Origin of the sequence: Pseudomonas sp. NPDC099000 (assembly GCF_044759925.1) — a bacterium.
Taxonomy (GTDB): domain Bacteria; phylum Pseudomonadota; class Gammaproteobacteria; order Pseudomonadales; family Pseudomonadaceae; genus Aquipseudomonas.
Genome location: NZ_JBIWAF010000022.1, coordinates 57,430 through 98,100, shown reverse-complemented (window position 1 = coordinate 98,100; position 40,671 = coordinate 57,430). Strand labels below are relative to the sequence as shown.

Below are 40,671 nucleotides of genomic sequence, written 5' to 3'. Positions count from 1 at the left end.
AAACATACAGAAAACCAGAATAACACCTGTGACTCCAGTTGATAAAAGTCATAAAAAGGTGAAGAGCCTTCAAGCTCTTCCCCTATTTTGTATCTGGAGTCTGTACATGGAAAACCTGGACGCGCTCGTCTCTCAAGCACTAGAGGCTGTGCAAAGCGCTGAAGATATCAATGCCCTGGAGCAAATCCGGGTTCACTACCTTGGCAAGAAGGGTGAATTGACTCAGGTGATGAAGACCCTGGGGAATTTGCCGGCAGAAGAGCGTCCGCAAGTCGGCGCCCTTATCAACGTTGCCAAGGAGCGTGTCACAGAGGTTCTCAATGCCCGCAAGGCGCTGTTTGAAGAGGCCGACCTGGCCGCCAAACTGTCTGCCGAGTCCATTGACGTGACCCTGCCTGGCCGCGGCCAGACCTCGGGTGGTCTGCATCCGGTTACTCGTACTCTGGAACGTATCGAACAGTTCTTCACCCATATTGGCTACGGCATTGCCGAAGGCCCTGAGGTCGAAGACGACTACCACAACTTCGAAGCCCTCAACATCCCAGGCCATCACCCGGCCCGGTCGATGCATGACACCTTCTATTTCAATGCCAACATGTTGCTGCGCACCCATACCTCGCCGGTTCAGGTCCGCACCATGGAATCGAAACAACCGCCGATCCGCATCGTCTGCCCAGGCCGTGTGTACCGTAGCGACTCCGATATCACCCACTCGCCGATGTTCCACCAGGTCGAAGGCCTGTTGGTCGACCGCGACATCAACTTCGCCGACCTCAAAGGGACCATCGAAGAGTTCTTGCGCGTGTTCTTCGAAAAAGAACTGGCCGTGCGTTTCCGTCCTTCGTACTTCCCCTTCACCGAGCCGTCCGCTGAAGTCGATATGGAGTGCGTGATGTGCAGCGGTAAAGGCTGCCGTGTCTGCAAACAGACTGGCTGGCTGGAAGTCATGGGCTGCGGCATGGTTCACCCGAATGTGCTGCGCATGTCCGGGATCGACCCGGAAGAGTTTTCGGGCTTTGCCTTCGGCATGGGCGTTGAGCGTCTGGCCATGCTGCGTTACGGCGTGAACGACTTGCGTCTGTTCTTCGACAACGACTTGCGGTTCCTCGCGCACTTTCGCTAGTCGTAACGAATTCTTAGGAGAGCAGGATGAAATTCAGTGAACAATGGCTGCGTGGCTGGGTAAGCCCGCAGGTAAGTCGCGACGAGCTGGTTGCTCGTCTGTCGATGGCCGGTCTTGAGGTCGATAGCGTTACGCTGGCCGCCGGTGAGTTCAGTGGCGTGGTAGTGGGCGAGGTGTTGAGCACCGAGCAGCACCCGGACGCCGACAAGTTGCGTGTATGCCAGGTCAGCAACGGCTCGGAGACCTTCCAGGTAGTGTGCGGTGCGCCAAACGTGCGCCCGGGCCTGAAGATCCCGTTTGCCATGATCGGCGCCGAACTGCCAGGCGACTTCAAAATCAAGAAAGCCAAGCTGCGTGGCGTTGAGTCCAACGGCATGCTGTGCTCGCAAGCCGAGCTGCAAGTCGGCGAAGGCAACGATGGCCTGATGGAATTGCCGACCGATGCGCCGGTGGGTCAGGACATTCGTGAGTACCTGAGCCTGGACGACGCCAGCATCGAAGTCGACCTCACCCCGAACCGCGGCGACTGCCTGTCCCTGGCCGGTCTGGCCCGTGAAGTCGGCGCGTTGTACGCTGCTGAAGTCACCCGTCCGGTGGTTGCTGTCGTGCCAGCCGTGCACGACGAAGTGCGCTCGATCGAAGTGCTGGCGCCTGCTGCTTGCCCGCGTTACCTGGGTCGTGTGATCCGTAACGTCGATCTATCCCAGCCTACGCCGCTGTGGATGGTCGAGCGCTTGCGTCGTGGCGACGTGCGAAGCATCGACGCTGCCGTGGATATCACCAACTACGTGATGCTTGAACTGGGTCAACCGCTGCACGCGTTCGATCTCGCCGAAATCAATGGCGGCATCCGTGTGCGCATGGCCGAAGAAGGCGAGAAGCTAGTACTGCTCGACGGTCAGGAAGTCAGCCTGCGTAGCGATACGCTGGTGATTGCCGACCACACCCGCGCCTTGGCCATCGCCGGCGTCATGGGGGGCGAGCACAGCGGCGTCAACACCGCGACCACTCGCGATGTGTTCCTGGAAAGCGCGTTTTTCGACCAGATTGCCGTCGCTGGCAAGGCCCGTTCCTACGGCCTGCACACCGATGCCTCGCACCGCTACGAGCGTGGCGTGGACTGGCAACTGGCCCGTGAAGCCATGGAGCGCGCCACTGGCCTGCTGCTGGAAATCACTGGGGGCGAAGCTGGCCCGATCATCGAAACCGTCAGCGAACAGCACCTGCCGAAGATTGCTCCGGTCACCCTGCGTGCGCAGCGCATCACTCAGATGCTGGGCATGGAAATGGAGTCGGCCGAAGTCGAGCGTCTGCTCAGCGGCCTGGGTCTGAAAATTGCTGCCGATGGGGCAGGGCAGTGGCGCGTTGAAGTGCCAAGCCACCGCTTCGACATTAGTCTGGAAGTGGACCTGATCGAAGAGCTGGCCCGTCTGTACGGCTACAACCGTCTGCCGGTTCGTTACCCGCAAGCTCGCCTGGCGCCACAAGCCAAGGCTGAAGCGCGTAGCGATCTGCCGGAACTGCGTCGTCTGCTGGTGGCACGTGGATATCAGGAAGCGATCACCTACAGCTTCATCGATCCGAAACAATTCGAGTTGTTTAATCCGGGTGTCGAGCCGCTGCTGCTTGCCAACCCGATCTCGAACGACATGGCGGCCATGCGCTCGTCCCTGTGGCCCGGTCTGGTCAAGGCGCTTCAGCACAACCTGAACCGTCAGCAGGATCGCGTCCGTCTGTTCGAAAGCGGCCTGCGCTTTGTCGGTCAGTTGGAAGGCCTGAAGCAAGAGCCGATGATTGCGGGTGTTGTTTGCGGTAGCCGTCTGCCGGAAGGCTGGGCTCAGGGTCGCGATGTCGTGGATTTCTTCGACGTCAAAGCCGACGTGGAAGCGGTGCTGGGTTTTGCCGGTGCACTGGATTCGTTCACGTTCGTGCCGGGCAAACACCCTGCGTTGCACCCGGGTCAAACCGCGCGCATCGAACGTGAAGGTCGCCTGGTCGGCTTCGTCGGCGCTATCCACCCTGAATTGTCGAAAACCCTCGGTCTCGACCGCCCGGTTTTCGTCTTCGAGCTGGTTCTGGCCGAAGTGGCATTGGGAAAAATGCCTAAATTCCAGGAGTTATCACGCTTTCCTGAAGTGCGTCGTGACCTGGCGCTGATTGCGGCCACGGACGTTGCGGCCAGTGCCGTACTGGACGTAATCCGTGAAAATGCAGGCGAATGGCTCACAGACCTCAGGCTATTTGACGTGTATCAGGGTAAAGGCATTGATCCTGATAGAAAAAGCCTTGCAGTCGGCTTGACCTGGCAGCATCCATCGCGCACTCTTAATGACGATGAGGTGAATACCACGACGCAAAACATCCTCACCTCGCTCGAACAAAGGTTGAACGCCACGTTAAGGAAGTGACGTATGGGGGCTCTGACGAAAGCTGAAATGGCGGAACGTCTGTATGAAGAGCTGGGCCTGAATAAACGGGAGGCCAAGGAATTGGTCGAACTGTTTTTTGAAGAAATCAGGCACGCTCTTGAAGACAACGAACAAGTCAAATTGTCCGGTTTCGGCAATTTCGACCTTCGGGACAAACGCCAGCGGCCTGGCCGCAATCCGAAAACGGGTGAAGAAATCCCGATCACGGCTCGCCGTGTGGTCACCTTTCGTCCAGGGCAGAAGTTGAAGGCCCGAGTTGAGGCTTATGCTGGAACCAAGTCATAACGACGAGCTCCCCGTCAGCCCAGGCAAACGCTACTTCACCATTGGTGAAGTCAGCGAGCTGTGTGCGGTAAAACCGCACGTGCTGCGCTATTGGGAGCAGGAGTTTCCTCAACTCAACCCCGTCAAACGCCGCGGAAACCGCCGGTATTATCAGCGCCAAGACGTGCTGATGATCCGGCAGATCCGCGCGCTTCTTTACGATCAAGGGTTCACCATCGGCGGCGCGCGCCTGCGTTTGTCCGGTGATGAAGCCAAAGACGACACCACCCAATACAAACAGATGATTCGGCAGATGATTGCTGAGTTGGAAGATGTGTTGGTTGTTCTCAAGAAATAATTTCCTGCATTTGAATACTTCCAGTTTTCAAAAGCTTGCGATATATTCTTGAGCGTTCTTCGAGATGAGGAACGAGTTTCACGCCTAGTCGGGGCGTAGCGCAGTCCGGTAGCGCACTAGCATGGGGTGCTAGGGGTCGAGTGTTCGAATCACTCCGTCCCGACCATTATTCCTGAGTAAAATCAGACACTTGAGCCGATCAGATGGATCGGCTTTTTTGTGTCTGCGCAAAACTACCCGGTTGTTTCCAGTCTCGAGAGCCTTCAAGGGCCATAGCAATCTACCAGCGTATGATCGCGATAAGCTGCACCAGAGCGGAAAGACAACCGTGGCTGGCGTTGTAAGCTCAACGGATCAGATCAATGTGTTTTAGTGCCGAATACTCTTGAACTGACAACTGACGGCAAATACCGCCCTACAAAAGGGTTACTCAATGCTGAAGAAACAGCCGGAAAGCAAAGCAGCGACCGCAGCTGAAATCGAGCGCTCCATCCAGGCCTTGAACAAACTGGCAGAACGCCTTTGGGGTGACGGCCGGGAAGCAGAAGCGAAAGCGCTCCTTGATGCCTTGGATGCTCTAAACCGAGCGCTGGACCGGATCAGGATTGGGGAGAGCCGCAGGGTTGGGACTCTCCATTAATACGGATGAATCAACTGGCTACCAAGTCCAAGCCTGGACGAACAGGCATCGAAGGCAGATATCTGATGTGGCTACTTGAACTTTTGTCCGGCCTCCTCGACGGCCTCGGTAATATTCAGCCTTACGAAAAACCTCGCAGGGTTTTCACGCGAGGATTTGTCGCATTCTGTGTGATGGTCGCTGTGTTTGAGCTAATAGCTTTGAACCAACTTTATGCGGGCGAACGCGGGTGAATACTGTCTGCCTTCCTTGTTTCAGACTTGTGCAACACCCGGGTAAGGGCTCACCGCTTACTGCTTCGGTTTTGTTTCTTCATTGCCCGAGCCACTCGAGCTGGCAGCATCTTTTTCCATCTCCTCCGACTCCGCACCAGAATTAGACCCCGCAGCTTCCTCACCCTTTTTGTCAGCCTTTTCCTTGTTGGACTCACCCCCCTGGTTAAGCCCCGGAAGAGCACTCGGTGGGATAGTAGCGTCCTCCGTGACCTTCTCGGCCGCGAGCGCGTAGGTCGAGCAGATCGACACAAATCCCGTGAGCATAAGAGCGGCAATTTTGCTGTTCATGGTTTGCGCCTACCGTGCGAGTGGATGTATGCATTTGAAGAGCGTGGAGGATGAACGTGCTGGTGCCAAGACGAGCGGTACAAGGGAGAGGCACCTGAATTGACAAAAAACGTCAAGCCGCAGCTTCGAGCGTATCGAGATCCAAAAGGGTGAAATGGCCCGCATCCGGCTTCCAGCCAGCAGTGTCAATATGAATCACATTGCCAAGCCTGACGGGCTTACGTATTGGCGTATGCCCGACAATCAGCGCACGCAATCCTTCAACGCCCTGCATCTCCCTCTGCTCGAGCCGGCTTCGTGACCACATGCAACGGTTCCGCACCTGCGTCAGGCGCGGGCTGCTCTCCGGCGATTCCAGTTCACCGACCAACTGCCCCCATGATGGAAACGGACAATCGGCATGCACAATCCCAATCAAGCCTTGTGCTGTTTCGACTTCAATTGCGATAGGCAACTCGGCGAACTTCGCTGCGAACTCTTTCTGCTCGGACAGCGAGAGGCGCGTGAACCATAAGCCGCCGTTGTAGATCCAGCTATCGACGTCGCAGGTATCGAAGTGAACCACGTAGTCATCATGGTTGCCGCACACTGGGTGAAACCATGGCTTGTCCAGCCAATCGAGAGCGTCACGGCATTCCGGCCCGCGGTCAATCAGATCGCCAACACTGAATAGGCGATCGACCGTAGGATTAAACCTGGCGGCATCCAGAGCAGCCTGCAGCCGCGTGAAGTGGCCGTGTATGTCGCCGACAGCGAAATCTCGGCCAACCGTGTTTGTGGTGAAGCGCTTCACCCGCGTCACCTCTGAGATTTCGAACATGACTGTGCCTCATCCGCCAATCGCCGGCGAGCTCGTGGTCAATTGAGTTTAGGCGGCGTCGGAGAAAATCGTAGGCAAGGGCTTCGGGTGATCGCAAAAGAAAAACCCGGCCATTGTGCCGGGTTGTTTCGTCAGGGTCAGCGTTAGTAGCCCGCCGCCTGGGCGAGGTGGTTGTCCTGCGCCACGGCGATGAAGTGCAGTGGAACGTTCGGCTGTTCATCACTGGTGCGGATTTCAACGCTACCGACGATTTGAAGGTGTCGCTCACTCAACCCGGTCGACTCTTCTGCCTTTGCCATAGCCATTCTCGCGTGGTTCGCTGCGATTTCATTGAGAGTTGACACGTTACATCTCCGGGGACTGACCAAGCGTTGATTAGAGTGCCGCCGCGTCAGAATTACGTCGTTCTGGGGCTGCCAAGACCGGCTTGTGCAATCGTTAAGCCAGAGAGGGTCGTCAATTGCGCGCTGGGTTTTGATATGCGACGAATGGTTGTCGCGGACAAAAGCTCCATCCGGTTGAGACGTTTCTGGGCTTCTGTTTCCGCGTGAAAGCGCAAAATACACGACGCTTGTTAGAACGATTATTTCCTTCGGTTATTTATATAGGCTTCGCTCGCATATCCATAACCTTGAAAAATACGCTGCGGCGAGGATGGCATCTGTCATCAAAGTCGCCCGTTCGTTGTGACAGACATGAGTGTGCAACTGATCCCGTTAACGTTGTTTCGGCATTCATTCCAGCTGTTTGATCGTCATCTTGTTGTGCGTGGGCCATTGCTTAGAATCCGCTCCATCAGCTTTGTCCACCTATCAATCCTTCAGGGAGCCACACCATGATGAATGCCATGCAGATGCAAATGCCGATGAACGCCAACATGCCGACGATGCCGATGATGGGCATGCCGATGATGATGGCGACCATGAGTTGCGAAATGATGGACGACGGCATGATGTGCAAGATGATGCCGGCCGCTGGCATGGACATGGCGATGTTCAAGAACAGCGCTGAAATGATGCAGATGATGATGAACTGCGGCATGCCGATGATGATGCATTGCGGCAACATGAGCATGATGTGCATGTCTCAGTCGGCCATCGCCATGCCAATGATGAACATGATGATGCCAATGCCGATGATGGGCATGCCGATGCCATCGATGAAGTGCGTGATGGAATGCACCCTGATGGCCGACTGCATGATGTGCAAAATCATGCCGATGGCGGGCATGAACATGGACATGATGAAAAACTGCTGTGCGCGGATGATGAAGATGATGAACGACTGCAGCATGCCGATGATGATGAGCTGCAATGGTATGCCGCTGATGTGCTGCACCTGCTGATCCCGGGCAGCACCAAAAAAGCCCTCGAGGCCCTATGGGCCCGGGGGCTTTTTCATTCCGGCAGACACCGAAGACCCCTGTAGGAGTGAGCCTGCTCGCGATAGCGGTGTCTCAGTCGACATCGTTGTTACCTGACTCACCGCTATCGCGAGCAGGCTCACTCCTACAGGGGGAGCTGGTTCAATCCAGGCGTTCCGGGTAAGTCACCACCAGGTACGCCACCGCTTCGCTGTCGGCGGGGTTGCGGTAGCGGTGGGGCTGGTCGGCATAAAACAGAATCGAATCGCCGGTGGAGAGCAGGTAGCGCTCGTCGTTGACGCTGATTTCCAGCACGCCTTGCGACACCACCAGGTTCTCCTGAACGCCGGGTCCATGACCCTCGCAGACGTCCTCACCCAAAGGGCTCAGGCGCAGTTCGTAAAACTCCGACTGGCGCGCTACGTCGAACGGGAACAGCGCGCGGCTGACAAACGCGCCGCTGGCACTGACCAGGCGTTTGCTCTGGCTGGCCGACAGCACCGCCACCCCTTCGAAGGCCCGATGCTCAAGAAACGCGGCCACCGAAACCTTCAGACCCTTGGCGATTTTGCACAACACCTTGATCGAGGGCACGCTGCGTCCTGATTCGATCTGAGCAAGCATGGCCCGGCTCACACCGCATTGTCGGGCCAGCGCGTCGAGGGACAGATGACGCTTGCTCCGCAGACGTTGCAGGTTCTGCGCGACCCGCTCGCAGATCGGATCTTCCTCCATTTGCTCAAGGTTATTCAGATCCAGCGCAGGTTCGTCCGCGCTTGCCAGAAAGCGCGAGGGTTCGCTCGCGTTCACGCCTGACGTGTCTCGGTCGATTGGCATGCCTGAACCCATTGAAAGGCCTGCAAACCGGCATTGCGTGCGTACATTTCCCACATGGCCCGTGCCCGTTGCTGAGCCTGTTTGCGTTTACGGTAGCTGGCGAAGTCGATGAGGTTGTCAGTCGGATTCATGGGGCACTTCACTGTGGTGATGAATGACGGGATGACCTGAGAGTACGCGGATATTCATATAGCTATAAATACTGATTTTGTATTGGTTAATTCTTTTTAGTTCTTATCGAGGTGGAGAGTTGACCCAAGCCTGTGGACATCTGCATGCGGATTTATATATTCCATATTGATATAAATAGATAATTATATATTCCTTTTGTTGTTGGTTTGGCTGGTGCACCTTGAAGGCCTGCGCATCCATGCGGATGTGTCCGACATCAGACAGGAAGCCTCAACATGACCATCAAAGCGATCAACGTCCGCAACCAGTTCAAAGGCGTCATCAAGGAAATCGTGGAGGGCGAAGTGGTTTCCGAAATCGACGTGCAAACCGCGTCCGGCATTGTCACCTCGGTGATCACGACCCGGTCAGTGCGCGACCTTGAATTGAAAGTGGGCAGCGAGGTGATTGCCTTCGTCAAATCCACCGAGGTGTCGATCGCCAAGCTCTGAAACAGCGGGTTTGAAATTCAAGATCTGCGGCTTCGGCTAATGCCGGTAAGTCACGAGCGACGGAAATCCTGTGGGAGCGTGGCTTGCCCGCGAAGAATGCACCGCGGTTTTTCAGGTATTACGCGTCATCGTTCTTCGCGGGCAAGCCACGCTCCCACAGGTTCTGTGTACCCATCACGTTGAGGTTTTCATGGCAGCTCCCTTCAAGCGCTCCGCATTGACCCTGTTGGCTGCCTCTGTGGCGGCGTTGAGTGCATTACTCAGTCCCGGCGTTCAGGCCGAGGGCAAAATCAGCATTGCCCAGCAATTTGGCATCGGTTACCTGATCCTTGATGTGGTGCGCGATCAGCAACTCATCGAGAAACATGGCAAGGAGCAGGGGCTCGACATCAAGGTCGACTGGAACAGCATCTCCGGTGCCACGGCGATGAACGAGGCGCTGCTGGCCGGTGCGCTGGATGTGGTGTCGGCCGGCGTGCCGCCGATGCTGACAATCTGGGACCGGACCAAGGGCCGGCAAAACGTCAAGGCCATCGCATCGCTCGGGTCGATGCCCAATTACCTGCTGACCAATAATCCGAACGTGAAGAGCCTCAAGGACTTCACTGAAAAGGATCGCATCGCGGTGCCAGCGGCGGGGGTAGGTTTCCAGTCGCGCACGTTGCAGATCGAGACGGCCAAGCAGTTCGGCGCTGAACACTACAAAAAGTTTGACGACATCTCGATCAGCCTCGCTCACCCGGATGCGACGTCGGCGCTGATTGCCGGCGGCTCAGAAATCAATTCACATTTTTCCAGCCCGCCGTTCCAGTACCAGGAACTGCAAAGCCCCAACGTTCACAAAGTGTTGAGTTCCTACGACGTACTGGGTGGCCAGGCCACGTTCAACGTGCTGTACACCACCGAAAAATTCCACGACGAAAACCCGAAAACCTACAAGGCGTTCTACGCGGCGCTGGCCGAGGCCGAGCAAATCATCAAGGCCGACAAGCCGGCCGCCGCCCAGACCTATATCCGCGTGGAGCAATCGAAACTGGCCTTGCCACTGGTTGAGAAAATCGTCGCCGACCCCGAAATCGATTTCACAGTCGTACCACAACGCACCTTTATCTACGCCGAGAAACTCCAGGAGCTGGGCGTGCTGAAAAACAAGGCCGCCAGCTGGAAGGATTACTTCTTTGAGGAAGCCCATGGCAGTGCGGGCAGCTGAGTGGGTCAGAGCCCGCGGCTGCTTCTGATCAGCTCATAGGCCCGACGCACCAGCGGGTTCACGGTGTTGGGGCGAATCCACAAGTGATAGGTCACGTCCGGCAACCGTGGCAATCCCTCCGTTTCACCCAGCACGCGCATGTCCGGCCCGAGCATTTCCATGCTGCGGGGCGTGACGCCGAGCCCCGCACGCGTCGCGGCCTTGATCCCGATCAGGTTCGAGGCCAGGTAAGCCTGTCGCCAGGGAATGTTCGCGCGCTCCAGGGCTTCCAGCGCGTAGCGCCGATAGATGCTCGGCTCCTCCACCAGAATCAGCGGCAAGGGTTCGCCGGGGTTATGAATGTACTGCGCCGCGCAGATCCACCACACCGGTGAGGTGCGCAAGGCAAAGCCTTCGAGGCTGGGGTCTTCACGGGTGGAGATCACCATGTCGATCTTGCCCCGGTGCAAGTCTTCCATCAAAAACGGACTGCGCCCGACATCGATCTCCAGGCGCAAGCGGGGTGCCGAGCGGGCGATGTGGCTGAGGATCGGCGGCAGGATGGTGTCGGCGATGTCATGGGGTGAGCCGATGCGCAACACGCCGCTCAAGCTGCTTTCGCGCAGAGAGTTCAGGGCCTCATCGTTGAGCGAGAGCATTTGCCGTGCATGTCGCAGCAACTGCAAACCGGCTTCGGTGAGTTGTTTTTGCCGCCCGCGCTTCTCGAACAGGCTCACACCGACGAGCTGTTCCAGGCGTTGCATGTGTTGGGTGACCGACGATTGCGTGCGGGCCAGTTGCGCGCCGGCTTCGGCAAAACTGTGGTGATCCACTACGGCGACGAAGGTGCGCAGCAATTCGAGATCGAGGGTTGGCAGGGTCGGCATGGCTATTACCAGGGCGGTTTTTATATCAAGAGTGTAAACATAAATATTAGAAATCGTTATGTATATTTGATGATTGTTTCAGTAGTAAACGATTTATCCTCAATAAACACTGGAATATAAGCTGTCTTTGTATTTTGGGTTACGTTGCTAGTTATAACGATATTAGATATTTGTATTTTCGTTACGCCCACGCTGTACCTAGGATGCCCTCACACCCGGTCGGGGTACTCCGATCAACCATTAGGGGAAGTCCATGTTGCTCAAGCACACGCCAGTTAAACAACTATTGCCCGTGATGCTGGGCGCCCTGATCTCGTTGGCGGCCAGTGCCGGCGCCCATGCCGATGCGACGCTGGACAAGATCGAGCAGCGTCATGTGTTAGTGGTCGGCGTGCTGTTGTCTGGCGGCCCCTTTGGTGGAATTGATCCTGCCACCCAAAAGCCGCGCGGCTTGAACGTTGACCTCGCTCAGGAGCTGGGACGGCAACTGGGCGCCGAGGTGCAGCTGGTGCCGGTACTGCCCGCCAATCGCGTGCAGTTTCTGCAACAGGGCAAAGTCGATTTGCTGATTGCCAACATGGAATGGACCGCTGAACGCGGCGAGATTCTCGGTTTTGTACCCACGCCGTTCTATCGCGTCGGCGGCACCGCAGCGGTGCTCAAGGACAGCAAGATCACCCGATGGGAAGACCTGAAAAACCAACCGGTCTGCACCTCCCAGGGCAGCAGTTACGCCAAGCCGCTCACCGAATTGGGTGTAGAGATCAAGGCTTTCAAGAGCTCTTCGGAATCCCTGTTGGCCCTGCGCGGCAACAACTGCGTCGCGGCGGTGCATGACGCCACACTGATCAATCCGTTGCTCGCCGACACCGCCGAATGGCAGGGCTATCGTGCGCTCACCCCGGAACTCAATCCCGCACCGTCGGTGATCTGGACCCGTCGCGGCGAAAGCGATACCCAGGCGAAGCTCGATCCCATCGTCATGGAACTGCACCGCAGCGGCTGGCTGATCGAAGCCCAGACCCGCAACCGCATCACCCCCGCGTCGCCCGCTCTGGTCGAGCTGCAAAAGCAGTTTCAGGCCAGCGGCGCCTGATTCCGTTTCTCCCTCTTTTCCTTTTCAACAGGCCGTCGTCTTGCGCGACGGTCGTGCAAGGTAACCGTGCATGAACCGTCACTTCAAAGCCATGACCACGCTGTGCCTTGCAGGCGCTGTCGCATTAGGCGCCAGTCTCGCCCAGGCCGATGCCACGCTGGACAAGATCGAGCAACGCCATGCCATCAGCATCGGGGTGATTCTCAGCGGTCCGCCGTTCGGCACTATCGACCCGAAGACCGGCGAGCACCTGGGCTACAACGTCGAACTGGCCAAGGGCGTGGCCAAGGCGTTGGGCGTCGAGGCCAAGACCGTTTCGGTACTGGCACCCAACCGTGTGCAGTTTCTGCAGCAGGGCAAGGTCGACATCCTGATCGCCAACATGCAGTTCACCGAAGAACGCGCCGAAATTCTCGATCACGTGCCCACGCCTTATGAGGAAGTGGGCGGTGCCGCGTTGATTCGCAAAGGCGCGGGCATCACGCAATGGGCCGACCTCAAGGGCAAACCGGTGTGCGTGTCCCAGGGCAGCAACTTCATCAAGCCGTTGCAGGAAACCTACGGCGCCCAGATCAAGGCGTTCCGCAGCCAGTCCGAATCGCTGTTGTCGCTGCGCGGCAATGGGTGTGTGGCGGCGGTGCATGTCAGCCCGACCATGCATGCGTTGTTGAGCGATGCCGAGTGGGCCGGGTATGACATTCCGTTGCCGGGGGATCTGATCCCGTCCAACTCGGTGATCTGGCTGCGCAAAGGCGAGCACGATACCCAGGCGAAACTGGATGCCATCGTGCGCGACTGGCACCGCAGTGGCTGGCTGATCGACCTCGGCGAGCGCACCGGCATGGCACCGTCCCAGGCCTTGCGTGACCTGCACGAGCAGTACCGCAATGCCGCACCGCTGGCATCACAACCATGAGTCGACCGTTGTTCGAGGAGTTGCAGCAACTGCTCGGCGCCAGCCATGTGCAGAGCAGCGAGGAAGCCGCGCCGTACCTGACCGACAAACAAGGTCGCTACGTCGGGCAAGTCCTTGCTGCCGTGCACCCGGCGAACACCGGGGAAGTCGCGGCGGTGGTCCGTGCCTGCGTGGCCGGTGATACGCCCGTGGTGGTGCAGGGTGGCAACACCGGTTTGATGGGCGGCGCCACGCCGGACGGCAGCGGTCGAGCCGTCTTGCTGTTGCTTGATCGCCTGAATCGGGTGCGTGCGGTGGACACCGACAACGACACCCTGACCGTTGAGGCCGGCTGCATTCTGCAAACCGTGCAGAACGTCGCCCGTGAAGCCGGTCGTCTGTTTCCCTTGAGCCTTGGCGCCGAAGGTAGTTGCACCATCGGTGGCAATCTCGGCACCAATGCCGGTGGCACCGCCGTGTTGCGTTATGGCAATACCCGCGAGCTGACGCTGGGGCTGGAAGTGGTGACCGCCGAGGGCGAAATCTGGAACGGGCTGCGCGGTTTGCGCAAGGACAACACCGGTTACGATCTGCGCGATCTTTTTATCGGCAGCGAAGGCACCCTCGGGATTATCACCGCCGCAACCCTGAAACTGTTCCCGCTGCCCAAGGCGCAGGCCACGGCGCTGCTGGCGTTCGACTCGCTGGCCCAGGCGGTGGAATTTCTCTCCCATGCCCGCGCCGGTTTCGGTGCCAGCCTCACCGCGTTCGAACTGCTCAGTGCCGATTGCCTGGCGCTGTTGCGTGAGCAATTTCCCGAGGGGCCGCAACCGTTTCTCGGGGGCAGCCAACCCTGGTTTGCGCTGCTGGAACTCTCGGACAATCACAGCGAACGCCATGCTCGCGAAGCTTTTGAAGAAGTGCTGGGCACGGCGTTTGAACACAGCTTGCTGGCCAATGCGCTGATCGCCGAAAGCCTCGCGCAGAGCGAAGCTTTGTGGTTGTTGCGCGAAAACATGAGCGAGGCGCAGAAGCGCGCCGGACGCAACATGAAGCACGACATCTCGGTGCCGATTTCCCAGGTCGTGGCATTTGTCGCCCACACCGATGCGCTGTTGCAGACACATTTCCCCGGCGTGCGCCATTTCACCTTCGGCCATTTGGGCGACGGCAACCTGCACTACAACGTCGCTCATCCGCTGGATTCGACGGTCGATGCGCACATGGCCAACTACGCCGCGCTCAGCCTGCTGGTGCACGACAGCGCCCACGCCCACGGCGGTTCCATCAGCGCCGAACATGGCATTGGCCAGCGCAAACTGGGCATGTTGGAACGCTATAAAAGTCCGGTGGAACTCGACCTGATGCGCCGGATCAAGCAGGCGCTGGACCCGAAAAACCTGCTCAATCCGGGCAAGGTCGTGGAGGTGATTTCGTCATGACGGTCAGCCTTTCAAAACGCGTGCAACGCGTCTCGCTGTCGGCCAATGCCGCCGCCAAATCCCGGGCCACCGAGTTGCGTGAGGCCGGTCACGACATTCTCGACCTGACCACCGGCGAGCCGGATTTCGACACCCCCGAACACATCAAGCAAGCCGCCTATGCCGCCATCGCTGCGGGTGCGACCAAGTACACCCCGACGCCCGGCGTGAAAGCCTTGCGGCTTGCGGTGCAACGCAAGCTCCAGCAGGAGAACCGACTGGACTACCCGCTGGCCTCCATCGTGATTGCCAACGGTGCCAAACAGATCATCTTCAATGCCTTCGCCGCCACCCTCGACGACGGCGATGAAGTGCTGGTGCCGACCCCTTACTGGCCGTCATTCCCGGACAGTGTGCGGTTCAACGGCGGCGAACCGGTGTTCATCGAATGCGGGCTGGCGCAGGGCTGCAAGCTCACGGCAGAACAACTGGAGCATCACATTGGCGAACGCACGCGCTGGCTGATTCTCAACGGCCCCGGCAACCCCAGCGGCGCGGTGTACAGCGCGGCCGAGTTGCAAGCGATCGCCGAGGTCCTGCGCCGGCATCCACAGGTGCTGATCCTGCTGGATGAGCTCTATGAACATATCCGCTTTGACGGTCAGCCGGCGCAGAGCCTGCTCAATGTTGCGCCGGACCTGCAACCGCGTTGCCTGCTGGTGGGCGGCGTATCGAAGACCTACGCCATGACTGGCTGGCGCATCGGTTTCGGCGCCGGGCCGCAGGTGCTGACCATCGCCATGGCGGTTGTGCAGTCGCAAGCCACTTCGGGGGCGTCCTCGGTGGGACAAGCCGCTGCGTTGGCCGCGTTCGAAGGCGGACTGGATTTCTTGCCGGAGCAGGTGGCGGCTTATCAGCTGCGTCGGGATCTATTGGTCAGCGCCTTACATGATGTCGACGGTCTTGAAGTGCTTGAGCCCCAGGGCGGCTTCTTCGTGTTTGTCCGCTGCGCCGGTTTGCTGGGGCGTTATCGTCCGGACGGTTCATGCCTGAACAGCGACGCCGATGTCGTGGCGTATTTGCTGGAGGAGGGCGTGGCCGGCGTGGCGGGCAGTGCTTATGGTTTGTCGCCGTGGTTTCGCCTGTCCATCGCCACCGCAACCGACAGCGTGGTCGAAGCCGGACGACGCATCACCCGGGCCTGCACGCAGTTGCGAGGCGAAGCATGAGTCACTGGCTGGAGGTGTTCGTCCACTGGGCCGCCGGTTTCGGCCTGAACTACGGCTTTCTGCTGGACGCCTATCAGCGCGCAACCCTGGAGCAGGGCGCGCTGACCACGGTGTTGTTGTGCCTGTTTACCATCGTCGGCAGCCTGCTGGCCGGGGTCGGACTGGCGGCGATGCTCACGTCGGGCAAACCGTGGCTGGCGAAACCGGCACGAGTGTTTGTCGAGGTCACCCGCAACACACCGACGCTGGTGCAGCTGTATTGCGCGTTCCTCGTATTGAACATGCTGTTGACCCAAGCCGTTGGCGCGGCCAACCCGCTGACACCTTTTGCCTGGGTGGTGATTGTGATCTCGTTGCACAAGGGCGCATTCCATGCCGAGGCCTTGCGCGCCGGCATCGAAGCCGTGCCGACGGTGACGCTGGAGGCGGCCAGTTCGCTGGCGTTCAGCAACCGTCAGTTGTTGTGGAGTGTGCAACTGCCGTTGGCCTTTCGTTTCGCCTTGCCGTCGTTGATCAACAACCTCATCGATCTGGTGAAGATGACCGCCGTGGCCTCGGCCATTGCCGTCGGCGACATCACCTACGCGGCGATCATGATCTGGACCCAGAGCGATAACGTGCTGGAGCTGATGATCCTGATCCTGAGCTTTTTCGGCCTCCTGAGTTTTATCGTCAATTGCGTGGGGCGCTACCTTGAAGCGCGCCTGAGGATGCCCGGTTATGGCCATTGAATCGTCCGTCAGTGCACCGCTGGCCTGGCCTCGGCGGCATGTCGGCAAGCTGTTGCTGTTAATTGGCGTCATGCTGTGGCTGGCGTATTTCGCCCCGCAAAGCCCGGTGTTGAAAGCGCTGTGGCAGTGGTCGCCGGCCCTGGCTGTTGGTTTTGGCCAGAACATCCTGATCAGTCTTGTGGCCATCGGCCTGGGCTCGGTATTGGGATTGTTAGTGGGCGCACTGGCATTGTCGCCACTGCGGCTGCTGCGTTTGCCGGCGCGGATCTGGGTGCAGATGTTCCGCAATGCGCCGTGGCTGGTGCTGATCTATTTCACCACCTACGTGTTCCCGTTCGAGATCCACATCGGCAGTGCCTACGTCTCGTTCCCGGACTGGGTCAAGGTGACGATCGGCCTGGCCTTGCCGGCGAGCGCCAACGTCGCGGAAATCTTCCGTGGTGCCATCGGCTCGATCCCCAGTACCCAGTGGGAAGCTGCCCGTTCGCTGGCGTTCACCCGTGGGCAGATTTTCCGCTCGATCATCCTGCCGCAGTGTTTCAAGCGCATGTTGCCGCCGTGGATGAACCTCTACGCGGTGATCACCATGGGCACGGCGCTGGCTTCTTTGGTGGGCGTGCATGACGTGATCGACACCGCACAAATCGCCAGCAACACGGTGAACATGACCGGTTTCACCGTGGTGATTTACCTGAGCCTGCTGGTGCTGTTCTTCGCTTATTGCTACCCGATTTCCCGACTCACCCAACGCCTGGAGCGACGTTATGCCTTCTACTGAAACCGTCGCCGAGCCCTTGGTCAGCCTGCGCGATCTGCACCTCTCGTTCGGCAGCAACCCGGTGCTGAAGGGCATCGACCTCGACGTGCATCGCGGCCAGGCCGTCTCGATCATCGGTCCGTCCGGCTCCGGCAAATCGACCATTCTGCGCTGCATCACCGGCCTGTTGCAGCCTCAGCGCGGCACCATTCGCGTCGGCACTACCGAGGTTCACACCCTGGCCCAGGAAGCCCAGCGCATCGAGTTGCGCAAGCGCGTGGGGTTTGTGTTCCAGCAGTACAACCTGTTCCCGCATCTGTCGGTATTGGAGAACCTGGTGATTGCGCCGCGCAAGGTCTTGGGGCGCAGCCGCATCGACGCCGAAAAAGACGCGCGTGCCTTGTTGGCCAAAGTGCGCATGGAGCACAAGGCCGACGCCTATCCGGGACAACTGTCCGGCGGCCAGCAGCAGCGCGTGGCGATTGCCCGGGCGTTGGCGATGCGCCCGGAGCTGATCCTGTTCGATGAGGTGACCTCGGCCCTCGACCCGGAAACCGTTGGCGAAGTGCTGACGGTGATTCGCGAGTTGACCGAAGAGGGCATGACCTGCGTGCTGGTGACCCACGAGATGCGGTTCGCCGAGGAAATCAGCGACATCGTCTACTTCACCGAAAACGGCGTGATCGTCGAGCACGGCAGCGCCGCACAGATTTTCCAGCACCCGAACAGTGAGCGCACCCAGGAATTCCTGCGCCACGCATTGGGTGATCCGGGCCGTCGTCCTGCGATTGCCAACGATCCCTGGCTGTTGACCAACCTGGGACGCTACAGCCTGTCCGTCTAATACCGAGGAGCCTGTCCATGAGTACCGATAACCGTGCCGCCGTCATCGAGGATTTCCTGAAGAAAATCCGTGTCATCAATCAACGGGGCGTCGACCGCGCCGCGCTGGAAGACATCGTTGCCCTGCTCGAAGCCTTGGCCGAGCGCCGTGATCTGTTCAATTTCGACGAGTTTCCCGCACCGGTGTCGGGGCAGGGCAGCACGGCGTTTCGCTACCGTCTGAATGATGACGGCGACACGCCGACGCTGTACCTGAACTCGTTGTTGCCGGGCAAAAGCACCATCCCCCATAACCACGAAACCTGGGCAATCATCAGCGCGGTCGAAGGCCAGGAAATCAACTACGTCTACGCGCGTGACGACGAAGGCCGCGAGCCTGGTTTCACCACCTTGAACCTGGAAAAGGAAGTGATCGTGCAACCCGGCACGTCGATCTCGTTTCTCGGTGAAGACCTGCACGGCATCCGTGTCGAAGGCGAGCAAGCGACCCTGCATTTCCACCTCTATGGTCTGCCGCTGGAGTCACTCAACGGCCGTTACGGCGTGGAAGCCGACGGGCGCATTCTCAATTACAACACCTCGCAAATGGCGCCGTCGATCAAGGCCTACGCATGATCGACCTGTATTACTGGCCCACCGGCAACGGACTGAAAATCGGCATCCTGCTTGAAGAGCTTGGGCAGGAATACCGCGTGCTGCCGGTCAACATTCGTGAGGGCGAGCAGAAGCAGGCGGCGTTCCAGCGCATCAGCGCCAATGGACGGATTCCGGCGATTGTCGACCATGCACCCGAGGGCTTGAACGAGCCGCTGAGCCTGTTCGAATCCGGCGCCATTCTCAATTACCTGGCCGACAAGGCAGGGCGTTTTCTGCCACCGGCCGGAAGTGTCGAACGACAAAAAGTCCAGGAGTGGCTGTTCTGGCAAGTGGGGCATATCACCCCGTACCGAGCCAGTTGCAGCTGTTCAAGGAGAAGGCGCCGGAACCGATTCCGTTCGCCCTGGACTTGCTCAATGCCGAGGCGACACGCCTGTATCGAGTGTTGGAAACGCGCTTGTCTGAAGTGCCGTATGTGGCGGGCGAATATTCCATCGCCGACATGGCGATCTTCCCGTGGATCCAGCCGCTGCGTCAGGGGCAAAACCTGGCGGACTACCCGCAGATCCATGCCTGGCGTGAACGCCTCAAGGCACGACCGGCGATTCAGCGTGCGTATGCGAAAGGTCGGGAAGTCGCGGCCAACGAGCGCTCGCTGACTGCTTTAACGTAAATCTTTAGCCTGGTGAACATCCTGCGGTGAACACAAACCTGTGGCGAGGGGGCTTGCCCCCCTTCGGCTGCGCAGCAGTCGTAAAACCGGACGACTCGATTTGTTTGGATAAACGCTGGGGGCCGCTTCGCGACCCAACGGGGGTAAACCCCCTCACCACAGGGCTGAGTTCGCCGCGACATGAGTTGCTGGTTCACCCAATCATTCGTTTTTTTTATCTTTCAAAGCGGGACTTCCATGAGCCAGACCGTAACCCCAGGGCAACTGCAGCAATGGCTGTTCGACGGGCAGGAAATTGCCCTGTTTGACGTGCGAGAGCACGGCCAGTACGGCGAAGCCCATCTGTTTTTCGGGGTGAACCTGCCCTACAGCCGACTGGAGCTGGAGGTCCGGCGTCTGGCGCCCAATCCCCAGGTGCGGCTGGTGATCTATGACCAGAATGGCGGGGACGTCGCCGCCCGATCTGCGCAGCATCTACACGCCTTGGGCTATGGCCGCGTGCATGTGCTTCAGGGCGGCGCCGATGGCTGGCAGGCCGCCGGTTTTCAGCTGTTTGCCGGCGTGCATGTCCCGTCAAAAGCCTTTGGCGAATTGGTGGAGGAAGCCAGCCATACGCCGCATGTCACCGCGCAGCAGTTGGCTGAATGGCAAACCCGTGGAGAGCCATTGGTGGTGCTCGACGGTCGGCCGTTCGATGAATACCGCAAGATGACCATTCCCGGTTCGGTCTGCTGCCCGAACGGCGAGCTGGGGTATCGCATCCACGATCTGGTGCCGGACGACACCACGCCGATTGTGGTCAATTGCGCCGGCCGCACCCGCAGCATCATCGGCGCCCAGACGCTGATCAATCTGGGGTTGAAAAACCCGGTCTATGCGCTGGAGAACGGCACCCAAGGCTGGTATCTGGAAGATTTTCAGCTGGAACACGGCAGCACCCGACGTTATGCCGATGAGGTGTCGACTGGCACGTTGCCGGGGCAGCGCCTGGCGGCTGCGCAACTGGCGCAACGGGCCGGTGTGAAGACCGTCGAGGCGGCGCAGGTCGAGCAATGGGTGAGTGAGCGTGATCGCAGCCTGTTTTTGTGCGATGTGCGCACCGCCGAGGAGTTTGCTGCGGGGAGTCTGCCCGGGGCGCAACACACGCCGGGTGGGCAGTTGATCCAGTCCACCGACCTGTATGTCGGCGTGCGCCGGGCGCGGTTGGTGCTGATCGACAGCGATGGCGTGCGCGCGCCGATTGTCGCCAGTTGGCTACGGCAGTTGGGGCATGAGGCGTATGAGCTGAAGGATGGCGTGAACAGTGGTCTGGCGTTGCCCGCTGTCGAGGTTGACGTAGCGCAGGCGTTACCCTCGATCACGGCGCTGGCGTTGGCCGATGCACTGAAGGATGAAGCCGTTGCGCTGATCGATTTGCGCCCGAGCATGACCTACCGCAAGGGCCATATCGCCGGGTCGCGCTGGTCGATTCGCTCGTTGCTGGCGACGGAAGTGGCCGGTGAGCAGCGACCGCTGGTGTTGCTGGCAGATGATCCGTTGTTGGCTGTTTTCGCGGCACGTGATCTGCCGGAAAATCAGCAAGTCCGACTGCTGGATGGCGGACTCGATGCATGGCGTGCCGCAGGTTTCGCCGTGCAGGAAAATCCCGCCACACCTTCCGATGAACAGTGCATCGATTTCCTGTTCTTTACCCATGATCGACACGCCGGTAACAAGGACGCGGCGCGCCAGTATCTGGCTTGGGAAATCGGTTTGCTGGCGCAGATGAGCAAGGACGAAATTGCCACTCTCAAACCGCTGCCAGCCCCAACATCTAAAGACGCACGGATACGCACGCGCCTGATCCATTCGGCACGCACCGAACCGGGTAACGGCGGTCGGTCGGTCAACGTGCCGGTCACCCGTTTAAGTACGGTGCTGTTCGACAACCTGGCGCAAATGCGCGACGCCCGTGCGCGCCGTGACAGCGAGCGCGTGCTGAGCTACGGCGCCCGGGGCAACCCGACGGCGTTCGCCCTAGAAGACCTGGTCACCGAACTGGAGGGCGGTTATCGCACGCGCTTGTTCGGTACCGGACTCGCGGCGGTCGCCCAGACCTTTCTGGCTTACCTGCGCCCCGGCGACCATGTGCTGATCACCGATGCGGTGTACGCCCCGGTTCGGCGTCTGGCCCGGGAGTTTCTGCAGCCGTTCGGCATTCAGATCAGCTACTTCTCCCCTGATGGCAGCAACCTGAAAGCGCAACTGCAGGCCAACACCAAAATGGTCTACACCGAAGTCCCGGGGTCCTTGCTGTACGAGCTCTGCGACTTGCCGGCCATCGCCGCCCTGTGCAAGCCACGCGGCATCCTCCTGGCCGTCGACAACACCTGGGGCTCGGGTTACCTCTACCGACCGCTGACCCTCGGCGCGGACATCTCGATCATGGCGTTGACCAAGTACCTGTGCGGCCATAGCGATGTGGTCATGGGCAGCGTCTGCACCCGCGAAGATGCCTGGCAGCCATTGGCGGCCATGAGCGACACCTTTGGCATTACCGTCAGCCCCGACGATGCCTACTTGGTGCTGCGCGGTGCACGGACACTGGCGCCACGCCTCGATGTGCACGAGCGCCAGGCTCTGGAAATCGCTCATTGGCTGCAAGCGCAACCGCAGGTGAAACGGGTATTCCATCCGGCCTTGCCCGATCATCCGGGGCACGCGCTGTGGCAGCGGGACTTCAAGGGCAGCAATGGCTTGCTGTCGTTCGAACTGATTGACGCGGACGTCACCCCTGTCGAGCGCTTCATCGATGCGTTGCAGGTGTTCGGGTTGGGTGCGTCCTGGGGCGGTTACGAAAGCCTGATCACTGTCGCCGATATCAAGGACCGCAACAGTGCGACCGAGCGCTCATTGAACCCGGTGCTGCGCGTGCATATCGGCCTTGAGGATGTCGAGGCGCTGATAGAGGATCTGCAGCGCGGGTTCGCTGCGATACTATGAGGACTTAAAGGGGCCGCTCAGGCCCCGCCGGCCCATAGAAAGTACCGAATCATGCAAGCCCCGACCTACCAACTGCTGGAAGTCGCCAACGGCAAACCGATCAAGCTCTGGACCGAAGGCGTCCCGGTAGAAAGCGAAGCCAGGCAGCAATTGATCAACACCGCGAAGATGCCGTTCATCTTCAAACACCTGGCGGTGATGCCCGACGTGCACCTGGGCAAGGGCTCGACCATCGGCAGTGTGATTCCGACCGTGGGCGCGATCATTCCGGCCGCCGTCGGCGTGGACATTGGCTGCGGCATGATCGCCGCGCGCACGTCGCTGACCGCCGCGGATTTGCCGGACAATCTGCATGGATTGCGCTGCGCAATCGAAAAAGCGGTGCCCCATGGCCGCACCGTTGGTCGTGGCATGCGAGACAAAGGTGCCTGGGACAGCGTCCCCAAGCAGGCCGACCAGGCCTGGGCTGCGCTGAACCCACGGTTCAAGGCGATCACCGACAAGTACCCGAAACTCGCCAACACCAACAACCGCGGGCACTTGGGCACGCTGGGCAGCGGTAACCACTTCATCGAGGTGTGCCTGGATGAAACCAACCGGGTCTGGTTCATGCTGCACAGCGGTTCACGCGGGGTCGGCAACGCCATTGGCAACCTGTTCATTCAACTGGCCCAAGCCGACATGCGCCAGCACATTGCTGATCTGCCGGACCGTGACCTGGCCTACTTCAAGGAAGGCAGCCGGCATTTTGATGATTACGTCGAAGCTGTGAACTGGGCCCAGGACTTCGCCAAACAGAACCGGGCATTGATGATGCACGCGGTGATTCAGGCGGCACGCAAAGTGATCAGCAAGCCGTTCGAAGTCGCCCTGGAAGCGGTGAACTGCCACCACAACTACGTGCAGAAAGAGCGGCACTTCGGCCAGGATATTCTGGTCACCCGCAAGGGCGCGGTGTCGGCACAGAAGGGCGAGTTGGGGATCATTCCGGGATCGATGGGCGCGAAAAGTTTCATCGTCCGCGGTCTCGGCAACGAGCAATCGTTCTGCTCCTGCAGCCACGGCGCCGGTCGCGTCATGAGTCGTACCAAAGCGAAAAGCCTGTACACCGTCGAAGACCAGATCCGCGCCACCGCTCACGTCGAGTGCCGCAAGGATGCATCGGTGATCGATGAAATCCCGATGGCCTACAAAGACATCGACCACGTCATGCACGCCCAGCGCGAGTTGGTGGAAGTGCTCCACACTTTGCGTCAGGTGGTGTGCGTGAAAGGTTAGGCACTACTGCGTCAGCCCAACCTGTTCAGATTGGGCTGTTTCATGACTTGAAATCGTCACTGATCCTTTTCGCAATTCACCATCCACGACACACCAAACCGGTCCACCACCATCCCGAAGCGTGCCGCCCAGAAAGTCTTTTCCAGTGGCATTTGCACGTTGCCGTCTTCTGATAACGCGCCGAAGACGCGCTCGGCTTCGGCAATGCTGTCGACGTTCAGCGACACCGAACAACCGCTCATGTCATCCGTGGGGCGGTCCGGGGTAGTGTCCGAACCCATGATCGCCTGGTCGCCCACGGCCAGTCGGGTATGGATGATCAGGTTGTGCAAGTCTGCGGGGAAGTGCTCGCGCGCCGGGCTTTCGCCGAAGGTCATCATCATTTCGATCTGGCCTTGCAGGGCTTGCTCATAGAAGGTGAAGGCGGCTTTGCAGTCGCCGTTGAAGATGAGGTAGGGATTGATTTTCATGTTTTGCTCCCGGTAACCGTGGGACTGGAGACCCACATTGGCCTTTGAATTGACTCCAAGTAGCAAAGCGTTAGATGCGGGGTTGTGCCGGGTTTGTTTAGACGTTTTTTCTATGGAAGAGGCGAGGCTTATTGCCTGAAAAGTCAGGCCGCCGCACGCGTGGCGGGTGATGGGCGCAACAAGCGTTCGACGGCACCGATCACCAGGTTTTCCAGCAGCTCATCACGCTGCGCTTCATCCAACGGATGTTGCCCGAGCCAGCCGGGTGCGCTGTTGAGCAAGTTGGCGATGGCGTGTCCGGCGGCGATCAAGCCCTGTTCGCCGAGACGGGACGGGGCGCCGAGCATCTTCAGCAACTTGCGTTCGTATTGCTCGCGCAACTGTCGAACCCGCGCTTGCTGCTCGGCGTTCAGGCAGCCGCTGTCGCGCTCCGCCAAGCGAAAATGCCAGGGCATTTCTCGATGCAGATTCAAATGCGCGCGGATCAGGTTGGGCAGTTTGTCGCGTTTCGGCGAGGCCTTTTGATCGATGCGCCCCAGGGTCGACAGCAGTTCTTCGTAGAACTCCTCGATCAGGTCGAGCAGCAAGTGCTGCTTGCTCGGGTAATGGTGATACAACGAGCCCGGGGACAGCCCCAGGCACGTTGCCAGTTCACGCATGCCGACCTGCCCGAACCCCTTGCTGGCGAACAACTCCAGCACGATGTCCCGGTACTCGGCGAAGCGCGAGCAACGCTCAGGCATAGGCATGGAAGCCACGTCCTGTCTTGCGTCCCAGGTAGCCGGCGGCGACCATTTCCTTGAGCAGCGGAGCGGGGCGATATTTGCTGTCGTTGAAACCGTCGTAGAAGGCTTCGAGGATCGCCAGCACGGTGTCCAGACCGATCAGGTCGGCCAATGCCAGCGGGCCGATCGGCTGGTTGCAGCCCAGGCGCATGCCGGCGTCGATGTCGTCGGCGCTGGCCAGGCCTTCCTGGAACACCAGGATCGCTTCGTTGATCATCGGCACCAGAATCCGGTTGACCACGAAGCCCGGGCGGTTGCCGGCGGTGATCGCGGTTTTGCCGAGGGTGGTGGCCATGTCCAGCGCCAGGGCGTGGGTCGCGTCGCTGGTTTGCAGGCCGCGGATCACTTCGATCAGGCCCATCACCGGCACCGGGTTGAAGAAGTGCAGGCCGATGAAACGCTCAGGCTGGCTGACGCTGGCGGCCAGTTGAGTAATCGACAACGACGAGGTATTAGAGGCAATCACACACTCGGCGCTGACCTGCGCGGCGATCTGCTGCAGCACCCGCAATTTGAGGTCGAGGTTTTCGGTGGCGGCTTCGATCACCAGTTGCACGTTGTGCAGGCTGCTGTAATCGGTGCTGGTGCGGATCCTGGCAAGGGCGTCGAGCTTTTGCGCTTCGGTCAGGGTTTCCTTGGCAATCTGTCGATCGAGGTTTTTGCCAACGGTGGCCAGCGCCTTTTGCAAGGCGCTCTCGGAGATGTCGATCAAGGTCACGTTGAAACCGGCCAGGGCGCAGACTTGCGCAATGCCGTTGCCCATGGTGCCCGCGCCGATCACACCGATGTTTTGCAGATTCATGTTCCGTCCTTCCGATCAAACCCTGCGATACCTTGGCCGTCTGAGCGGCCGAAGGCGTACTATTGGCCGCGAGTCTAGAACCGGCCGGGCGGTTGTCCTATGCCGCAACTGTTCAACGGTGCTGGTGTTTTTTGCCATTCGGGCGATGGGGAGAGAAGCGTTCAAATGCGGGAAAAGGACTCGGTGGCGGCCTACTTCGTGCAGGCGATGATCCATGGGCAAGGGCACAATCCACAGCGCTCGCGCGCTGCGCTGGAAGAGGCGGGCATCGACCCTGCGTTGATCGAGCAGCCGACTGCACGAGTGCCGGCGAGCGCGTTTGCCGCGTTGTGGCTGATTCAGATCCGCGAAATGAACGATGAGTTCTTCCGCCTCGACTCCCACGGCATGCCGCCCGGCAGCTTCGCGCTGATCTGCCGCGGCCTGATCCAGGAACCCGACCTGCACAAAGCCATGCGCCAGTGCCTGGCGAACTTCGCGCTGTTCCTGCGCGACTTTCGCGGTACGCTGACCGTGCGCGGCAAACGCGCGATCATCAGCCTGGACACCCACGCGCAAAACGAAGACGCCAGCCGTTTCGGTGAAGAGACGTTTCTGGTGTTGATGATCAGTCTGCTGTGCTGGCTGGGCGGGCGGCGCATCCCCATCGACCGCGCGGACTTTCGCCACGAGCGTGTGTCCCTCAGCGACGACCGACTGCTCTGGGGCCCCAACCTGACCTTCGGCGCCGAGCGCACCGAAATCGAATTCGCCAGCCACTACCTGCGCCTGCCGGTGGTCCAGGACCTGGCTTCACTAAAAGTGTTCCTGCGCACCGCGCCGCAATGGCTGGTGATCCGCTTCCGCAACCAGCATGGCCTCGCGTCGCAAGTCCATCAGCGCCTGCGCAACAGCCATTACAGCCAATGGCCGACCTTGCAAGCGTTCGCCCTGGAACAACACCTGAGCCCCAGCACCTTCCGCCGCAAGTTGGAGCGGGAAGGGTGTTCGTATCAGGAGATCAAGGATGAAGTGCGGCGTGGGGTGGCGTTTGAGCAGTTGCGTGAGAGTCGGGCGAGTATCAGTGATATTGCCGAGCAGCTGGGGTTTCAGGAACCGAGTGCGTTTCATCGGGCGTTCAAGAAGTGGACGGGGGAGAGTCCGGGGCGGTATCGGGCGCGGTTTCAGGATTCTCAGTGAGGGTTTTGAGCGGGCACTTTGTGGGAAGCCCTGCTCGACTGTTTAAAGCTTGTTTAAGCGCCCTCGAGGTTACGTCCTGAAAGCTACAAGACCTTGCGCCGTTGCCTACGGCTGCGCCAGAATCCGCCGGCTTGTGCGCCTTGGGGTCGCTCGGTAACTTGATTCCCGTCACTGCCCTTCAGTGATCGGGTTTCGCAGCCCGGGTAAACTCTAGACGCACAACGTCTACCGCTCGTGAACAGACGATTCATAGTCTGTCATTCATGTCATGGCGGCTGTGCGTGGGAGACCTTCGGGTCTGCCGGGTTCCTAGAGTCCTGGTCTGCGAACCCGCGTACAGTTGCCACCTCTTTGTCGTTTCGCAGCGAATGGTGGCAGCTCCATTTCTCTAGGAGTTTTGCCATGTTCAAAGTCACACCCAATCCACCGGACACCGATCCAGTCTCCCCGTACGAGCCCGATTCAAAGAAACTCAACGAGGCCGCCGAGCGCGCCCTCGACTTTCACTTCCCGTCGAATGCCGACATCAAAGCCACCCCGCGAACACGCAGCACCCTGTTTTCTGTGGACCCCGAGGCCACGGCGGAAACCCTGGCGGTGTATCTGGTTGAGACGCTGGCCTCGGTCGATGTGATGGTGCATCAGTTGGTGGATCATCTGGAGGGGGAGTCTCGATATGCGCTGCTGGGTATTTCCAATAGCATCATGATGGCGGAGATCACGGCGAACCGGGTGTTGGATAAGATTGATTTGCCCAGGTAGTCGGTAACTCGTTGAGCTGTGCAGCGATGACTTTTTTTGGGGCTGCTGCGCAGCCCAACGGGGGCAAGCCCCCTCGCCACAGGGTTTCTTACCTGCCCAATTGTCCAGCTGAAGTACCATGACGACGTTGTCGTGATTAGCGACCCTCATCTGCCGAGTTCATCAATCCATGCCTGCGGCACTTTCCCGTTTCACCTCACTACTCGACCAGGCCCGACGCGCCTTGCTCCTGGTCTGGGGCACTTCTCGGGGTCTGTTCCTCGGCCTGGTCCTCGCCACCCTGATCGCCGGTGTCCTCCCGGCCCTGGCCGCCTGGCTCGGCCAGCGCATCGTCGACGCCGTGGTTTTCGCCATGCAATTGCACGCACAGCAGGGCAGTGCGCCGTTGTGGCCGGTGGTGCGTTATGTGTTGTTTGAAGCGGGTGTGTTGGCGTTGCTGTCCGGGACGCAGCGGGCGTTGTCGGTTCAGCAGTCGTTGTTGCGGGTGCAGTTGGGGCAGAAGGTCAACACGATGATTCTGGAGAAGGCCCAGACGTTGTCGCTGGTGCAGTTCGAGAATTCCGAGTTCTACGACAAGTTGGTGCGGGTGCGGCGTGAAGCGTCGACCCGGCCCTTGGCGCTGGTGATGAAGTCGTTGGGGCTTATCCAGAACCTGATCGTGTTGATCAGCTTCGGCGTGTTGCTGGTGCATTTTTCGCCGTGGGCGCTGGTGTTGCTGGTGGTGGGCGCGTTGCCGGTGTTTTTCGCTGAAGCGCATTTTTCCGGGGATGCGTTCAGGCTGTTCACGCGCCGGGCGCCGGAGAGTCGGCAGCAGAATTACATCGAGACGCTGCTCTCCCATGAGGGCTACATCAAAGAGGTCAAGCTGTTCGGCTTCGCGCCGCTGCTGTTGAAGCGCTATCGCGAGACGTTTGCTCGCCTGTATGCCGAGGATCGGCGGCTGACCTTGCGCCGCGATGGCTGGGGGTTTGTCCTTGGGTTGCTCGGTACTGCCGCGTTTTACCTGGCCTATGCGTGGGTGGTGGTCGATACCGTCCACGGCCAGATCAGCCTCGGGCAGATGACCATGTACCTGGTGCTGTTCAAGCAGGGGCAGACGGCGGTGAGCAGCAGTTTGAGCGCCATCAGCGGCCTTTACGAAGATGGGTTGTACCTGACGAGCCTCTACGAATACCTCGCCGAACCGGTGGTGGCCGATGCGGGGCATCTCACGGTGGGCGCGGTGCCCGGCGATGGTTTGCGATTCGAGAACGTTGGTTTCCGTTATCCGGGGGCGAGTCGTGCCGCTCTTGAAGGCATCGACTTGCACCTCGTGCCGGGGCGCAGCCTGGCGCTGGTCGGGGAAAACGGTTCGGGCAAGACCACGCTGATCAAGCTGCTGACCCGTCTGTATCGCCCCGATCACGGGCGCATCCTGCTCGACGGCAGCGATTTGCAGACGTGGGAAGAAGATGCATTGCGCCGGCGCATCGGCGTGATTTTTCAGGATTACATCCGCTACCAGTTCTCCGTCGGCGAGAACATCGGCGTCGGCGATACGCTGGCGTTCAACGATGAACAACGCTGGAAAGCCGCGGCCACCGAAGGCATGGCCGCGCCGTTCATCGAGGGGCTGGATCGAGGTTACGCCACGCAATTGGGCCGCTGGTTTGCCGGTGGCCAGGAGCTGTCCGGCGGGCAGTGGCAGAAGATCGCCTTGTCCCGTGCTTACATGCGTCGTAACGCCGATATCCTGATTCTGGACGAGCCGACCTCGGCACTCGACCCGGCCGCGGAAGCAGCGGTGTTCGAGCATTTCAGCGAGCACACCGAAGGCCGCATGACGTTGCTGATTTCCCACCGGTTTTCCAGCGTGCGCAATGCCGATCACATCATTGTGCTGGATCAGGGATCGATCCTTGAGCGCGGCGATCACGACAGTCTGGTGGCAGCGGGCGGACGTTATGCGCAGTTGTTCAACCTGCAAGCCCGGGGTTACCGCTAGGTCCGGCCATTTGCGGAGGTTTTGCCTTCATCAGGCCTTCGAGTGCCTGGCGGTATTGGCTACCACCCCGGCTCATGCTGTTGTTGTGCGTACCGCCGGGTATCAACAGCAGACGCTTGGGTTCGCTGGCGGCATTGAACAGCTGCTGGCTGAACCGCGAGGGCATGAGCGGATCGGCCAGGCCATGCACCACCAGGAGCGGCATGTCGATGTCGACGATCTTGTCGATGGAATCGAATTTCTGCGACAGCAGCCAGCGCACCGGCAACCATTTCACCGGCAGGTTGCTGTCGGCCACTTGCGCCACGGCATCGCCCAGTGACGTGAAAGTGGACTCGATCACCAGACCGCGCACCGGTATCGCGCTGTGGTCCTTTTTCGCCTGCGCCGCCAGGTCTGCCGCGAGGTCGATGGCCACCGCGCCGCCCAGGGAATGGCCGTAGATCAGGCGCTTGTTGGCGTCCGGTTGCATCGCCTTGAAGCGCTCCCAGGCAGCGCGGGCGTCCTCGTAAACACTGGCTTCCGACGGCAGATCACCTTTGCTCTGGCCGAAGCCACGATAGTCGATGGCCAGCACCGAATAGCCCATCGCCCGCAATTGCTCGATGCGGAACGCCTGACCGGTCAGATTCCAGCGCACACCGTGCAAATACAGGATCGACGGCGCATCGCGCCGCGCGGCCGGCCACCACCAGGCATGCAGGTTTTGCCCGGCCTTGAAGCTGGCAGGCTTGATATCGAATTCCTGAACGTCCTTCGGCAAACCGCGATACCAGCCCGCGGTGCCCGGCTCGATGCGGAACAACAGTTCGCGCTCTTTGTATTTGAGTACGCCGCAACCCACGGGCAAGCCGACGACCAGCGCGGCCATGCACAGCCATGGCAGCCAGCGTCGGCTTATGCGGCTCATCAGGTTTGAAAACATGCAGGGGGCCTGAGGGTGAAAAGTAAAGTTCGGGTTTTAACAGAAGCGTGGCGGGAGGTGGGGATAAATTCGACAGTCGTATGAAAGCCTGGTTTGGGCGGTGATGCTTCGGGCCTCATCGCGAGCAGGCTCGCACAGTGTTTGATCTGTTCAGCAAACGCATAACCTGTTCCAGCAACAGTGCAGACACAATGGCGCCCGCCGCAATGACAAACAACAACCCATGCTGACCGCCGCTGGCATTGAACAGCGCCGAATACGCAAACCCTGCAATCGCCTGGAACGTGGCGAATGAAACCGTCGCGCGGCTCCAGGCAATCTGCTGCTGGTGATGGTTCGGCAGCAGTTCATGCACCCGCGCCAGCGCCAGTGGAACGATGCCCGGCGGGAACGAACCGAGGATCAAGGCCAGCACGGCCAGCGCCGTGAACGAGCTGGAAATCGACAGCAGGCCAACGGCAATCGCCTGCACCATCAGCACCAACCGGATGCTCAGCTTTGCGCCCAGTTGATCGGCCAGAAAACCATAACTCACCGGCCCGATGATCGCGCCAAGTCCATACATCACCCATATCAGCGCGCCGACATGCGGCCCGGCGCCGAGACCGCGGGCCACGTAATCCACCAGGAACACCATGGCCGGCACCAGCCCGGCGGCCATGAAGGCGTATTGGGCGAACAACAGGTAAACCCCTGGATCGGTTGGCGTGGTGGTTTTCTCGGTCGACACCTCAACGGCTTGATGGTGCGCCTCTTTTGGCCAGCCGAACCAACTCGTGGCCGTCAGAAGCAGTGACAGAAGACCCAGGCCAAACCAGGTTTGCTGCAAGCCAAGGCTTAGCAGCGGCGGGACAATCGTTCCCGAGCCGGCGATGCCCAGGCCGATGCCCAGGAAAATCGCACCGCTGGCCAGACCTCTGCGCGACGCCGGCACATGGGGCAATACCGTCGCGGCCACCAGCACCATGATCGCGCCGCCGGCAACACCGGACAGCAATCGCCAGCCGAAGAACCAGCTCACCGACAATGGAAAACCACAGGCGAAAAACGACAAGGTCACAACCAACATCATCAGGCGCAACGCGGTTTTGTTCGACGTGCGGTTGGCCACTGGCCGGCCGATCAGCGCACCGATCAGGTAACCGACGAGGTTGGCGGCGCCGAGGTACACCACGTCGCTGGCGGAGAACCAGTGCGCCTGGATCAGAGATGGAATCAGCGGCGTATAGGCAAACCGCGCCAGGCCGATGCTGACCAGGCTGGCGCTGAGGCCGGCGAAGATCGGCAGCCAGATCGCGCTGCGCGGGGTGGTCGATGTGCTGTGCATGGGAAAGGTCCTGTGAGGTTTTACGCATGGCCTCCAGCCTATCCCGATCAGTTGATGTAATAACGCAGCGAGTTTGCGCTATGGTGATGCAACTATGCATCAGTGGGGGAGCCGTATGAATTGGGATGACGCACGGGTGTTTCTGGCGGTGTGCCGAGAGTCGACGCTCCGGGGCGCGGCGCGGGTGCTGGGGGTCGATCAGGCCACGGTCGGCCGACGGCTCACGGCGCTGGAAAAGTCGTTGAGTGCGACGCTGTTTCTACGCACTTCCGAGGGCTATGCGCTGACAGCGGTGGGGGAGGCGGCTCTGACGGCCGTGGAAAAAATGGAGCATTCGGCGCTGGAACTGGAGCGTCGGATTCAAGGGCTCGACGATCGCCTGACCGGGCTGGTACGGGTTAGCACCACCGATTCCCTGGCCATCGACTTTTTGATCCCGGCCATCGCCCACTTGCATGAACAACACCCCGACGTGCGTGTGCAACTGGACGCTTCCACGCAAATTCTCAGCCTGGCCAAACGCGAAGCCGACATCGCCGTGCGCAACACCCGGCCGGACAACCCGGACCTGCTCGCCCGTCGCATCGCGCGCTGGCCGGTGGGCCTGTTTGCTTCTCAGGATTACGTGGATGCCCATGGCGTGCCAGCGCCGGGCTCGGCGTTCGAAGGGCATGATCTGGTGGTGTATCAGCCGTATCTGCAAGGCAACAAAGACATGTCGCTGGTCTCGGAACCGCTGGGGCGGGGGCGGATTGTGGCGAGTCTGAGTTCCAGTCTGCTGGTGCGCCGATCCATCGCGGCGGGGCTCGGTCTGGGGGAAATTCCGGTGTATATGGGGGAGCGGGACGGGTTGGTCAGGCTGTGGCCGGAGCGCACGCGAGCGGTGCCGTATGACGTCTGGCTGGTGACCCACGCGGACTTGCGGCATACCGCCAGGGTTCGGGCGGTGATTGATGAAGTTGTTGCGGTGTTTTCCGGTACCGGTGAGTAAGATCCCAGTCACAATTGTCGCGGCGAACACACCCTGTGGCGAGGGGGCTTGCCCCCGTTGGGTGGCGCAGCCGCCCCAAAACCAATCAGCGCGGTTTATCAGATACACCGAGGTGAATGGTTTTGCGACTGCTTCGCAGCCGAACGGGCCGATGCGGCGTTCCGACAAGCCCCCTCGCCACAAAGGTACTCGACAGGAAAAAAACCGGGGGGGCGCAGGCCCCCAGGTCAGTCACGGTCAAGGCATTTCCGGCAGCTCTTGCGGCCGCAAATCAAACACCAGCACCTCGGCATCCACGCCGTTGCTCAACGCGAGCACCTGCTCATCACGAACCCGCACGCCATCGCCTTCCTGCAGTTGCACGCCATTGAGTTCGACGCTGCCACGGGCCACGTGCACATAGGCGTAGCGGTTGGCGGCCAGTTCCAGGGCGGCGCTTTCCTTGCCGTCGATCAGCGCGGCATACACCCGTGCATCCTGACGCACCTTCAGCGAACCCTTGGCCCCGTCGGGGGAGATGATCAGTTGCAGACGCCCGCGTTTTTTCTGGGTGCTGAAGTGCTCTTGCTGATAACGCGGTTTGGCGCCGCTGACTTGCGGCACGATCCAGATTTGCAGAAAGTGCACCGGCCGCGTAGCCGAATGGTTGTACTCGCTGTGGGCCACGCCGCTGCCGGCGCTCATCAATTGCACGTCACCGGGGCGGATCACCGAACCGGTGCCCAGGGTGTCCTTGTGTTCCAGCGCACCTTCAAGCACGTAGGAGAAAATCTCCATGTCCCGGTGCGGGTGCTGGCCAAAACCTTTACCGGCCGCCACGCGGTCATCGTTGATCACCAGCAGGTCGGAAAAACCCTGCTCTTTCGGGTTGCGGTAATTGGCGAAGGAAAAGGTATGGAACGACTTCAACCAACCGTGATTGGCGGCGCCGCGATCCGAGGCTTTGCGAAGGGTCAGCATGATGAAATCTCCTGTGGGGACGTTGATTCGTCCGAGTGAGGAGAAGGTTAATGGTTACTGGCTGATGCAATAAGTAGATGGAAATTGAAATACTGTCCTGTTCAGATTGACAGTAATAAACGGGTATTCAGGTATTTTCCTCCGACGCTGGCGCCGTACATTGGCCATAATGCACAGCGATGCCTGCACGAACCCTGTAGGAGCGAGGCTTGCCCGCGAAGGCGTCATTACATGCAACATTTATGCTGACTGACACGGCGCTTTCGCGGGCAAGCCTCGCTCCTACGGGGTCAGGTGTTTGGCAGATGGATCTTCTTTTGACTTCAGTGATTGTGAACCCATGAAAACCGTGGCTATGGTGTTGTTTCCGGACTTTCTGCTGCTCGACATGGCCGGGCCTATGGAAGTGTTTTCCATCGCCAATCGATACCTGGCAGCGGATGACCGTTATGAGCTGTCGACCATCGGCACCGAGCATGGCGCACTGCGGGCCTCCAACGGCGTCAGAGTGCAGACCGATCTGCACATCGATCAGGCCGATCACGGCTATGACCTGCTGCTGGTGCCGGGCGGCCCGGGTGCCTACAACGAAAAACATCCGCCGTTGTTGTGTTGGCTCAAAGCCGCTGTCAATCGCGCCGGGCGCTACGGCTCGATCTGCACCGGCGCGTTTGTGCTGGGGCATGCCGGTCTGCTGGACGGTTATCGCGTCACCACTCACTGGCATTACACCGAGCGGCTGATCAAAGGCTTCCCCAAGGCAACGGTGGAGACCGATCAGATTTTCGTGCAGGACCGCAACCTCATCACCTCCGGTGGCGTCACCGCCGGCATCGACCTGGCCCTGTCGGTGGTCGCCGAAGACCACGGCAAAAAAGTCGCACAGGACGTGGCCAAGGTGTTGCTGGTAGTGATGAAACGCCAGGGCGGGCAGGCGCAGTTCAGCCCGTTGATGGCCGCCGTCGCTCCGCAGGAAACGCCGATCACCCGCGTGCAGAACCATGTGCTCGAACACCTCGACGAAGCCTTCAGCATCGAACGCATGGCCAGCCTGGCCAACATGAGCACGCGGCACTTCGCCCGGATGTTTGCCCGGGACGTGAACATGACGCCCATGGAGTTTCTGCAAAGTGCGCGCATCGATTGTGCGAGAAACCTGCTGGAAACCAGCGACTTGCCACTCAAGACCGTAGCCTTTAAAAGTGGCTTTGGCAGCGTGCGGCACATGCGCTTTCTGTTCGCCGAAAAACTCGGTCTGACCCCGACGCAATACCGCGAACAGTTCAGCTAGAGCGTTCTTGGCCGTTGTGCGCACCGCAATGGCCGTGACGCTCCCACCGTGGCAGTTGTACCGTCACGGAGGCCTGCCAAGATACCCGTGAACTCTTTGCAATGGAGGTGCGGGAGCCTGGAAGGTGGGTGCGATGGGTATTTCTGCACTGTAAACCGGGCCAGGTTTTCAGCACGCAAACGTGCATGAACAGCCTCAGAGATTTAAACAGCGACACGGTGCTGCGGTTCGGCCCCTACGCATTCCACCAGCGGCAACGGCTGATCCTGGAGGGTGACCGGCCGCTGCGCATGGGCGGTCGGGCCCTGGATATCCTCCAGGTGCTGGTCGAGCGCGCCGGCCATGTGGTCAGCAAGGACGAGTTGATTGCCCACGTCTGGCCGACATCAGTGGTCGAAGAGATCAATCTGCGCGTGCACATTGCAGCGTTGCGTCGGGCCCTCGGCGACGGGCAGAACGGTGAGCGCTACATCGTCAACATTCCCCAGCGCGGCTACAGTTTTGTCGCCCCGGTGGAGCGGGTGCCTGCGGGTACTTTGGTCTCGCTTGAGACCGCACAAAAACATCAACACAACCTGCCGGCGCGGCTCACGCCTGTCACCGGTCGGGATTCGATGGTCGGCAGTCTGGTCCGGCAGTTGCCGGTTAGGCGTCTCATGACCCTGGTCGGTCCCGGCGGCATCGGCAAGACCACCGTGGCGCTGCGAGTGGCTGAACTGCTGTTGCAGCACTATGAGGATGGCGTGTGGCTAGTTGATTTCGCCGCGCTCGATGACCCCGCGCAAGTGGTCGATCATCTGACTCAAACCCTTGAGCTGGAAGTCGGCACGACCCTGGATGTGTTGGCGCATCGGCACACCTTGCTGGTGCTCGACAACTGCGAACACCTGTTGGAACGCTGCCGGACATTGGTTGACGATTTGCTGGCGTCGGCGCCTCGGCTGTCGATCCTCGTCACCAGTCGTGAACCGCTCATGGCGACGGGGGAAACGGTGCAGCGCTTGCCGTCTCTGGCAGTGCCGCCCGCGTCGGCGTTGCACAGCGTGGCCGAGGCCATGGGTTACTCGTCGGTGCAGTTGTTCGTCAGTCGCGCCCGAGCCCTTCAACAAGGGTTTGCCTTGCGCGAACAGGACCTCAAGGCAGTGCGTGAAATCTGCCGTCGGCTCGACGGCTTGCCACTGGCCATTGAACTGGCAGCGGCGCACATCGACGCGCTGGCGCTGGTCGGTTTGCAGGCTCAACTGGATAACTGCTTTCAACTGCTGACCCTGGGCCGGCGCACAGCCGTGCCCCGGCATCAGACCCTCAAGGCCGCGCTGGACTGGAGCTATGAACGACTGGACCAGTTGGAGCAAACCGTGTTGCAGCGCCTCTCGGTGTTCAAGATGTCCTTCACCCTGGAGGCCGCGATTGGCGTGAGCAGTTGCGAGGTGCTCAAGCCCAATCAACTGGCGACGCTGGTACAGCGGCTGGTCGCCAAGTCGTTGCTCTCGATGGATCAGGTCAACGGGACGACGCGTTATCGCTTGCTCAACACCACGCGCACCTATGCGCTGGAGAAACTCGAGCACAGCGGCCACCTGCGCACGTTCGAGCGGCGTTACTCGCATTACATCAGCCGTGCACGCTGGGTCTCAGGCGTGCAGTTGGCCATGGAGATCGTCGAGTAACCGCCGGACTTTGCTCAAGTCCGGCGTGGCAAAACCTTCGGTGAAGCGGTTGTAGATCGGCGTCAGCAGTTCATGGGCTTGCCGGTACAAACCCTGGCGCTGCCACAGTTGCGCCAGCGAGGTGGCGCTGCGCAGTTCCCAGGCCAGAGCGCCCTGATGCCTGGCCACATTCAACGCCCGAACCAATACCTCCTCCGCCACCGCGCTTGTGTGGGAGTGAGCCTGCTCGCGATTGCGTCCGCTCAAACACTCCACCTCTGGCGGGCTTTCCTCCGCCAGCATCGCATCAGCCCTGGCCCGTAATATCTCCGCCGTGCTCCATCCCGCCGCTCCCGTATCGGCCCGTTGCAACAAGGCTTCATCGACGAACGCGGTGTCCAGCGTGACCATGATTTCCTTGATCAGCCCGGCGCCCGGTGGTGGAGCTGACGGTGCTTCAGCCTGGTCAATCACCTGCGCATAGTGTTGCGCCCACGTATAAAACAGCAGCACCGAATGTTTCTGCGCCTGCTCCAGCAGCAGCCGTAAAAGCTTGCGGGCGGTTTTGTTGTCGCCGTTGTAGTGGGCGATCAGGCAGCCGGCCAACGCCAGGGTGTAGCAAATGGAGGTGCCGTGGTTGATCTGGAGCGCGATGTCCAGTGCCTGGCGGGCGGTGCGCCACGCCTGTTCCGGTTGACCTTGCAGCCAGAGGATACGCGCCAGAATCGTCAGGGCGGCCACGCTCTGATCGTATTGCACGCCGAAACCGTGGGTGAAGCGGTTGAGGTGTCCGCTGTGGGCCATGCGCTGGATGACCTGTTCGGCATTCACCCGGGCCAGTTGCTGATTGCCGGCAAAGTGCAGGGCCAGGACGCGCAAGCGGTGCGTGCTCAGCGACAGCACAGGATCGCCCTGCGCACCGAGACGGTCGAACAGCTGACTCTGCTCCAGCGCCATTTGGTAATGGCCGCAACTGAGGTTGACCGCCATGTGCCCCGACACCGCCCGCAGTTGACCGGCCACGTCGTTGTTGTGCCTGGCCAGGGTTCTGGCGCTGACGAACGCGGCGATGGTTTCGTCCGTGCCGCCCTGGGTGTGGTAGCAGGAACTGCCGAGGGCGAGCTTGAGGGACATCTGCAAGAGAGGGCAGGGCGCGGGGGCCGCCTCAAGCAAGGCCAGCGCTTTGCGCACGTAAACGCCATGTTCCTTGAGCAGCGACAACTCCTGCCAGAGTGGCGTCGAGGTCGCGGTCAACCGGATCGCCAGCGCCTGCGGGCCTTGAGCGTTCAAGCCCCAGTCGAGGGCCGAACGAATGTCATCCAGACTGCGGGCGTAACGCTCGATCCACAGGCCCGGGGAAATCAGCTCCCAGTCAGTCTGAGCCTGATGCATCAAGGCCAGGCAACGTTCAGCGTGGCGTTTTCGGGTGTCTGGCAGATCCACGGTCTGGTCGAGTTTTTCCAGGGCGTAGCTGCGGGTGGTGTCGAGCAAGCGGTAGAACACTTCTTCGTCGCCCACTTCCACGTTCAGCAGCGACTTGGCCACCAGTTGCGTGATCGAGCCGAACACCTCGCCGGGCTCGATGTGTTCGCCGACAATCACCGCCGCGGCCGACTCCAGCGTGAAGCCACCCCTGAACACGCCCAACCGGCGCAGGCAGGTTTGCTCGCAGGCGTTCAGCAGTTCGAAACTCCAGTCGAGCGTGGCGCGCAGGGTCTGGTGTCGGCCCAGCGTCGAAGGACAGCCCTGGGTGAGCAGGCGAAAACTGCCTTGCAGCTGCATCAGCAACCCGCTCAGACCAAAGTGGCCGACTTGCGCTGCAGCCAGTTCAATGGCCAGCGGAATACCGTCCAGACGGTGGCAGATTTCAATCAATAGCGGCAGCTCGTGATCGCTCAGCTCGAAGCTGTCATGGCTGGCCATGGCCCGCTCGACGAACAGTTGCAGCGCGGAAAAGGTCAGCGCCTGGGCGCGGTCCAGCACAGCGATGGGCGGTGGGCAATCGAGCGATTCGAGACGCTGGACGAACTCACCTTCGGCCCGCAGGCTTTCGCGGCTGGTGGCCAGGATGTGCACGTGTGGCGCGGCGCGCAGGATGCTTTCGCAAAGCAGCGCGACGGCGTCGATCAGGTGCTCGCAGTTGTCGATCACCAGCAGCATCCGCCGCTCGCGCAGGAACGCGGCAAGGCTGCTCATCGGTTCGGCGTCGTGCAGGGACAAATCCAGCAGCGTCGCCAGATGGGCGGTGATCAGCGACGGGTCGTTGATCGGCGCCAGGTCCAGCAGGCGAATGCCGTCCCGATAGCGGCCGATCAACAGTTCGGCGACGCGCAACGCCACGGTGGTCTTGCCGATGCCACCGGGGCCGACGAGGGTGATGAAGCGCTGGCGTGACAGTTGCGTGACCAGGCTGTCGACCAGCAATTGGCGGCCGATCATGCGCGTCTGGCGGATGGGCAGGTTATGGGCGCTCGGCTCGGTGCTTTCGCTCGCGGGGTGCTGCTCGATCGGTTCCAGCGAGAATGGCGCGACAAAACTGTAGCCGCGCTGGGCGACGGTGACGATATAGCGCTGGCCGGCCTGGCCGTCGCCGAGGGCCTTGCGCAGCGCCGCCATGTGCACGCGCAGGTTGATTTCTTCGACTACGCTTTTGGGCCAGACCCCGGCGATCAGTTGCTGTTTGCTGACCACGTTTGGGGCGTGCTCCAGCAGGATCAGCAGAATGTCCATGGCTCGCCGGCCCAGACGCACGGGCTGGTCGGCCTCCAGCACCAGGCGTTGTCCGGGATAGATCCGGTAGGGGCCGAAATGGATGGCCTGCTCGGGGGAAAGGGTCAACGTGTCGCTCCTGCTTGCAGCCGTCTGGTGCGCGGTTTTCGAGCATATTCGTCAGGTTTTTCCGGCAACGCAACGAGGGCTCGAGTAACTGTCGGGTGTTCGCGGCGCTCGCCCGGCCCCCGCGCCACTGGCAGACGCCGTGTTTATTGGGGGCAACCGCAGCAAAGCAGGTGTTGAGGCTTTTGGCGCGCCAATGAAAATTAACAACGTTTAACTCGTCCTGCGTCTGGTCTACGCCCAAAACTCTGCTGCTTCAACACCCGCTGGTCTTGTAGGAGCGAGCCTGTGTGGCGAGGGGATTTATCCCCGTTGGGTCGCGAAGCGGCCCCGAAATCGAAATCTGCGGTATGTCAGATACACCGCACTCGATGGTTTTACGACTGCTTCGCAGCCGAACGGGGCGGTGCGACGTTTCGCTAAATCCCCTCGCCACAGTTCACTCCCTCAGAGGGGCGGTGGTGTAGCAAAAGGATCAACTTGTCATGAGGACACCGGGATGAGCAACGTGGTGGTGGTCTATCACAGTGGCTACGGGCATACCCGGGTCATGGCCGAAGCCGTGGCCCAGGGGGTGGAACGCCACGTGGGCAGCACCTGCCTGCTGATTCCGGTCGACGAAGTGGAGCAGCACTGGGACCGGTTGCACAGCGCCGACGCCATCATCTTCGGCGCCCCGACCTACATGGGCAGCGCGTCGGCACCGTTCAAAGGCTTCATGGAGTCCACGGCGGCGTTCTACCTCGCCCAGCCGTGGCGCGACAAACTGGCCGCCGGCTTCACCAATTCCGGCTGCCTGTGCGGCGACAAACTCAACACCCTGCTGCAGATGGCGGTGTTCGCCGCGCAGCATTCGATGATCTGGGTCGGCCTCGACCTGCTGCCGGCGCGCTCCAGCACCGGCGCCTTCGACGGGCAAATGAATCGCCTGGGCAGTTCGCTCGGCGCCATGGCTCAGTCGAATGTCGAACAGACCCCGGACCTCGCCCCACCTGCCGAAGACCGTTGCACCGCCGCGCACCTCGGCGAGCGGGTGGCGCGGCTGGCTGAACGAATGAACCCGTCACCGCTTTGATACACCCCCAACACTCGCAAAGGAGACATCGCATGAGT

General features: G+C 60.3%; 39 protein-coding genes, 1 tRNA gene and 1 pseudogene (1 of these 41 only partly in view). 28 read left to right on the top strand and 13 right to left on the bottom strand.

Going from position 1 to position 40,671, the window contains the following annotated elements:
- Nucleotides 1-106: 106 nt before the first annotated feature.
- From pheS to ACIQV9_RS22105, 6 genes are all read left to right on the top strand, one after another.
- Complete coding sequence (pheS, locus tag ACIQV9_RS22130; protein ID WP_403105910.1) at nucleotides 107-1,123, top strand: phenylalanine--tRNA ligase subunit alpha; 1,017 nt, start codon at nucleotides 107-109, stop codon at nucleotides 1,121-1,123.
- Between the two features lie 26 nt (nucleotides 1,124-1,149).
- Nucleotides 1,150-3,531: a phenylalanine--tRNA ligase subunit beta gene (pheT, locus tag ACIQV9_RS22125; protein ID WP_403105908.1), complete on the top strand. Its 2,382-nt coding sequence runs from the start codon at nucleotides 1,150-1,152 to the stop codon at nucleotides 3,529-3,531.
- Between the two features lie 3 nt (nucleotides 3,532-3,534).
- Nucleotides 3,535-3,837, top strand: coding sequence for an integration host factor subunit alpha (gene ihfA, locus ACIQV9_RS22120; protein ID WP_002553164.1), 303 nt, complete (start codon nucleotides 3,535-3,537; stop codon nucleotides 3,835-3,837).
- Complete coding sequence (locus ACIQV9_RS22115) at nucleotides 3,818-4,174, top strand: MerR family transcriptional regulator (RefSeq protein WP_403105905.1); 357 nt, start codon at nucleotides 3,818-3,820, stop codon at nucleotides 4,172-4,174. The genes ihfA and ACIQV9_RS22115 overlap by 20 nt, the downstream gene beginning before the upstream one ends.
- A gap of 89 nt (nucleotides 4,175-4,263) precedes the next feature.
- Nucleotides 4,264-4,340, top strand: a tRNA-Pro gene (locus tag ACIQV9_RS22110).
- 267 nt (nucleotides 4,341-4,607) lie between these two features.
- Nucleotides 4,608-4,814: a hypothetical protein gene (locus ACIQV9_RS22105; RefSeq protein ID WP_403105902.1), complete on the top strand. Its 207-nt coding sequence runs from the start codon at nucleotides 4,608-4,610 to the stop codon at nucleotides 4,812-4,814.
- 290 nt (nucleotides 4,815-5,104) lie between these two features.
- Here ACIQV9_RS22105 and ACIQV9_RS22100 read toward each other — a convergent pair whose 3' ends face one another.
- The 3 genes from ACIQV9_RS22100 to ACIQV9_RS22090 form a co-directional block, all read right to left on the bottom strand.
- On the bottom strand, nucleotides 5,105-5,377 hold the full coding sequence (locus ACIQV9_RS22100; RefSeq protein WP_403105899.1) for a hypothetical protein: 273 nt from the start codon (nucleotides 5,375-5,377) through the stop codon (nucleotides 5,105-5,107).
- Between the two features lie 112 nt (nucleotides 5,378-5,489).
- The gene (locus ACIQV9_RS22095) at nucleotides 5,490-6,197 is read right to left on the bottom strand and encodes a metallophosphoesterase (protein ID WP_403105896.1); all 708 of its coding nucleotides are present in this window, start codon (nucleotides 6,195-6,197) and stop codon (nucleotides 5,490-5,492) included.
- 143 nt (nucleotides 6,198-6,340) lie between these two features.
- On the bottom strand, nucleotides 6,341-6,541 hold the full coding sequence (locus tag ACIQV9_RS22090; protein ID WP_403105893.1) for a hypothetical protein: 201 nt from the start codon (nucleotides 6,539-6,541) through the stop codon (nucleotides 6,341-6,343).
- A gap of 491 nt (nucleotides 6,542-7,032) precedes the next feature.
- On the opposite strand from ACIQV9_RS22090, the gene ACIQV9_RS22085 reads away from it, so the two are divergent.
- Nucleotides 7,033-7,542: a hypothetical protein gene (locus tag ACIQV9_RS22085; protein WP_403105890.1), complete on the top strand. Its 510-nt coding sequence runs from the start codon at nucleotides 7,033-7,035 to the stop codon at nucleotides 7,540-7,542.
- Nucleotides 7,543-7,722: 180 nt separating this feature from the next.
- Here the strand turns inward: ACIQV9_RS22085 and ACIQV9_RS22080 are convergent, their stop codons facing one another.
- Nucleotides 7,723-8,295 carry a helix-turn-helix domain-containing protein gene (locus tag ACIQV9_RS22080; RefSeq protein WP_403105913.1) on the bottom strand — a complete coding sequence of 191 codons (573 nt, stop codon included), beginning with the start codon at nucleotides 8,293-8,295 and terminating at the stop codon, nucleotides 7,723-7,725.
- A gap of 71 nt (nucleotides 8,296-8,366) precedes the next feature.
- Nucleotides 8,367-8,528: a hypothetical protein gene (locus ACIQV9_RS22075; RefSeq protein ID WP_165557435.1), complete on the bottom strand. Its 162-nt coding sequence runs from the start codon at nucleotides 8,526-8,528 to the stop codon at nucleotides 8,367-8,369.
- Between the two features lie 276 nt (nucleotides 8,529-8,804).
- Here ACIQV9_RS22075 and ACIQV9_RS22070 point away from each other — a divergent pair, with 276 nt between their 5' ends.
- Nucleotides 8,805-9,020: a molybdopterin-binding protein gene (locus ACIQV9_RS22070; RefSeq protein ID WP_038983759.1), complete on the top strand. Its 216-nt coding sequence runs from the start codon at nucleotides 8,805-8,807 to the stop codon at nucleotides 9,018-9,020.
- Nucleotides 9,021-9,210: 190 nt separating this feature from the next.
- Nucleotides 9,211-10,230, top strand: a complete 1,020-nt coding sequence (locus ACIQV9_RS22065) for an ABC transporter substrate-binding protein (protein ID WP_403105885.1) — start codon at nucleotides 9,211-9,213, stop codon at nucleotides 10,228-10,230.
- A 5-nt stretch (nucleotides 10,231-10,235) separates the two neighbouring features.
- Here the strand turns inward: ACIQV9_RS22065 and ACIQV9_RS22060 are convergent, their stop codons facing one another.
- Entirely contained in the window at nucleotides 10,236-11,096 is an 861-nt protein-coding gene (locus ACIQV9_RS22060; RefSeq protein ID WP_403105882.1) for a LysR substrate-binding domain-containing protein, read from the bottom strand.
- Nucleotides 11,097-11,349: 253 nt separating this feature from the next.
- Between ACIQV9_RS22060 and ACIQV9_RS22055 the strand changes: the two genes are divergently transcribed.
- The 11 genes and pseudogenes from ACIQV9_RS22055 to ACIQV9_RS22005 all read left to right on the top strand — a co-directional run bounded on the left by ACIQV9_RS22055 (nucleotide 11,350) and on the right by ACIQV9_RS22005 (nucleotide 23,598).
- The gene (locus tag ACIQV9_RS22055; protein ID WP_403105879.1) at nucleotides 11,350-12,192 is read left to right on the top strand and encodes a transporter substrate-binding domain-containing protein; all 843 of its coding nucleotides are present in this window, start codon (nucleotides 11,350-11,352) and stop codon (nucleotides 12,190-12,192) included.
- Nucleotides 12,193-12,262: 70 nt separating this feature from the next.
- On the top strand, nucleotides 12,263-13,108 hold the full coding sequence (locus tag ACIQV9_RS22050; protein ID WP_403105876.1) for a transporter substrate-binding domain-containing protein: 846 nt from the start codon (nucleotides 12,263-12,265) through the stop codon (nucleotides 13,106-13,108).
- Nucleotides 13,105-14,529 carry an FAD-binding oxidoreductase gene (locus ACIQV9_RS22045; protein WP_403105873.1) on the top strand — a complete coding sequence of 475 codons (1,425 nt, stop codon included), beginning with the start codon at nucleotides 13,105-13,107 and terminating at the stop codon, nucleotides 14,527-14,529. Before ACIQV9_RS22050 ends, ACIQV9_RS22045 begins: the two co-directional genes overlap by 4 nt.
- Nucleotides 14,526-15,737, top strand: a complete 1,212-nt coding sequence (locus ACIQV9_RS22040; protein ID WP_403105870.1) for an aminotransferase class I/II-fold pyridoxal phosphate-dependent enzyme — start codon at nucleotides 14,526-14,528, stop codon at nucleotides 15,735-15,737. The genes ACIQV9_RS22045 and ACIQV9_RS22040 overlap by 4 nt, the downstream gene beginning before the upstream one ends.
- Nucleotides 15,734-16,468, top strand: a complete 735-nt coding sequence (locus ACIQV9_RS22035) for an amino acid ABC transporter permease (protein WP_403105867.1) — start codon at nucleotides 15,734-15,736, stop codon at nucleotides 16,466-16,468. The genes ACIQV9_RS22040 and ACIQV9_RS22035 overlap by 4 nt, the downstream gene beginning before the upstream one ends.
- On the top strand, nucleotides 16,458-17,246 hold the full coding sequence (locus tag ACIQV9_RS22030; RefSeq protein ID WP_403105864.1) for an amino acid ABC transporter permease: 789 nt from the start codon (nucleotides 16,458-16,460) through the stop codon (nucleotides 17,244-17,246). Before ACIQV9_RS22035 ends, ACIQV9_RS22030 begins: the two co-directional genes overlap by 11 nt.
- Nucleotides 17,233-18,069: an amino acid ABC transporter ATP-binding protein gene (locus ACIQV9_RS22025; RefSeq protein WP_403105861.1), complete on the top strand. Its 837-nt coding sequence runs from the start codon at nucleotides 17,233-17,235 to the stop codon at nucleotides 18,067-18,069. The genes ACIQV9_RS22030 and ACIQV9_RS22025 overlap by 14 nt, the downstream gene beginning before the upstream one ends.
- A gap of 17 nt (nucleotides 18,070-18,086) precedes the next feature.
- On the top strand, nucleotides 18,087-18,683 hold the full coding sequence (locus tag ACIQV9_RS22020) for a cysteine dioxygenase (RefSeq protein ID WP_403105858.1): 597 nt from the start codon (nucleotides 18,087-18,089) through the stop codon (nucleotides 18,681-18,683).
- A pseudogene (locus ACIQV9_RS22015) lies at nucleotides 18,680-19,338 on the top strand (glutathione S-transferase N-terminal domain-containing protein). The gene ACIQV9_RS22020 and the pseudogene ACIQV9_RS22015 overlap by 4 nt, the downstream one beginning before the upstream one ends.
- A 237-nt stretch (nucleotides 19,339-19,575) precedes the next feature.
- Nucleotides 19,576-22,320: a cystathionine beta-lyase gene (gene metC / locus ACIQV9_RS22010; RefSeq protein ID WP_403105856.1), complete on the top strand. Its 2,745-nt coding sequence runs from the start codon at nucleotides 19,576-19,578 to the stop codon at nucleotides 22,318-22,320.
- Between the two features lie 51 nt (nucleotides 22,321-22,371).
- Complete coding sequence (locus tag ACIQV9_RS22005; protein WP_403105853.1) at nucleotides 22,372-23,598, top strand: RtcB family protein; 1,227 nt, start codon at nucleotides 22,372-22,374, stop codon at nucleotides 23,596-23,598.
- Nucleotides 23,599-23,654: 56 nt separating this feature from the next.
- Here the strand turns inward: ACIQV9_RS22005 and ACIQV9_RS22000 are convergent, their stop codons facing one another.
- The 3 genes from ACIQV9_RS22000 to ACIQV9_RS21990 all read right to left on the bottom strand — a co-directional run bounded on the left by ACIQV9_RS22000 (nucleotide 23,655) and on the right by ACIQV9_RS21990 (nucleotide 25,655).
- Nucleotides 23,655-24,068, bottom strand: a complete 414-nt coding sequence (locus ACIQV9_RS22000) for a VOC family protein (RefSeq protein ID WP_403105851.1) — start codon at nucleotides 24,066-24,068, stop codon at nucleotides 23,655-23,657.
- Nucleotides 24,069-24,211: 143 nt separating this feature from the next.
- Nucleotides 24,212-24,817: a TetR/AcrR family transcriptional regulator gene (locus tag ACIQV9_RS21995; protein ID WP_403105849.1), complete on the bottom strand. Its 606-nt coding sequence runs from the start codon at nucleotides 24,815-24,817 to the stop codon at nucleotides 24,212-24,214.
- Entirely contained in the window at nucleotides 24,804-25,655 is an 852-nt protein-coding gene (locus tag ACIQV9_RS21990; protein WP_403105847.1) for a 3-hydroxybutyryl-CoA dehydrogenase, read from the bottom strand. The genes ACIQV9_RS21995 and ACIQV9_RS21990 overlap by 14 nt, the downstream gene beginning before the upstream one ends.
- A gap of 165 nt (nucleotides 25,656-25,820) precedes the next feature.
- Here ACIQV9_RS21990 and ACIQV9_RS21985 point away from each other — a divergent pair, with 165 nt between their 5' ends.
- From ACIQV9_RS21985 to ACIQV9_RS21975, 3 genes are all read left to right on the top strand, one after another.
- Nucleotides 25,821-26,834, top strand: coding sequence for an AraC family transcriptional regulator (locus ACIQV9_RS21985; protein WP_403105845.1), 1,014 nt, complete (start codon nucleotides 25,821-25,823; stop codon nucleotides 26,832-26,834).
- A gap of 402 nt (nucleotides 26,835-27,236) precedes the next feature.
- On the top strand, nucleotides 27,237-27,596 hold the full coding sequence (locus ACIQV9_RS21980; protein ID WP_109633014.1) for a DUF6124 family protein: 360 nt from the start codon (nucleotides 27,237-27,239) through the stop codon (nucleotides 27,594-27,596).
- A 169-nt stretch (nucleotides 27,597-27,765) separates the two neighbouring features.
- Nucleotides 27,766-29,580: an ABC transporter ATP-binding protein gene (locus ACIQV9_RS21975; protein WP_403105841.1), complete on the top strand. Its 1,815-nt coding sequence runs from the start codon at nucleotides 27,766-27,768 to the stop codon at nucleotides 29,578-29,580.
- Here ACIQV9_RS21975 and ACIQV9_RS21970 read toward each other — a convergent pair.
- Together ACIQV9_RS21970 and ACIQV9_RS21965 are read right to left on the bottom strand one after the other, a co-directional pair.
- Complete coding sequence (locus tag ACIQV9_RS21970; RefSeq protein ID WP_403105838.1) at nucleotides 29,552-30,505, bottom strand: alpha/beta hydrolase; 954 nt, start codon at nucleotides 30,503-30,505, stop codon at nucleotides 29,552-29,554. The two genes, ACIQV9_RS21975 and ACIQV9_RS21970, sit on opposite strands and share 29 nt — an antisense overlap.
- Nucleotides 30,506-30,620: 115 nt before the next feature.
- Nucleotides 30,621-31,832: a YbfB/YjiJ family MFS transporter gene (locus tag ACIQV9_RS21965; protein ID WP_403105835.1), complete on the bottom strand. Its 1,212-nt coding sequence runs from the start codon at nucleotides 31,830-31,832 to the stop codon at nucleotides 30,621-30,623.
- 115 nt (nucleotides 31,833-31,947) lie between these two features.
- Between ACIQV9_RS21965 and ACIQV9_RS21960 the strand changes: the two genes are divergently transcribed.
- Entirely contained in the window at nucleotides 31,948-32,823 is an 876-nt protein-coding gene (locus ACIQV9_RS21960; protein ID WP_403105832.1) for a LysR family transcriptional regulator, read from the top strand.
- 237 nt (nucleotides 32,824-33,060) lie between these two features.
- On the opposite strand, the gene ACIQV9_RS21955 is transcribed toward ACIQV9_RS21960, so the two are convergent.
- The gene (locus ACIQV9_RS21955; RefSeq protein ID WP_403105829.1) at nucleotides 33,061-33,783 is read right to left on the bottom strand and encodes a pirin family protein; all 723 of its coding nucleotides are present in this window, start codon (nucleotides 33,781-33,783) and stop codon (nucleotides 33,061-33,063) included.
- 340 nt (nucleotides 33,784-34,123) lie between these two features.
- Here ACIQV9_RS21955 and ACIQV9_RS21950 point away from each other — a divergent pair, with 340 nt between their 5' ends.
- Nucleotides 34,124-35,074 carry a GlxA family transcriptional regulator gene (locus tag ACIQV9_RS21950; RefSeq protein ID WP_403105827.1) on the top strand — a complete coding sequence of 317 codons (951 nt, stop codon included), beginning with the start codon at nucleotides 34,124-34,126 and terminating at the stop codon, nucleotides 35,072-35,074.
- 185 nt (nucleotides 35,075-35,259) lie between these two features.
- Complete coding sequence (locus ACIQV9_RS21945; protein WP_403105824.1) at nucleotides 35,260-36,744, top strand: ATP-binding protein; 1,485 nt, start codon at nucleotides 35,260-35,262, stop codon at nucleotides 36,742-36,744.
- Here ACIQV9_RS21945 and ACIQV9_RS21940 read toward each other — a convergent pair.
- The gene (locus ACIQV9_RS21940) at nucleotides 36,709-39,561 is read right to left on the bottom strand and encodes an ATP-binding protein (protein ID WP_403105822.1); all 2,853 of its coding nucleotides are present in this window, start codon (nucleotides 39,559-39,561) and stop codon (nucleotides 36,709-36,711) included. The two genes, ACIQV9_RS21945 and ACIQV9_RS21940, sit on opposite strands and share 36 nt — an antisense overlap.
- A 496-nt stretch (nucleotides 39,562-40,057) precedes the next feature.
- Between ACIQV9_RS21940 and ACIQV9_RS21935 the strand changes: the two genes are divergently transcribed.
- Together ACIQV9_RS21935 and ACIQV9_RS21930 are read left to right on the top strand one after the other, a co-directional pair.
- Nucleotides 40,058-40,633 (top strand): flavodoxin family protein, encoded by a 576-nt coding sequence (locus ACIQV9_RS21935; protein WP_403105821.1) that lies wholly within the window; start codon nucleotides 40,058-40,060, stop codon nucleotides 40,631-40,633.
- Nucleotides 40,634-40,665: 32 nt separating this feature from the next.
- A protein-coding gene (locus ACIQV9_RS21930) for an alpha/beta fold hydrolase (protein ID WP_403105818.1) crosses the window boundary here: on the top strand, nucleotides 40,666-40,671 show its 5' end (the start). 819 nt of this gene lie beyond the right edge of the window; 6 of the gene's 825 nt are visible here — the first part of the coding sequence; its start codon is at nucleotides 40,666-40,668; the stop codon falls past the right edge of the window.

Excerpts from the sequence above, each read along its gene's own strand:
- ACIQV9_RS22040 (WP_403105870.1), top strand. The coding sequence starts at position 14,526 with ATGACGGTCAGCCTTTCAAAACGCGTGCAACGCGTCTCGCTGTCGGCC.
- ACIQV9_RS21985 (WP_403105845.1), top strand. The coding sequence starts at position 25,821 with ATGCGGGAAAAGGACTCGGTGGCGGCCTACTTCGTGCAGGCGATGATC.
- ACIQV9_RS21975 (WP_403105841.1), top strand. The coding sequence starts at position 27,766 with ATGCCTGCGGCACTTTCCCGTTTCACCTCACTACTCGACCAGGCCCGA.
- ihfA (WP_002553164.1), top strand. The coding sequence starts at position 3,535 with ATGGGGGCTCTGACGAAAGCTGAAATGGCGGAACGTCTGTATGAAGAG.
- ACIQV9_RS22065 (WP_403105885.1), top strand. The coding sequence starts at position 9,211 with ATGGCAGCTCCCTTCAAGCGCTCCGCATTGACCCTGTTGGCTGCCTCT.
- pheS (WP_403105910.1), top strand. The coding sequence starts at position 107 with ATGGAAAACCTGGACGCGCTCGTCTCTCAAGCACTAGAGGCTGTGCAA.
- ACIQV9_RS21955 (WP_403105829.1), bottom strand. The coding sequence starts at position 33,783 with ATGCTGACCCTTCGCAAAGCCTCGGATCGCGGCGCCGCCAATCACGGT.
- ACIQV9_RS22115 (WP_403105905.1), top strand. The coding sequence starts at position 3,818 with ATGCTGGAACCAAGTCATAACGACGAGCTCCCCGTCAGCCCAGGCAAA.
- metC (WP_403105856.1), top strand. The coding sequence starts at position 19,576 with ATGAGCCAGACCGTAACCCCAGGGCAACTGCAGCAATGGCTGTTCGAC.
- ACIQV9_RS21960 (WP_403105832.1), top strand. The coding sequence starts at position 31,948 with ATGAATTGGGATGACGCACGGGTGTTTCTGGCGGTGTGCCGAGAGTCG.
- ACIQV9_RS21995 (WP_403105849.1), bottom strand. The coding sequence starts at position 24,817 with ATGCCTATGCCTGAGCGTTGCTCGCGCTTCGCCGAGTACCGGGACATC.
- ACIQV9_RS21950 (WP_403105827.1), top strand. The coding sequence starts at position 34,124 with ATGAAAACCGTGGCTATGGTGTTGTTTCCGGACTTTCTGCTGCTCGAC.
- ACIQV9_RS22030 (WP_403105864.1), top strand. The coding sequence starts at position 16,458 with ATGGCCATTGAATCGTCCGTCAGTGCACCGCTGGCCTGGCCTCGGCGG.
- ACIQV9_RS22055 (WP_403105879.1), top strand. The coding sequence starts at position 11,350 with ATGTTGCTCAAGCACACGCCAGTTAAACAACTATTGCCCGTGATGCTG.
- ACIQV9_RS22095 (WP_403105896.1), bottom strand. The coding sequence starts at position 6,197 with ATGTTCGAAATCTCAGAGGTGACGCGGGTGAAGCGCTTCACCACAAAC.
- ACIQV9_RS22085 (WP_403105890.1), top strand. The coding sequence starts at position 7,033 with ATGATGAATGCCATGCAGATGCAAATGCCGATGAACGCCAACATGCCG.
- ACIQV9_RS21965 (WP_403105835.1), bottom strand. The coding sequence starts at position 31,832 with ATGCACAGCACATCGACCACCCCGCGCAGCGCGATCTGGCTGCCGATC.
- ACIQV9_RS21935 (WP_403105821.1), top strand. The coding sequence starts at position 40,058 with ATGAGCAACGTGGTGGTGGTCTATCACAGTGGCTACGGGCATACCCGG.
- ACIQV9_RS22025 (WP_403105861.1), top strand. The coding sequence starts at position 17,233 with ATGCCTTCTACTGAAACCGTCGCCGAGCCCTTGGTCAGCCTGCGCGAT.
- ACIQV9_RS22045 (WP_403105873.1), top strand. The coding sequence starts at position 13,105 with ATGAGTCGACCGTTGTTCGAGGAGTTGCAGCAACTGCTCGGCGCCAGC.
- ACIQV9_RS22060 (WP_403105882.1), bottom strand. The coding sequence starts at position 11,096 with ATGCCGACCCTGCCAACCCTCGATCTCGAATTGCTGCGCACCTTCGTC.
- ACIQV9_RS22070 (WP_038983759.1), top strand. The coding sequence starts at position 8,805 with ATGACCATCAAAGCGATCAACGTCCGCAACCAGTTCAAAGGCGTCATC.
- ACIQV9_RS22080 (WP_403105913.1), bottom strand. The coding sequence starts at position 8,295 with ATGGAGGAAGATCCGATCTGCGAGCGGGTCGCGCAGAACCTGCAACGT.
- ACIQV9_RS22000 (WP_403105851.1), bottom strand. The coding sequence starts at position 24,068 with ATGAAAATCAATCCCTACCTCATCTTCAACGGCGACTGCAAAGCCGCC.
- ACIQV9_RS22105 (WP_403105902.1), top strand. The coding sequence starts at position 4,608 with ATGCTGAAGAAACAGCCGGAAAGCAAAGCAGCGACCGCAGCTGAAATC.
- pheT (WP_403105908.1), top strand. The coding sequence starts at position 1,150 with ATGAAATTCAGTGAACAATGGCTGCGTGGCTGGGTAAGCCCGCAGGTA.
- ACIQV9_RS21990 (WP_403105847.1), bottom strand. The coding sequence starts at position 25,655 with ATGAATCTGCAAAACATCGGTGTGATCGGCGCGGGCACCATGGGCAAC.
- ACIQV9_RS22075 (WP_165557435.1), bottom strand. The coding sequence starts at position 8,528 with ATGAATCCGACTGACAACCTCATCGACTTCGCCAGCTACCGTAAACGC.
- ACIQV9_RS21945 (WP_403105824.1), top strand. The coding sequence starts at position 35,260 with ATGAACAGCCTCAGAGATTTAAACAGCGACACGGTGCTGCGGTTCGGC.
- ACIQV9_RS22100 (WP_403105899.1), bottom strand. The coding sequence starts at position 5,377 with ATGAACAGCAAAATTGCCGCTCTTATGCTCACGGGATTTGTGTCGATC.
- ACIQV9_RS22005 (WP_403105853.1), top strand. The coding sequence starts at position 22,372 with ATGCAAGCCCCGACCTACCAACTGCTGGAAGTCGCCAACGGCAAACCG.
- ACIQV9_RS22020 (WP_403105858.1), top strand. The coding sequence starts at position 18,087 with ATGAGTACCGATAACCGTGCCGCCGTCATCGAGGATTTCCTGAAGAAA.
- ACIQV9_RS22050 (WP_403105876.1), top strand. The coding sequence starts at position 12,263 with ATGAACCGTCACTTCAAAGCCATGACCACGCTGTGCCTTGCAGGCGCT.
- ACIQV9_RS21980 (WP_109633014.1), top strand. The coding sequence starts at position 27,237 with ATGTTCAAAGTCACACCCAATCCACCGGACACCGATCCAGTCTCCCCG.
- ACIQV9_RS22035 (WP_403105867.1), top strand. The coding sequence starts at position 15,734 with ATGAGTCACTGGCTGGAGGTGTTCGTCCACTGGGCCGCCGGTTTCGGC.
- ACIQV9_RS21970 (WP_403105838.1), bottom strand. The coding sequence starts at position 30,505 with ATGTTTTCAAACCTGATGAGCCGCATAAGCCGACGCTGGCTGCCATGG.